This is a genomic window from Flexivirga sp. B27, from assembly GCF_052905685.1.
The window spans coordinates 624,628-681,622 of the sequence record NZ_JBPYUM010000002.1 but is presented as its reverse complement, the minus strand read 5'-3'; the positions used below and the strand labels follow the sequence as shown (position 1 = coordinate 681,622).

Genomic DNA, 56,995 nt, shown 5'->3' with positions numbered 1-56,995 from the left:
ACCTGCTCCGCGGACACGGGCTCGCCGGTCGTGCGTTGCAGGTATGCCGCCAAAAGCTCTCGCAACCGGACGAATTCGCGGTCCGGGTAGCGGTTGAGCGATGCGGCTGCCCGGGTGACGTCGCGCGTGATCTGGTCGACCACGACCTGCGGCACGGGGTAGGACGACTCGTTGGTGTTGACCGCGACCGGCACGTCGAGCTGGGGCGCGCCATACGGTGACTGGCCGCGCAGCTCCGGGCGGACCAGGCTCTGCAGAGTGCTCATCGTGGTTCGTCAAATCGTGCCGTGACGGCGGCGCCGTGCGCGGGCAGGTCTTCGGCCGTGGCCAGGGTGACGACCGTGTCGGCGACCTCGGCGAGCGCGTCACGGGAGTAGTCGACCACGTGGATGCCGCGCAGGAAGGACTGCACGGACAGGCCGCCGGAGTGGCATGCGCAGCCCCCGGTCGGCAGCACGTGGTTGGAGCCGGCGGCGTAGTCGCCGAGACTCACTGGTGCGTAGTCACCGACGAATATGGCGCCGGCATTACGGATCCGCGCCGCGACCGCCGAGGCGTCACGAGTCTGGATCTCCAGGTGCTCGGCGGCGTAGGCGTCGACGACTCGGATGCCCTCGTCGAGCCCGTCGACCAGGACGATGCCCGACTGCGGCCCGCCGAGCGCGACGCGCACCCGCTCCACGTGCTTGGTTGCGGCGACACGGGTCTCCAGTGCCTGCTCGACCTTGGTCGCGAGCGCCTCGCTGTCGGTGACCAGCACCGACGCGGCGAGCTCGTCGTGCTCGGCCTGACTGATCAGGTCGGCTGCGACCAGCTCGGGGTCGGCGGTCTCGTCGGCCAGGATCGCGATCTCGGTCGGACCCGCCTCGGCGTCGATCCCGATGGTGCCCATCAGCAGCCGCTTGGCCGCTGCGACATAGACGTTGCCCGGCCCGGTCACCAGATTGACCGGCTCGCAGACGGTTGTCCCGGAGTCGTCCGCGGCGCCATACGCGAACATCGCGATGGCCTGTGCGCCGCCGACGGCAAAGACCTCGTCGACCCCGAGCAAGCCGCACGCGGCGAGGATGGTCGGGTCCGGATAGCCCACGAACACACCGGTGTTGGACCGCTGCGGCGGACTGGCGACGGCCAGCGACCCGACGCCCGCGATCTGTGCCGGGACGACGTTCATGACGACGCTGCTGGGGTAGACGGCCTGCCCGCCGGGGACATAGAGGCCGACGCGCTCGACCGGCACGTGCCGCTCGGTCACGGTGCCGCCGGGCGCGACCTGGGTCACCACGTCGGTGCGGCGTTGGGCCTCGTGCACGATGCGGGCACGACGGATCGACTCGCCGAGCGCGTCGCGAAGTGCGGGGTCCAGCTGGTAGACCGCGGCCTGGATGACGTCGGCCGGCACCCGCAGCGCGGGAGGCCGCACACCGTCGAACTTCTCGTCCAGGTCCAGCACCGCCTGCACGCCGCCGGCATGGACCTCGTCGCAGATCGGACGCACGATGTCGAGTGCGGCTTCCACGTCGAGTTCGGCTCGGGGCAGCGTGCGGCGCAGGGCGGCGGTGTCCAGATCGGACAGGGCAGCACCACGCAGCTCAAGGCGGTTGATCACGGGCGTGATTCTAGTTCGCGGGGTTGGCGGTCCCCGAAGACGTCCGATCCCCGGAATGACGGCGCTGCGTCACCGTGTCGGGTCCGTGTCGTGGTCGTCGCCGGGCTCGGTGCCGTAGAACTCCCGCTCCACGACTTCCCGGGCCCGCCGCGAGACCTTCAGGTAGCGGTCGGACAGCTCGTGCCCTGCCCCCACCGGTGCTCCCATGATCCGCGCGATGCCGTCGGCGTCGGCGAGCGAGCCGGGCAGCGAGTCGACCGGTCGGCCACGCCAGAGCACGGAGGCATTGCGCAATCGGCTGGCGAGCGCCCAGGACTCGCGAAGTTTGGCTGCATCGCGCACGTCGATCAGGTCGTGCTGCGCCATCACCCGCAACGGCGTGGTCGTGCCGGTGTGTCGCAACTCCGGGATGGCGTGGGCGTGTTGCAGCTGGGCGAGCTGGACGGTCCACTCCACGTCGGACAGTCCGCCGCGGCCCAGCTTGAAGTGGGTGCGGACGTCGGCGCCGCGCGGCAGTCGCTCGGCCTCCATCCGCGCCTTCAGCAGGCGTATGGCGCGCACCGCCTTGTCGTCGATGCCGCCCTCCGGCCACCGCAACGGGTCGACCAGCTCGGTGAACCGGACGCCCAGCTGCTCGTCGCCGGCGATGGGTGTCGCCCGCAGCAGCGCTTGCGCCTCCCAACCCTCGGACCACCGCTCGTAGTAGGCCGCGTATGACGCGAGGGTGCGCACGATCGGCCCGGACTTGCCCTCCGGGCGCAGGTCGGCGTCGACGACGAGGGCGGGGTCGGGGCCGGAGGCACTGAGCCCTCCGGACAGGAAGGTCACGACGTCCTCGGCCTGGCTCTGCGCGAGCTGCGGGTCGGCGCCGGGCAGCGGATCGTGCACGAACATCACGTCGGCGTCCGAGGCGTAAGCCATCTCACCACCGCCGAGCCGGCCCATGCCGATGATCGTGATGCCGGTGGAGATCGTGGTGTGACTTTCCTTCTCCACGTGCCGGATCGCCAGCTCCAGCGTGCCCTGCAAAGTGGCCGCGGCAAGGTCGGTGAGCGCGGTCTCGACCGCGTCGAGCTCGAGGTTGCCGGTCAGGTCGGCCACGGCGATCCGGATGAGTTCGGTGCGGCGGGCGGAGCGGATCGCCAGCAGGGCGGCGTCGTCGTCCATCGGCTGACGGTCGACCGCCGCACGCATCACGGTGATCAACTGGTCGCAGGTCAGCGGTCGCAACGCGTTGGTCGACCCGAAGACCCGCACGGCGGACGGGGCGTTCTCCAGCAACTGCCCGACATACCTGCTGCTGGCCAGGGCGCGTGCCAGTGTCTCGGCCGCACGCCCCTCGTCACGCAGCATCTTCAGGAACCAGTGCGTGGTGCCGAGCGCGTCACTCAGCTTGCGGAAGGCCAGCAGCCCCAGGTCGGGGTCGACCTCCTCGGAGAACCACTGCAACATCACCGGCAGCAGCGTGCGTTGTATGGCGGCCCGCCGGGTGACCCCCGCGGTGAGCGCCTCCACGTGCCGCACCGCCCCCTTGGCATCGCGGAAACCCAGCGCCGCGAAGCGATCCTGCGCGCTCTCCGGAGTCAGCCGGGCGTCGTCCCGCGACAGGTTCGCCACGGCGGACAGCAGCGGCCGGTAGAAGATGCGCTCGTGCAGCCGGCGGACCCGCTTGGCCAGCTCCTTCCACCGCTTGACGACGTCGGTCTCCGGATCGGCCTTCAGCCCCATCGACCGACCGAGCACACGCAGCTCCTCGGCGCTGCTCGGGATGAGGTGGGTGCGCCGCATCCTGGCCAACTGGATGCGGTGCTCCAGCACCCGCAGCCACCGGTAGGCCTGATCGAGGTCGTCGGCGTCGACCCGCCCCACGTAGCCGCCGCGGGAAAGCGCGGCCATGGCCGCAAGGGTCCCCCGCTGCCGCAACCGGTCGTCGGTGCGACCGTGCACGAGTTGCAGCAGTTGCATGCTGAACTCGATGTCCCGCAGCCCACCGGGCCCGAGCTTGAGCTGCCGGCCCACCTCCGCCTGCGGCACGTGGTCCTCCACGCGCCGGCGCATCGCCTGCACATCCTCGACGAAGTGGTCACGGTCGGCCACCCGCCAGATCATCGGCCGGATCGCCTCGAGGTATGCCGCCCCGACCTGCTCGTCACCGGCGATCGGCCGCGCCTTGAGCAGCGCTTGGAACTCCCACGTCTTGGCCCAGCGCTCGTAATAGGCGCGGTGCGACTCCACCGTCCGCACCAGCGGCCCTTGCTTGCCCTCGGGTCGAAGCGCCGCGTCGACCTGCCACAACGAGCCCTCCCCGGTCGAGTCGGAGCACGCCCGCATCAGCTCCGTCGCCAGCTTCGTCCCGATCGCCATGGCTTCGGCCTCGTCGACGCCGTCGGCGGGCTCGGCGACGAAGATGACGTCGACGTCGCTGATGTAGTTCAGCTCCAGTCCACCGCACTTGCCCATCCCGATGACGGTCATCCGGCAACGCTCCGCACCCTCGACGGTGTTGGACGCGATCCGCAACGCCGCCTCGACGGCGGCACCCGCGAGCTCGGCGAGCGCCTCGGCGATCACCGGGAACTGCTCCACCGGGTCCTCGGTCAGGTCGACAGCGGCGATCTGCAGCATCTGCCGGAAGTAGGCCACGCGCAGCGCGTCATACGCCTCGATCCCGCTGGCATCGCCGATGCTCTCGGTCAGCAATGCGTAGAGCGCTTCGCGGTCGCGCACCTCGGCTGCCACGACGTCGCGCCAGTGCTCCGGGTGCCGCACCAGGTGGTCGGTCAGCGCAGTCGATGCACCGAGCAGCCGGACCAGCCGGTCCCAGCCGTCTCGGTTATCGACGAAAAGTGTTGCTACCGCGTCATTCTCAGCCTTCGAGAGCACCTCGCCGAGCCGCACCAGCCCGAGCAGGGCGTGGTCCGGTGACGCGGTCTGCGCCAGCGACGCGATGGCCGGCTCGACCTGCTCCGGCGGAAGGCGCAACTCGGCGATCATGCCTTGGGCACGTGCCGCCTCGGTGAACCCGGCGCGCGCCAGAACCGTCCGGGAGACGCCGGGTGAATCGGCGCTCACAACACGCCCAGGTAGCGATCCAGCTCGTACTGCGTGACCTGGTCGCGGTAGGCAGCCCATTCGGCCCGCTTGTTACGCAGGAAGAAGTCAAAGACGTGCTCGCCGAGCGTCTCGGCGACCAGCTCGCTGTGCTCCATCAGGTGGATCGCGTGGTCCAGCGACGCCGGCAGTGGCTCGATCCCCATGGCGCGCAACTCACGGTCGGTGAGCGTCCAGACGTTGTCCTCCGCCTCGGGCGGCAGGTCGTACCCCTCCTCGACACCCTTCATGCCCGCGGCGAGGACGACGGCATACGCGAGGTAGGGGTTGGCGGAGGAGTCGATGGAGCGCACCTCGATGCGCGAGCTCTGCCCCTTGGACGGTTTGTACATCGGCACCCGCACCATCGCGCTGCGGTTGTTGTGCCCCCAGCAGACGTAGGGCGGCGCCTCCGCACCGCTCCAGATGCGCTTGTAGGAGTTGACCCACTGGTTCGTGACGGCACTGATCTCGCCCGCGTGACGCAGGATGCCGGCGATGAATCGCCTTGCCGTTGTTGACAGTTGGTATGGCGCGCCCGCCTCGAAGAAGGCGTTGCGGTCCTCCTCGAAGAGCGACACGTGAGTGTGCATCCCCGACCCGGGCGCGTCGGCCAACGGCTTGGGCATGAAGGACGCGAAGACGCCCTGCTCCAGCGCCACCTCCTTGATGACCGTGCGGAAGGTCATGATGTTGTCCGCGGTCGTCAGCGCGTCGGCATACCGCAGGTCGATCTCGTTCTGGCCGGGGCCAGCCTCGTGATGGGAGAACTCCACCGAGATGCCCATCTGCTCCAGCAGGGTGATCGCCGAGCGGCGGAAGTCGTGCCCGGTGCCGTGCGGCACGTGATCGAAGAAGCCGGAGCTGTCGACCGGCACCGGTGGCATGCCCGGCTTGATGTCCTTCTCGAAGAGGTAGAACTCGATCTCCGGGTGGGTGTAGAACGTCAGTCCCTTGTCGGCAGCCTTGCCCAGCGCCCGCTGCAGCACGTGCCGCGGATCGGCCATGCTCGCCGAGCCGTCCGGCAGCCGTATGTCGCAGAACATCCTTGCCGTGCCTGGGTTTTCGCCTCTCCACGGCAGCACCTGGAAGGTGTCGGCATCGGGCAGCACCAGCATGTCCGACTCGTAGACGCGCGCCAGGCCCTCGATCGAGCTGCCGTCGAAGCCGATCCCCTCGGCGAAGGCGCCGTCCAGCTCGGCCGGGGCGACCGCCACCGATTTCAACGTGCCCAGCACGTCGGTGAACCACAACCGGATGAACCGGATGTCGCGCTCCTCGATCGTCCGGAGGACGTATTCCTGCTGTCGATCCATGTCACCAATCCTGCCCTACCGAGACGAAAGCATGCTGATCGAGTAGTGGAGGAGCGAAGCGGGGGAACGTATCGAGATCAAGCGCGCTGCACTCGGCCCCGCCTCACCCTCGGCCGCTGCGCTCTCCGCCAGCGTCTTGCCACCCAACGCATTACCTGATAGTAATGCATTACCAAAAGGTAAGACTTAAAGGAGCCTCGCATGCCGACCGTCGCCAAGACTCTCACCATCCCCCGCGACCCAGCCGCCGTATGGCGCCAGTTCGCCACCCAGGACGGCCTGCGCAGGTGGTTGTCGCCCGACATCACCATCGACCTGCGCCGCGGCGGCGCCTACCGCATGCCGGGCGCCGACGGCGAGACCTGGATCAGCGGCGTCGTCCTGGAGTTGGAGCCCGAGCGACTCTTCGCGCTGTCCTGGCTCGAAGAGGACGCCGGATGGGTCCACCCCGGTCGGCTGACCATCACGCTGGATGGGACCGCCTCCGCGACCACCGTCACGCTCACCCATGACGGCTTCGCCGGCATCGGCACGCCCACCTGGGAACGGACCGAGGCGGCATACGAGCGCGGTCTCGAGCGGCACCTGATCCTCGAACAGCTCCGCGACTCGACCGTGGCAGCCTGAGCCCATGCCGGACGTCATCGATCCGTTTCGCGCGATCGCAGACGCGACACGGCGTCGGATGCTCGACCTGCTCGCCGAGCGGGGCAGTCTGACGGTCGGGGAACTCGCCACCGAGTTCCCGGACCTGGTCGCCTCCGGCATTTCCAAGCACCTGATGACACTGCGCGCGGCCGGCTTGGTGCGAGCACGCAAGGACGGCCGCAACCAGCATTACGAGATCGACCGCGACGGCTGGCGCGCCGCCTTCGACCCGTGGGTGCACCGGTATGACGCCTACTGGTCGTCCGCGCTGGAGCGCCTGTCCGATGCCGCGACCGACGACGCATCCGACTGATCCCTCCCCTTCACCGAGCGGACAACATACAAGCGAGAGGACACGAAATCCGGCGGTTCAGACCGCGGATTTCGTGTCCTCTCAGTGTGTTTCGTGTCCGCTCGGTGAAGAGTGGACGTGCTGCTCCGGTGTGGGAGCTACTTGGTGAACTTGACGTTCAACAGCAGTCCGTCGCCCTGCTTGTGCTTGACGATGATCTGCGTGCCGGTCCCGGCGACCTGCACTGAGCCGGTCGGGTTCTGCGCCGACCAGTAGGCGTTCGTCCGGGAGTCGTCGAACATCCGGATGCCGGCCTTCTTGGGCATGTTGAGCGTGGTGCCCTTGCGGTGCAGCTTGAACTTGTCGGTCTTGTGCAGGCCGAACGTCGAGTCGTAGGCCTGGATCCGGTTGGAGGCGACCTCACCGGTCTTCCACACGACCGGCACCGGGTGCGCGTCGACCGGCAGGTTCAGGCCGTGACCCGGGTGCACCGAGGTGTTGTTGTCCTCGTACTCGTTGTCGACATACCAGACCAGCAGGCCGTCCTGGTAGGGGTAGTGCTCGACCCAGTCCGGCTTCTCCGGCGAGAAGCCGAAGTTGTAGGGACCAGTCTTGAGGGTCTCGTCATACCCGGAGTAGCGGCGCGACTCCGCCAGGTAGTAGTGCGTCGCCGTGACCGTGTTACTGCCGTCGATCCGAGTGAAACCATCTGCAGTCCATGCGGATTCGGTCGACTCGACGTCATCGGTCGTGGTGGTGCCGTCGATGGTGACCGCGAGGTCGTCGAGGAACGCACCGTCGTTGTGCACGCCACCGTCGGTCTGGTAGGCGAAGCGGAAGAGGACCTTCTTGCCGACATACGGGGCCAGGTCGAAGTCGACCGTGGTCCACTCCTTGTTGGTGCCGGTGACACCGTCACCGACGTTGGTCCAGGTGGACCCGCCGTCGGTCGAGACCTGTCCGTAGAGGAAGTCGTAGTCCTGCTCGATGTCGTACCACGCAGCGGCCGACACCGACGCCGACGTCGCACCGGTGAGGTCGATCTCGCGGGACAACGTGGTGTTGAGGTCGTCGGCGCTGCCGCTCCACCACTCGTAGGAGCCGGACTTCGGCTTGTTGTAGTCGGTGGTGATCTGCTTGTCCGGCAGGCTGACCGCGAGTGCCTGCGGCTCCTTGCGGTTGTCCATGTCCGCCGGGCCGAGGTGCACCTCGGTGTCGTCGCCGAACTTCACGGTCTGCACGTCGCTCCAGCCGAGCTGGACCTTGGACCACGCGTCCATGTAGCCGGGCGTGGTGCCGATGGCGTCCTCGCCGTGGTTCAGCCACGAGCCGCTGCTCATCAGGCTCCAGAAGCCGACCGTGTTGTCGCCGCCGCCGGAGGTGTCGTAGAGGTCGGGCAGACCCAGGTCGTGGCCGAACTCGTGCGTGAAGACGCCGAGCCCGCCGTTCTCCGGCTCGGTGGTGTAGTCCGACACCCAGATGCCGGTGTCACCGATCTGCACGCCGCCGGACTTGTTGCCCGCGGGGCCGGTGGTGCCGTAGCCGGTCTGCACCGCCCAGCGGTGCGACCAGATCGCGTCCTCGCCCTCGGCACCGCCGCCGGCCTCTTCGCCCTCGCCGGCGTGCAGCGCCTCGTAGTGGTCGATGTAGCCGTCGGGCTCGTCGAAGTCGCCGTCACCGTCGTAGTCGTAACGGTCCCAGGTGTCGAACTGCTGCAGCTCTTCCTTGATCTCGTCCTTGGTCTTGCCGGACTCGATCTGCTTGTTGTACCAGGAGGTCAGCGAGTCCTCGACGAACGACCAGTAGCCCTCGGCCTCGCTGGTGCCGTCACCCTTCACCGGGTTGTGGCCGTAGCGAGCCTCGTTGTAGGGCACCTTGACCCAGTCGCTCACCGTCGTCGAGACGTCGAAACGACCCAGCGACTGGTCCTTGTAGAAGTTCTTGAACGACTCGCCGTCACCGTTGAACAGCTCGTCGAAGTGGGCCTGGTCGAAGTTCTCGACCCAGTAGGTCGAGTTGTTCTTCGACCGGTCCGGCTTGGGGATCTGGTTGTGCAGCGGGCCGGCGCTGCCGCCGGTCTCCGGCTTCGTCTTGTCGCCGAACTCCGCCAGAGTCGTGAAGATCTTGGTCGACTGGTTCGCGTCGTACTGGACGTACTTGCCCTTCTTGGGCTTGGCGCCCTTGCCACGCTTCTTGCTCTGTGCGGCGGACTCCGGGGCCTGCAGCTCGATGACCTTCTTGCCATCGATCGTCTTGACCTTCGCCTCGCCCTTGATGAGCTTGTTGACGGCGGCCTGGCGCTCGGCGGCTTGCCGCTCCGCGCGCGGGTTGGGCAGATTGTCTGAGCGGTGGGTCATGCCGGGTCCGGCCGCGGGCACCGCCTGCGCATCGGCGGGCTGGGTGAGCCCGGTGATGGCGAAGGACGCCGTGGCGGCGAATGCCGTCGCTCCGGCGACCGTCTTGAAGACGCGTCTTGTCACTGTTCCTCCAACTGAAAATGAACCGCCTCCAACGGGGATGTAGAGGTGGCCGAGGACAGCCTTACTACTTCTGTGCAAATCCGCGGCACAACATCAGGATCCTTTAAGGTTCTTATGCTTTGCCTTGACCAATCCTTTACCTATAGGTCGGCCGATAGGGTCGCTGGTATGACGGAAAAGACCCCAGAAGTGAGCTCCCCCTACGGCACCGGAGCCCAGGCAGCCCCGCAGCGGCGGGTGCGCGTGCCCCACCTGCAGGCCAAGAAGGCCAAGGGCGAGAAGTGGGCGATGCTCACGGCATACGACATGTATGCCGCGGAGATCTTCGACGAGGCCGGCATCCCCGTGCTGCTGGTCGGGGACTCCGCAGGCAACAACGTCTTCGGCTTCGAGACGACCGTGCCGGTGACCGTCGATCACCTCGTGCCGCTGGTGCGTGCGGTCAGCACGGCGACTTCGCACGCGATGGTCGTCGCCGACCTGCCGTTCGGGTCCTACCAGGCGAGTCCGCAGCAGGCGTTGGAGACTGCCGCACGGATGATGAAGGAAGGCCTGGCCCACGCGGTCAAGCTCGAGGGCGGCAAGCCGATGGTGCCCGAGGTGGAGCTGCTGGTGCGCGCCGGCATTCCGGTCATGGGGCACATCGGTTTCACCCCGCAGAGCGAGCACGTCCTCGGCGGCTACCGCGTCCAGGGCCGCGGCGACGGCGCCGAGCGACTGCTCGAGGACGCGCTGGCCCTGCAGGAGGCCGGCTGCTTCGCGGTCGTGATGGAGATGGTGCCGGCGCCCGCTGCGCGCAAGGTGACCGAGGCGCTCGACATACCGACCATCGGCATCGGCGCCGGTCCGGACTGCGACGCGCAGGTGCTGGTCTGGCAGGACATGGCCGGTTTGCGGGGCGGCAAGGCACCGCGTTTCGTCAAGAAGTATGCCGATCTGCGCGGCGAGCTCGGGCGCGCGGCGCAGGACTACGCGCGTGAGGTCGCGTCCGGCGAATTCCCTTCGGCCGAGCAGAGTTTCGAGTCCTGAGCGTGTGGTGGTCCGTGTTCCTTCCGGGGCACGGACCACCACATGACCGCGGCCGCCAGCAACCCGAAGACTCCCGACACCACGATGCCGGCAGCGAGGGCGGCTGCCGCCGTCACCAGCGACAGGACCGCGGGTCCGAGCGTCGCTCCCGCGTCGGACAACTCACGCCAGATGCCCAGGAACTGTGCCCGGCCTACCGACGGCGAGAAGTCGGCGCCGAGGGTCATCACCATGCCCGAGCCGATGCCGTTGCCGAAGCCGAGGACACAGGCCACGATGCACAACGGCACCGCACCGCCGGTGAGCGGGATCGTCATCATCGACACCCCCATGACGAGCATCGACGGCACGGTGACCCAGCGCCGGCCGAATACATCCATCACCTTGCCCGCGGGATAGAACACCAGCATGTCGATGCCGCTGGCGATGCCGGCGATGACCGAGATCGTCTGCGCCGACAGGCCGAGGTGCTCGGCCCACAGCGGGATGACCGCCTGCCGGGTCGCGCGGATCATGGCGACGAGCAGGATGCCCATGCCGACGGTGAGGAAGATCCGTTTGTAGTCGCGTGCGACGCCACGCACGGTGACGGTGCTGGGATCCGCACCGGACTCCGTGCTGTGCGCCGGCAGATCCTGCAGAGTCCCGCCCGCGATGCCTGCCACGACCAGCGCGACCACGCAGACGGCATACGCCCCGTGCAGGTGCCACACCCACATGGCAGCAGCACCGATGAACGGGCCGAGGAACATCCCGACGCGCATCACTCCCCCGAGCGTCGACAGCGCCCGCGCCCGGTAGCGCGCGGGCACCGCTTCGGTCAGGTAACTCTGCCGGGCCAGCATGAAGACCGAGCCGCTGATGCCCATGAGGAACGCGCCGATCCCGAACAACACCAACGAATTCGCCGTCATGCAGAGCGCGGCGGCGAGCGCACCGACTGCTGCCGCGCCGATGATCGCGTGCCGTTCGCCGTACTTCGCGGTGAGCACCGAGCTGGGCACGTTGAACAGCAGCGAGCCGATGTTGAGCAGGGTCACCATGAGAGCGGCTGTGGCGACCGACCCACCGAGATCGCGAGCGGACAACGGGACGACCGGGAGCATCGCGCCCTCGGCCACGCCAAAGAGCAGCGAAGGACCGTATGCCGGGATCGCCAGTCGCTTCAGGTCGAAGTCCGGCGTGTTACTCATGATTTTCGTTCAGGGCAGGCACAGGAGGCTGGTGATGCGTTGGTGCTGCAAGGAGCTTGTGACTCGCAGCCCATCGCGTCATGTACCTCATTGTTAACCAGTCTAACGACTTCGCCGACAGCCCCGATCTGCCGTGCTGATCGGAACGTGATCCCGTCCGGCATGGTCGCGGCGATCGCGCTCCGGCGGCGTCGAGGTAGGGATCACGAGCTCCAGCATGCTAGGAAGACCTACTCGGCGGCACTGGATCGTGCGATGAGGCCGTCGAGTGCAGCCATCGCATCGCCGAGACCGAACATCTGCAGTGCCTTCTGCATCTCCATCGACCCCATGATCCGCAACACCGCCGGATCGTCCTGGACCAGCGCGGCTTCCTTCGCCGGTAGGCGCTCGGCCAGAGTGTCGACCAGCACAGAGCCGCCGACGATCGGATGGTCCAGCCACTCGTCAACGGACGACGTCCGTGACAACGGTCGCACCGGTTCATTGCCGGCCAGCGAAATCCTCTGTGCGGCAACGATGTCGTGCGCGTTCTCGCCGATCTCGACCCTGTAGTCGCCGGCCGGCACGACCCAGTCGTGATCACCGACGTCCCAATAGGCGAAGGCTCGATCGTCCAGCGTCAGGGTCACCTCACGGGACTCCCCCGGCGCCAAATCGACGGACTCGAACGCCCGCAGCTCTCGCACCGGTCGATGCACGGGTCCGGCATCCGTTCCGACATACAGCTGCACCACGTCCCGTCCGGCCAGGTCTCCGGTGTTCGTCACCGTCACTGTGGCTGTTGCGGCCGCATTGCCGGTCACCTCGACGCGCAGGTCGGTGGCCGCGAAGGTCGTGTAGCTCAGCCCGTGACCGAACGGGTAGCGAACCACGGTCCCTGTGCTCTCGTAACCGCGGTAGCCGACGAAAACGCCCTCGCCGTAACGCACTTGCAGGTGATCACCCGGAAAGTTCAAATACGCGGTCGTATGGCGCAACTCCTTCGGCACCGACTCGGCAAGGTGCCCGGAGGGGTTCGCCGACCCGAAGAGCAGATCCGCGGTAGCGCCTCCGCCGGCCTGGCCGAGCAGGAAGCAGTCGAGTATCGCCTCGACGTCCTCGTGCCACTCCTCCACGGTCACGATGCCGCCGTGCGACAGGACGACCACCGTGCGCGGCGCAATCTGCGCGACCGCCTTGATCAGCCGAATCTGGTCCGCAGGCAACGAGAGCCGGTCACGATCGAATCCCTCCGACTCCTCATGGTCCGGCAGCCCGACGAAGAGCACCGCGACGTGCGCGCCCGACGCGAGCTGCACGGCCTCGTCGAGCAGCCGGTCGGCGTCACCTGACCCGTCAAAGGTGAATCCCGGTGCGAAATCGACGGTTTCGGCGACAGCGCCGATCTCCTCCAATGCCGAGTCGACCTCGGTCGCATTGATGTGCGAGCTGCCACCGCCCTGGATCCGCGGAGTGCGCGCGAACTCACCGATGACCGCGATCCGCTCCGTCGGCTGCAACGGCAGCGCAACACCGTCGTTCTTCAGCAGCACCGCACAGGATCGCGCGGTCTCCCGCGCAAGCTGATGATGGGCGTTCGCGTCGAAGTCGGCAGCCTGCTCGGCAACCCACCCACGCAGCGCGAGCACTCGGCCGACCGCTCGGTCCAGATCAGCCTCGGCGAGGCTCCCGTCGGCAACCGCCGCCGTGATCGCCTCCACAGCCGCTTCGGACGGACCGGGCATCTGCAGGTCGAGCCCGGCCGCCACAGACGCCACCGGGTCACACGTAGCGCCCCAGTCGGAGACCGTCGCACCGTCATACCCCCACTCGTTACGCAGCAATGTCGTGAGTAGCCAAGGGTTTTCGGTCGCGTGCAGCCCACCGATCAGGTTGTATGACGCCATCACCGTCGCTGGTTGCGTCCGCTTGACCACGGCCTCGAAGGCCGGCAGGTAGATCTCCCGCAGGGTGCGATCGTCGACGGTCACGTCCACCCGCATGCGGTCCGTCTCCTGATTGTTGGCGGCGAAGTGCTTGACCGAGGCACCGACGCCGGCGCCCTGCTGTCCTTCGACATGCGCGACACCCAATTCGCCGGCAAGGAGGGGATCCTCCGAGTAGTACTCGAAGTTGCGCCCGCACAACGGCGACCGCTTGATGTTGACTCCTGGCCCCAGAACGATGTCGACGCCCAGCGAACGCGCCTCTCGCGCAACGCTTTCGCCGATCCGACGCGCGACCTCTCGGTCCCAGCTGCAACCCACCGCAACAGCCGGCGGATAGCAGGTCGCCGGCGAAGCAGAGTTGAGGTCGAGCCCCTCACCGATCGCGTGCCGCACCCCATGGGGTCCGTCGGCGACCTGCACGCTGCCGATCCCGTGCTCGGACGCGTCCATGGTGGTCCAGAAGTTTTTGCCGACGAGCAAGCTCGCCTTCACCTGGACCGGGATCGTGCTCAGGTCCACCTCGGCCACCTCTGGTCGGGACCTCGAGACGCTCCTTCGTCGCTCCTCGGCCACCTCTGCATCTCAGTGACCGGTGAGGTGTTCGACGGCGAGCTGGTTGAGCTTGACGAAGCCGTAGTCACGCTCGGCCGCCTGCTGCACGTCGAAGCCGTCGTCGGTAGCCAGGAAGTTGGTCAGCGACTCCCCTGCCGCCAGGGTCGGCTCCTGGAGCGAGGCGACTCCGGCATACTCCATCGCCTCGGTGACCCGCGGGTCGGCGCGGAAAGCCCGTGCCTTGTCCGCCAGGTGCAGGTAGGTCGACATGCACGCAGCGGCCGAATCCCACACTCCCTGCATGTTTTCGGTGCGCGACGGCTTGTAGTCGAAGTGTCGGGGACCGGTGTAGCGCGGTGCGTCAGGCTGTCCCGGGAAGCCGTTCTCGAGCAGGTCCACGGTGAAGAACGCCGACAACAGGTCACCGTGCCCGAAGACCAGGTCCTGGTCGTACTTCAGGCCCCGCTGGCCGTTGAGGTCGAGGTGGAAGAGCTTGCCGCTCCACAGCGCCTGCGCCAGCTGGTGGCTGTAGTTGAGGTTGGCCATCTGCTCGTGCCCGGTCTCCGGGTTGAGGCCGACGATGTCGCCGTTGTCGAGCTCGGCGATGAAGGCCAGGGCGTGCCCGACGGTCGGCAGGAAGATGTCACCACGCGGCTCGTTCGGCTTGGGTTCCAACGCGATTCGCAGGTCGTAGCCCTTGTCCTTGATGTATGCCGCGACGGTGTCGATGCCCTCCTTGTAGCGCTCCAGGGCGGCATAGACGTTCTTGCTGCCGTCGTATTCGGCGCCTTCTCGTCCGCCCCACATCACGAAGGTGCTCGCCCCGCACTCGGCGGCGATGTCGACCGCGCCGAGGATCTTGCGCAGCCCGAACCGGCGCACACCGCGGTCGTTGCTGGTCAGCCCGCCGTCCTTGAACACCGGGTGGGTGAAGGTGTTGGTCGTGACCATCTCGATGGTGATGCCCGACTCGTCGCAAGACTTCTTCAGCGCCTCGACGCGGGACCGCTTCGTGGCCTCGTCGGCGTCGAAGTCGAAGACGTCATTGTCGTGGAAGGTGATGCCCCAGACGCCGAGCGCCGCCAGCTCCTTGACGTAGTCCCACGGCTCGAGCGGCGTGCGCGACGCCGTGCCGAAGGGGTCGACGCCGGTCCAGCCGACGGTCCACAGACCGAAGGAGAACCTGTCGTCGGGTGTCGGGGTGAGTGCCATGGGGATGCCTGCTTCCTGGTTGTGGTCCATCAAGTGTGTATGCCGTCAGGGCGTGTGCGCCACGGACACCGGGGTGTCCAGCACACGGCCCTCACCGACGACGCGCTCCGTGCCCTCGATCCGGAACCGGCCGATCAGCGGCAGCGCGTCGCTCGCAGTGCCGATCGCCACGTCGATGTCCCCGGGTTCGACGATCCGAGTGCCGGACAGTCCGGTGAAGGACGTGCGCTCGGCGTGGATCTCGAACGTCACCCGGGCCTCGGCGCCGGCCGCCAGGTCCACCTTGGCGAACCCCGCGAGCCATTTCATCGGTCGCGTGACCTGCGCGACCGGGTCGGACAGGTAGAGCTGCACCACCTCGGCGCCCGCTCTCCCGCCGGTGTTGCGCACAGTCACACCCACCTGCACGGTGCCGTCGGTCGCGATCGACTCGGCCGAGACGCGCAGGTCGGTCACCTCGAACGTCGTGTAGCTCAGCCCGTGTCCGAAGGCGTATGCCGGGCGCGGGTCCAGGTTGGACACCCCGTCATCACCGATCGCCAGGGGCGGTCCGAGGTAGGTGCCCGGCTGACCACCGCGCAGGGCCGGCAGCGCAACAGGCAGCTTGCCGCTGGGGTTGACCCGCCCGGACAGGACTCCGGCGATCGCCGCGCCGCCCTCCTCGCCCGGCATGAACGCCTGGACGATCGCAGTAGTTCGTTCGACGAATTCGCCCACTGCATAAGGGCGTCCGGTGACCAGCAGCAGCACGACAGGGACACCGAGCTGGTTTGCCTCGTCCAGGACGGCATCGACGAGTTGCCCCTGCGCACCCGGCAGCGCGAGGTCGACGACATCGCACCCTTCGCCTGAAGTCCCGCGGCCGAAGAGCCCGGCCAGGTCTCCGACGGTCAGCACCACGACATCGCTCTCCCGCACCACCTCGAGCGCCTCGGGCACCCCGGACAGGTCGGGGTCGGTGAAGTCGACTCCGCGTGCGTGCCGCACTGTCGCCGCCGGGAACTCGTCCGTCATCGAGTCGACAAGGTCCGTGAGCTCGATGCCTGCGCCGTGCTCGGCGTATCGGGAGAGCACGTGATTGGGGAAGGTGTAGCAGCCGAGATAGGTCCGTGGTTGGACCGCCGACGGGCCGACGACCCCGATCCGCTGCGGTATGTCCGCGAGCGGCAGAGCGTGAGACTCGTTGCGCACCAACACGATCGACCGCTCGGCCATCGTGCGCGCGAGAGACCGATTGCCGTCGCTGTCCAGCCTCGTCGTCGCCGCTGCCCGCGGCACCGGCGCCCAGTCGTGATCGAGCAGGCCGAGCGCGACCTTCTGCCGCAGCACACGGCGCACCGCACGATCGAGCACGTCCTCACCGAGCCGACCCGACTCCACGGACTCGGCCAACCCGAAGAACGCACTGGTCTCCGGCAGCTCGACGTCCATCCCGGCGGACAGCGACAACACCCCGGCCTCGTCACGGGTCGCAGCGACCCGGTGCATCGACTCCAAGAACGTGACGGCCCAGTAGTCGGACACCACGGTGCCTTCGAATCCCCAACGATCACGCAGGATTCCGGTCAGCAGCCGGTATGACGCCGCCGGCGGCTCGCCGTCCAGGTCGGCATACGAATTCATCACCGATGCGACGCCGCCGAGCCGGACCGCCATCTCGAAGGGCACCAGGATCACGTCCTCGAACTCCCGTGGGCCGATCGACACCGGGGCGTGGTTGCGTCCGGCGCGGGAAGCGGCATACCCGGCGAAGTGTTTCAGGGTCGCGAGGGCGCCGCTGTCCTGCAGTCCGCGCACGTAGCCGACACCGAGGGTGCCGGTGAGGTAGGGGTCCTCCCCCATCGTCTCCTCGACCCGTCCCCACCGGTAGTCACGCACGACGTCGAGCACCGGCGACAGGCCCTGGTGCACGCCAACTGCCTTCATGTCACTGCCGATCCGACGTGCCATCGACTCCACCAGAGCAGGCTCGAACGTCGCACCCCAGGCGATCGCCGCGGGGTAGCAGGTCGCTCCGAGCGTCGTGAATCCGGTCAGGCACTCCTCGTGCGCGATCGCAGGTATGCCGAGCCGCTGCTGGTCGATCACGAACTGCTGCAACGTGCCCAACCGTTGCGCCCCGGTCGCCGGTGACACCGGGGCCGACCCGAAGACACGCGTCAGCTGACCCAGCCCGTGCGCGGCCGTCGCTGCCAGGTCGCGTCGACCGTCCTCGAACGCAGACTGCATCGGCGCGACGTCCCCGCCGGACCCGCCCTCGCCCGTGGCCGAATCCTCCGGTGGCCGCGGCCAATAGGAGCCCAGTTGCGCGGCCTTCTCGACCACGGACAACTCGGCGAGCAGCGCTTCCACCCGCTCGTCGACCGGGCGTGACGGATCTGCCCAGACGGGGTCCGGGACCTGTTGTTCAGCTGTCATCGTTCACTTTCCGAAGCCGGCGGTCAGGCCGGCAACAAGTTGCCGTCGTCCGATGATGTATGCCGCCAGGATCGGCAGGCAGGACAACACGATCGCCGCGAGCACGGCCGGGATGTCCGAGTTGAACTCACCCTGATAGCTCCAGAGCGACAGCGGCAAGGTCTGCACATTGGAGCTCTGCGTGAGGATCAACGGGAAGAGGAAGCCGTTCCAGCAGTTGAGCGCGTCATAGATGGCGACCGTCGTGATGGCGGGCCGCGACAACGGCAGCACCAGGCTGACGAAGATCCGCCAGTCGCTCGCCCCGTCCGCGTGCATCGAGTCGTAGAGCTCGGTGGGTATGTCGCGCAGGTAGTTGACCAGGATCAGCACGCTGATCGGGATCGCGAAGGCGATGCCGGGCAGGATCAGCGCCGGCAACGTGTCGTAGAGGTGCAGCTGCACGATCAGGTAGTAGACCGGCACGATGGTCGCCTGGATCGGGATCGCGATGCCCAGCAGGAAGACCCGCTGGGACAGCCGGGAGATCCGCGACGAGCGTCGCACGATCACGTAGCTGGCCATCAGCGAGACGATCACTGCGACGGCGACCGTTGCCACCGCCACGACCAGGCTGTTGACGAAGTAGCGCAGGAAGTCGTTCTCCAACACCGTGCGATAGGCACGCAACGTCGGATCCGTCGGAATGCCAAGGGCATTCGAGTCGTAGTAGTCGGCCTGCGACTTCAGGCTGGTGATCACGACGTAGTAGATCGGACCGATCGTCAGGATCAGCCAGACGAATCCGAGCAGACCACCCAGCACGTTGGGTCTCCCGCGGCGCGGTGCCCGCACCCGCGGCCGTGCAATGCTCGCCTCGGCCATCACATTCCCTCCATCTGGCTCTCCATGCGGTCCGATCCGCTCAATCTGTTCAGCACGAGCGAGAAGGACAGCCCGAGGACGATGAGGATGACCGCGACCACGCTGGCGATGCCCATCTGGTTGCTCTTGAAACCCTCGAGGTACATGTCCACCGGCAGGATGCGCGTCGCATCGCCCGGCCCGCCGTTGGTCATCACATAGATCAGGTCGAACGCTGTCAGCGTGCCGACGATCATCAGGGTCGTGCTCGTCACGATCGTGTATTTCAGCTGCGGCAGCGTGATGCTGAAGAAGCAGCGGACGCGACCGGCACCGTCCAGCTGTGCCGCTTCGTAGAGCGACTTGGGGATCTGCCGGGCTCCGGCCTGGTAGAGCAGCGAGTGGAACGGGATGAAGCACCACGACACCACCGCGATGACCACCCAGAACGCCAACGCCGGGTCACCGAGCCAATCCTGTTGCAGGAAGCCGAGATGCAGTGCGTTGGACAACCCGAAATTGGGGTCCAGCAGGTTCTTGAACGCGATGCCGATCGCTGCGGCGGAGAACAGCAGGGGGATGAAGTAGAGCACCGAGAAGACGGCACGGTAGCGCTGTTGCCCCGCCATGAAGACTCCGAGCAACAGGCTCAGCGGGAACTGCACCACGAAGGTCGCCACGCACATCAGGATCGTCAGCCACAGGGCGTGGTAGGTGCTGTCGTCCTGCAACACCGTGCTCCAGTTGTCGAAGCCGGAGAACGTCGGACTGCCCAGACCGTTCCACTTGCAGAAGGACAGCACCACAGTGCCGACCAGCGGCACCAGACCGAACACGGCGAAGAAGACGGCCGCCGGAGCCAGCATCCACAGACTCGGGCCCTTGCGGCTGGCCTTCGGCTGCTGGCCGCCGCCGGCTCCACGCACCCGCTCACGTGGGGAGCGGCCGGGCCCGTCGTGGACGGGTCCGCCGGCCGGTTCACCAGCAGGTTCACCGGCTGATTCACCGTCGATGCCCTGCTGGAGCAGACCCTCGGCCCGTGCCGATGCCGCACGGGATGTCGGACGGTCCGCCGCGGCCGCGGCAGTCCCGCCCGAACTCATTTGATCGTGCCGTTCATCGCCGAGATGAAGTCCTTCGCCGTCGCCTTGCCCAGGAAGAACGCCGACAGCTTCGCCAGCACCGTCTGCGCCTGCTTGTCCGAAAGCGCCTGGTCCCAGGACAGTTGGAAGCTCTTGGCGTTCTTGGTCTGGTTGTAGGTGAAGAGCAGGAAGTCCTTGTCCTTGCTCGCTTCGAGCTTGCTCTCGATGTTCTGGACCGCGGGGATCAGGCCCATGTCGATCAGCTCGTCGCAGGCCTTGTCGTCCAGGTTGTACTCATCCAGGAACTTCGCGGCCAGGTCCTGGTCGTCCTTCGACGCCTTCGACGACACCGAGAAGTAGTTGGCCGGGTTGCCGTAGACGTTGCTCGGGTCGCCCTTGCCGCCCTCGACGCTCGGGAACGCGAACCAGCCGAGGTTGCCGTCGTCGACCCACTTCTTGGCGTCGGTGGTGAAGGTGGTGTAGACCCAGTTGCCCTGCAGCAGCATCGCGGCCTTGTTGGTGTAGACCAATGCGGCGTCGGCGTTGTTGTCGGCCACCACGGAGCCGAACTTGTCACCGAAACCGCCGGCGTCGATCAGTTCCTTGAGCTTGGCGAACGCCTTGCTGAAGGCCGGGTCCGACCACGCGCCCTTCTTCTGCTGGAACGCCTTGTTGAACGCCTCCGGGCCGCCGATCCGATCCACCAGGAACTCGATCCACATCAGCTCGGGCCACTGACTCTGCCCGGCGAGCGCGATCGGCAGGATGTTCTTGGCCTTGAGCTTCTTCACCGCGTCCAGCAGCTCGCTCCAGGTCTTGGGGACCTCGACGCCGGCCTCCTTGAAGAGCTTCTTGTTGTAGTAGATGAGCTCGGGCTGCGAGTTGTTGATCGGGACGGCATACACCTTCCCGTCGACCTTGCCGACGTCCAGCACCGACGGGATCGCCCGCTTGCTCAGGGTCGGGATCTTGTCGGTGAGATCGACGACGTCCTTGCTGGCGACGTAGTCCTTCAGCGTGCCGCCTGCCCACGAGTAGATCAGTGTCGGTCCGTTGCCCGAGCCGACCGAGGTGCGGATCTTCTGCTTGTAGGAGTCGTTCGCGAAGTACTGGACCTTGAACTTGTGGTCGGGGTTCTTCTTGTTCCACTGCGCGAAGGTGTCGCGGAAGACCTTCTCCGGTCCTCCGGTCAGCGCCCAGGCCGAGAGCCCGCCACCACCGCCGCCACCGGCGCCTTGACGACCCCCACCACTGCCACAGGCAGTCAGGGCGAACAGGGGCGCGGACGCGACCGCACCCATCAGAAGCTGACGACGGGACACGGACATGTAAGACTCCTTCGTGGGTTCCGAAACTTTCGGAAACGTTTCGGTTCAGGTTAATCTAAGTCCGGCGTGATCGGGGGGTCAAGCAGTTTGGACGAAAGAAGGTGTGGCAATGGGTGCGACGCTGCGGGCAGTGGCAGAGGACGCGGGGGTCTCGCAGTCGACCGCTTCGAAGGTGCTCAACGGTCGAGCGGACGTGAGCTCGAAGACCAAGGAGCGCGTGCTGCGGTCCGCCGCGGACCTCGGCTACAACGCCCGGCGGCGTGCCCGGCACCGCGCCAACTCGGTCCTGATCCTCTTCGACGACCTGATCAGCCCCTACTCGCTGTCGGTCCTCAGCGGCGCGACCGAGGCCGCCATGCGATTGGGTCAGTCACTCGTGGTCGAGCGCATGCTCACCGAGGACGGAGAGTTGCAGGGGCTGACCAAACCGTGGTTCGACACGGTCTCGGCCCGCGGCATCGGTGCGTTGGTGACGGTCACCACGCCGATGACCGAGCGCGAGCAGCAGTGGTGTGCCGAGGCCGGCATCGCCCTGGTGGTGGTGGACCCGATCGGCGAGACCACCAGCTCGACCGTGTCGATCTCGGCCACCAACTGGGCCGGTGGCCGCGAGGCGACTCAGCACCTGCTGGACCTCGGGCATCGCCGGATCGGGTTCCTCAACGGCCCGCCCGCGTCACAGCCGGCACGCGAACGCCTGCACGGGTACACCAGCGCGTTGACCGATGCCGGCATCGCCTTCGATCCCGACCTGGTGCTCGGCGACGTCTACGCCGTCGAGCCGAGCCTGGCTGCCGCCCACGAGCTGCTCGCGCTGCCCGATCCGCCCACCGCCGTCTTCGCGTCCAGCGACGCCAGTGCACTGGGTGCGCTGCGCGCAGCGATGGAACGCGGTATGTCGGTCCCGCGCGACCTGTCGGTCGTGGGCTTCGACGACACCCTGATGGCGCGATGGGCGCCGATCCCCCTGACGACCGTCTACCAGCCGCTGGTCGAAATGGGCAAGGTCGCGGTGGAGCGCGTCCTGACACTCGCCGACGACCCGGATGCGTTCTCGCACCCGTTCCAGCTCGAGACACACCTGATCGTGCGCAAGACCACCGGTCCGCTGATCGGTCAGGCGACCGGCTGAGCGACCGCAGGCAGCGAGCGCTTCAGGAGCCGGAATGCCAATGCTGCCAACACGATTGCGCCGGCACCGGACAGGACCGGCACGGCATACGCCGCGTGCGCTCCCCACCGCTCGACGACCGCGCCGCTGAGCGCCGAACCGCCGGCCACGCCGACCAGCAGGCCGGTGAAGACCACGCCCATCGACTCGTTCACCTGACCGGGGCCGACGAGCGTCTGCGCCAGCTTCATCGTGGTGATCAGCGTCGGTGCCGTGGCGGCTCCGGCGATCATCAACACGACCGCCAGCGCTCGCAGGTCGTGGACCAACAGGACCGGAGCCTCCAGGACGCACATCGCGACCGTGCCGAGCAACAGCGCACGGGACAGCGAGCCACCGATCTCCTTGATCCCGAACACGATCGCCGAGGTGCCGGACCCGAGTGCGAAGAGGGCGAGGATCAACCCCGCGAGGTTGGCGTGCCCCTGCTCGGAGGCGAATGCCAACGTCACCACGTCATTGGCACCGAGGATGCCGCCGGTCAGCACCATGATCGCCGCGACGACCAGCACCGGCGGGTTGCGCAGCACGCTGGGTGTCACGACTCCCGCCACCCGCTCGACCGGTGGCTCGCTCGCACGTGCGCTGACGAAGATGACCGATCCGACGCCATACAGCACTGACGCGGCGATGAACCCTGCTTCGGGCGTGACCGTCGTGGCCAGCAGCACGGCGACCGCAGGCCCGACGACGAACGCGAACTCGTCCAGCACCTGCTCCAGCGACATCGCCGTGTGCAGCCGATCCGGTTGCCCCTGCAGCAGATAGACCCATCGCGCACGACTCATCGCGTCGGGCGCGGCCACGATGGCGGCAAGTGGGTAGGCGACGAACAACGTCCAACTCGGCGCGCCGGTCATCGACGCGATGACCAGCACCGCATCCCAGATGACGCCCCACAACGCCAGTGGAAGAGTCACCCTGCGCTGACCGAAGCGATCGACGAGACGCCCGACGCCGGCCGCAGTGCCGGCGAGCACCACCAGACCCGCGGCGGACACGCCACCGGCCAGCGAGTAGGAGTCACGGCGCCCTGCGACCATCGCCACGACCGCGACACCGAACATCGCGCCGCCCAGTCGGGCGATCAGCGAGCCGATGAGGAACCGACCCGCTTCGGGGGTCGCCAGCAGCGCTCGGTAGGGCTTCAGCAACGGTGGGCGCGAGCGCCGTTGCGGCTGCTCACTTCTCGCCGTTCCACTCCTTGTCCTCCTCGTCCCAGGCCGCCGTGCGCTCCGCAGCATGCTGCAACGCGTTACGCGCTTCGTCCTCGGTGTCGAACGGGCCGAGCAGTTTCGCCTTCGGGTCGGTCTGGCCGTCCTGCTCGACCTTGCTGGTGTCGACGTTGTACCAGTAGGCCATCTGCTGCTCCCTCGTCGTCGCCGGCGACGCCGGCGGATCGTTGCTCCTTAGACTGCAGCATATGTCCGCCACCAGCACTCCTGTTCGCGCCGGGCGCGTCGGTCCGCGACGCGCCGTCCCGGCAGCCATCGCCCGCCCCGAGTATGTCGGCAAACCCGCGCCGGCACCGTTCACCGGGTCCGAGGTGCACGACCCCGAGCTCATCGAGCGGATCCGCGTGTCCGCGCGGATCGCCGCACAGGCGCTGCAGGCGGCCGGAGCCGCCGTGCGTCCCGGTGTCACCACCGACGAGATCGACCGGGTGGGACACGAATTCATGCTCGACCACGGGGCCTACCCCTCGACGCTGGGCTATCGCGGCTTCCCCAAGTCGCTGTGCACCAGCGTCAACGAGATCGTCTGTCACGGCATACCGGACGACCGGCCGCTGGAGGACGGCGACATCGTCAAGATCGACATCACCGCCTACAAGGACGGCGCACACGGCGACAACTGCGCGACGTTCCTGGTCGGCGACGTCGACGAGGAGTCCCGACTGCTGGTCGAGCGCACCGAGGCGGCGATGCTGCGCGGCATCAAGGCGGCGATGCCCGGTCGCGAGGTCAACGTCATCGGGCGGGTGATCGAGAAATACGCCAAGCGCTTCGGGTATGGCGTGGTCCGTGACTACACCGGCCACGGGGTCGGCCCGGTCTTCCACTCCGGGCTGGTGATCCCGCACTACGACGCCGCTCCGGCACATGCCGACGTGATCGAGCCCGGCATGACGTTCACCGTCGAGCCGATGCTCAACCTCGGCACCCCGGAGTGGGACCTGTGGGACGACGACTGGACGGTCGCCACACGTGACCTCAAACGGTCCGCCCAGTTCGAACACACTGTGTTGATTACGGACAGCGGACCTGAAATTTTGACGTTGCCTTAATCTTCTTGACTGACGCACCCGCGAAGGAGTGAGAACCACCATGAGCAAGACCTACCCACTGGGCATCGATGTCGGGGGCACCGGCATCAAGGGCGCACCGGTCGACCTCGACGAGGGCGCCTTCGCCAAGGACAGGGTGCGCATCGACACACCGAAGGAGTCGACTCCGGACGCGGTCACCGACGTGATCGAGCAGATCGCCGACAAGTTCGCCGACGACATCGGCGATCAGCCGATCGGCATCACCCTCCCCTGCGTGGTGACCCACGGTGTGGTGAGAACCGCTGCAAACATTGATCGTTCGTGGATCGGCACCAACGTCGAGGATCTGCTCAGCAAGCGCCTCGGCCGTTACGTCACCGTCGTCAACGACGCCGACGCCGCGGGCGTGGGCGAGCTACGTTTCGGGGCCGCACGCAACACCGACGGCACCGTCCTGGTGTCGACCCTCGGCACCGGCATCGGTTCGGCCCTGCTGATCGACGGACAGCTGCTGCCCAACTCCGAGCTGGGCCACCTGGAGATCGACGGGCACGACGCCGAATCGAAGGCCGCTGAGAGCGCCCATGTCGAGGAGGACCTGTCCTGGGAGGACTGGGCGAAGCGCCTGCAGCGCTACTACAGCCACATCGAGGACCTGCTCTGGCCCGACCTGATCGTCGTCGGCGGCGGTGTCTCCAAGAAGGGCGACAAGTTCCTGCCGCTGCTGCACCTGCGGGCACCGATCGTGGCCGCCCAGCTGCGCAATGCCGCCGGCATCATCGGCGCCGCGTGGCTGGCCGTGCGCGATGCTGAGGTCAAGCGCCAGCGACCCTGACGGCCAGCGCAACAACACCCCCCGTGGGCGGATCCAGGAGGGCGTTGATGGGTCGGCCGAAAGACCGCCTGGTGACCCATCAGCTGTAGATCGTCGCCTTCTTGCAGTCGAAGCCAGGGTCGCGCGTCCCATCGACGAGGCACACTTCGAGCGTGTACTTGTGGTTCTCCGGCAGGTTCCAGTTGGCGAAGGCTGCGCTGCCGTGGAAACCGTTGCTGTTGTACAAATCGCGCACGATCTCGGTTCCGTCACTGCTCCAGACCCAGGCATGTACCCCGTGGCCGTCTGCGGCCCAATCGTTCACCCACAGCTTGTCGCCGTACGACTCGAACCATGCGGTGCCCTGCCCGTGGGTGGTCTTGACACCGCCGTTGGCGCGGGCCGCCGGGGCGCTGACTCCGGCGAGCGTCGCCCCCAGTGCGCTGGCGGCCAGCACACCGGCCGCAATCCTGCTGCGTTTCATCGTTCTTTCCCCTGAATGTGTCGGTTCCGACTGTGCCGGTTGACGAGACCGATGATGCCCACGGACACTTTTCACATCGGTTCATTCCCGCTATATCGGGTCGTGGGAGCAGCCTCGTGACGGAACGACAGGCTGCTTCGTCCACACCAGCACAGCCATTCAGGTGGGATCCGGTTCGTGCAAGCCCAACCTGCGTCGGTTGCACACCCCGGCTATTCGGCCGACGACGTGTGGGAGAAACGGGCGCGCACTGTGGTGACGGCCGACTTGGGATCGCGCATCGTCGCCTTCGCCGCCGGCACACCGCGCTTGAGTGCGGTGCGCACCTTGGGCAACGCCGTCGCGAAGGCCGGGTAGAGCGGCGACAGCGGCTTGTCCCAGGTGCCGATCAGCAGGTCCTCGTGCTTGCTGAACTGCCGCTTGAAGTCGGAGATGCCGTCGTTGAGCAAGCCGTTGAAGTCGTAGCGTGAAACCCCTTGCGCCTTCACGTGTTTCATCGCGTGGAACTTCAGGCCGTAATTGAGCCGCAGCTTCATGCCACGCGGGGAGACCCCGCCATACAGCTCGAACGCGGTGGTGTCGGAGACGACCAACCAGACGAAGGCGACGACATCATCGCCCTCCCAGGCGACGACGAGTTGTGAACGCTCGCCCAGCTCGTCACGGATCGCCCGGTGGTAGGCGTCGTCGTGCACCGCGAAGCCCGCGCGCTTGCCGGTCTCCTTGTTGATCGCGAGCACCTGCTCGAGGTCGGACTCCGAAGTCACCACACCGAATCGGACGTTCTCGGCACGGAACGACTTGCGGACGTTCTGCCGCGTCGAGGAGTTGAAGGCCTTCAGGATGTCGTCCTCGTCCGGCGTCAGGTCGACGACGAGCGTGCGCGGGATCAGGCCGGTGTTGGAGCTGCGGCGGAAGCCGGCGCCGGCGACCGCGGCAAGCCACCCGGCCGGTGCAGTGCGCTCGATGGTGGCAACCTCGTCGTCCGAAACGCCCTTGGGCAGAGGGGACTTCGGGTCCGCCCAGTCCGGCTCGATCGTGAGGCCGACCGGTTTGCGGGTGGCCTTGACGTGCTCGGCGATCGCACGCAGCACCTCCCCACGGGCCGGCTCGTCGGCCACCGGGCCGCGCGGGATGTAAGCCAGCGACTTGAACGGCGGAGGCAGGCGGCGGTAGAGCACCTGGGCGGCGCCGACCTGCACACCGTCGGCGTCGTGCACGAGCAGCCGGTCGGCGCTCCATGCATAGCGGGACTTCACCTCACCCCAGCCCCACAGCTGGAGGGGATGGCCACCGGCGGACAGAACCGCGCGGTCCCAGGTGTCACGGTCACGGCAGGCGGTCACTCGCAGGTTCACGGCCACCAAGTTACCTGGCCGGACGCATCACACGGACAGCGTGCCGTGCGCGTGCAGGTCCCGCACCGGGATCCCGCCGTCACGCCCGAAGCCGCCGATGTGCCGCAGGTAAATCTGTCGACCGGCGTCGGTCAGCAGCGCGTCGTGGATCGGCAGCACCGCCGACGGGCCGATGCGGCGGACGAACTCGACCGTCTCCTTCACGGCGCACCACGGAGCGTTGACCGGCACACCGAGCAGGTCAACGTCGCCGGGGACCTCGGCATCGAGCGCGTCGCCCGGATGGAAGAAGGACGGCTCACCGGCAGCGGTGAGGTAGAGCCCGACATTGCTGATGCCCGGGACGTATTCGGTGATCACCGCGTGCCGGGACCCGGCCGCGGTCACCGTCAGGTCCGCGAAGCGGAAGTGGTCGCCCGCCTCGGTGCGAGTCACCGGGATCTCCTCGCGAGAGACGATGTCCGCGGTGTCGCTGTCGGCATACAGGCTGGCGCCGGGGTTGTTCTTCAGCAGTGCCGGGAGTCGCTCCGGGTCCAGATGATCAGCGTGCTGGTGCGTGACGAAGATCGCGTCGAGCTCCGTCACGTCCTCGAAGCTGGAGAAGGTGCCCGGATCGATGAGGACGCGGCCGCCGCCGGCTTCGACCAGGACACAGGAATGACCGAGAAGAGTGAGCTCCATCTGCACACCGTATGACGCAGCGGGCCCGGCCACGTAGCATGTGCGAACGTGAAGTTCCTCGGTGACCGCCCGCCATACGACCTGACCTACAACGACGTCTTCATGGCGCCCTCCCGCTCGTCGGTGACCAGCCGTCTGGACGTCGACCTGACGACACCGGACGGAGTCGGCACCACCATCCCGCTCGTCGTGGCGAACATGACCGCGATCTCCGGGCGGCGGATGGCCGAGACGGTCGCACGCCGCGGAGCGATCGCGGTGCTGCCGCAGGACATCCCCGAGCATGCGATGCGCGAGACGGTGGCCTATGTGAAGGCGCGGCACACCGTCTTCGAGACACCGGTGACCGTGCACGCGGACGAGCCGGTCGGCAACGTCCTGGCCCTCATCGGCAAGCGGGCGCACCGCACGGCGGTCGTGGTCGACGACGCGCGGGCGCCGATCGGGCTGGTGACGGAGCGGCACTCGCGACGGGTGGACCGCTTCGCCACCGTCGGCGAGGTGATGACCCGGGAGCTGTTCACCGTCGAGGACGGCGACGACCTCAGCTCGGTCTTCGACTCCCTCACCGAGCACCACTTCGAGCTCGCGCCCGTCGTGCGCGACGGCGAGTTGGCCGGTGTGTTGACCCGCCAGGGCATCCTGCGTTCGACCATCTATCAGCCTGCCGTCGACGGCGACGGGAAGCTGCGCATCGGCGTCGCGATCGGCATCAACGGCGACGTGCGGGCCAAGGCCACCGCCGCGTTGGCAGCCGGTGCAGACGTGCTCGTGGTCGACACCGCGCACGGTCACCAGGACAAGATGGTCGACGCGCTGGGTGTGGTCCGCGCGGCGCGCGATGAATTCGCAGCCTCGTCCGGGGTGCGGGTGCCGATTGCCGCCGGCAACGTCGTGACCGCCGACGGCGCACGCGACCTGGCGACGGCGGGTGCCGACATCATCAAGGTCGGCGTGGGTCCGGGCGCGATGTGCACCACCCGGATGATGACCGGCGTCGGTCGCCCGCAGTTCTCCGCGGTGCTCGAATGCGCAGCAGCAGCAACCGAACTGGGCGCCGCGGTGTGGGCCGACGGTGGAGTGAAATATCCGCGCGACGTGGCCTTGGCGCTGGCTGCCGGTGCGGGCTCGGTGATGATCGGCTCGTGGTTCGCGGGCACCTGGGAGAGCCCCGGCGACCTCAACACCGACGCCGACGGCCGCCTGTTCAAGGAGTCCTTCGGGATGGCGAGCGCGCGTGCGGTCAGCGGCCGCACGCAGGCCCGTGGCGAGTTCGACCGCGCCAGGTCAGCGCTCTTCGAGGAGGGCATCTCCTCCTCGCGGATGTTCCTCGACCCGGCCCGTCCGGGCGTCGAGGACCTCATCGACTCGATCATCGCCGGTGTGCGGTCCAGCTTCACCTACGCGGGCGCCCGAGACATCGCGGAGTTCCGCGAGCGTGCGCTGGTCGGCGTCCAGAGCGCCAGCGGGTATGACGAGGGCCGCCCGCGCGAGACATCCTGGTAAGCCCCCCAAGACATCCCGGTGAGCCGCCTGCGGCCCACCATTCTTCGTCAGTGACGGCTCCCTCGCCGAGTGACGGTCGTATCCGACCGTCACTCGGCGAGGTCGCCGTCACTCGGCGGGGTCACGTTGGGGCCAGCAGATCGTGCGCCACACCAGGTTGGGGCCTGCTGATGGTGCGCTCGGCCGCACTATCTGCCGGACCTTGACCGGCAATGTCTCTCCACTATGTGCCGGACCGACGGGCGAGCAGGAAATCCCGCAACCCCGACAGATCATCGGTGTCGATCAGGTCGACGCCGGCATCCAGCAGCGTTGACCACACGGCGGACCGGGCCCGCCCGGGTCGGTCAGGCGTGTCCCAGAAGCGGACCCGCTGCCCCCGCGCGTGCGCGTCCGCCACGAATGCGTCCAGCAACTCACGCTCACGCCTCGGCATCGGATGCTTCCCCCGCCAGGAGAACAGCTCGGTCCAGCAGTCGCTGCGCAACGGCATCACGTCGGCCGGTATGTCGAGACCCGTGGCCCGCACCCGTCCGTCGGTGGCGGTCCAGCGCGTCGGGGCGGCATACACGGTGCCGGAGAGGTTGCCGCTGAGCACCACGGCCACTCCCCCGGGCATGAAGTGACCGTCACGCCAGTGACTGACCATCCCTTCGTATGACGCCAGCAGCTCCTCGATCACCGGACGGGACCGGTCCGCGTCGCTCTTGACGTCGAGCACCAGTTGCAGCGGCTGGTCGAATCCCTCGTAGACACAGCCCCTTTCAGCAATCAGCGACGCGAGCGGATCCAGGTAAAGCCGATGAAGCTGCCGCCACGGCATCGGCACGCTGTGCCCGACGAGCACCTTGCCGCGGACCGCCCACACGTCGACCTCGATGCTGGTGAACCCGGCCGCGAGCGCGTCCCACAACGGATGCCGATGCCGGGAGTCGGCGTGCGCGTGCGCGTGGGGCAGCGGCGTCGTGGCCGCGACCTGCCGCGAGCGTGCGGCGCCGTCGAGGGACGTCATACCCCCATCATGGCGGCGCGACCGCGACCGCCAACCTCACGTTCGAGCGGTCCGCGTCGTCTACCGGTCATGAAGATCACTCAACACGAAGATTCCGCTGTCGCCTACCACGCAGTTGACCCGCAGGAGCTGACTCGGGTGCTGGACAGCGGAGTCGATCACGTCGGCAACCCCGTCGACTCGTTCACCGACCGCGAAGGTGGCTGGCCGCTGCGCTGTTGCCTGACCGATTCCCGCCCGGGAGATGAGATCGCGATCATTGCGTTCTCCCCGTTCGGATGGACCAGCCCATATCGGGAGACCGGACCGGTCGTGGTGCACACCCGCGACTGTCCCGGCCACGACGGCCTTTTCCCCACACAGTTCGAAGACCGTGACCAGATCGTTCGTGCGTTCGGCGACGCCGACGGGCGCGTGAATACCCAGATCTACGACCAGCATCGGTTCGTCCGAGCCGGCGACGGACTCGTTCGCGCGATCGACCAGATCCTGACTGATCCGCGGGTGCGGGAGGTCCACCTGCACAACGTGATCGCACAGTGCTTCAGCTTCGCAGCAACGCGCGCCGATCGGTAAGCCCTGGTCGATGCCCTGTCGACACGCGGACGTTGAGGGGATGAGCCGGCCTGTAAGCCGGATTTTGTATGGCGCCCGCCGCAAGCGACGGACACGTGGCGATCATCCATCTAGGACCACCGTTGCCGGTGGCCTCCAGCGATCTACCCGCGTGCTCGGACGGGCCGCCCTCGAACACACGCTGTCTGATCTTGCTCCAGGTGGGGTTTACCCAGCCACGCCAGTCACCTGGCGTGCTGGTGGTCTCTTACACCACCGTTTCACCCTTACCGCCGGCGAACCGGAGGCGGTCTGTTTTCTGTGGCACTGTCCCGCGGGTCACCCCGGGTGGCCGTTAGCCACCACCTTGCCCTTCGGAGTCCGGACTTTCCTCGCCCCGATTGCTCGGGCCGCGACCGCCCGGCCGACTCATCCGCGGGACATCCTATCCGTGCCGGACTGCCGCCCATGCCAAGTGGGAGCCATAGCTCACGTCTGACATGGTGCCGCGCTATCACCGCAGGTCGACCTCGATCAGATCCGGCAGCGCGAGCTGCGACCAGAAGTCGGCAGCCGCCGCACCTGCAACCAGGTGGCCGACACTCACCAGCCAGGCGGTCAGGACCATGCCGTGGGTCGCAACCACCACGACCTCACCGCCCAGCTCGTCCAGCCCGTCGGCGAATCGGGCCGCAGCGGCACCCGGCGTCTCCCACCCGCGGTGCCGAGCAGTCGGCAGCCCGCTGACCCATGCTCTGCGCACAGCCCGGAAGTCGTCGCTGATCGGCTCGACCGGACGACGCACCTCCCCGAACCGCGCGTCGACGACGAAGTCGGCATCCGTCGCCGCACGCAAGGTCGCGCCCGCCTTCGGCTCGTCGCTGGCCGCGAGCGTCGCATCGTCCGGGAGCCGCCCCCGCAGCCCGGAAGCAGCGGCGAGCCCCTCCTCGCTGAGCTGCCAATCCTGTGCCGCACGAACCGGATCCACCCGCGGCGCAGCGTGCCGCACGAGGATCACCCGCTTCGTCATGCAGCTACGCTACGCCGGCGAGACCTGTTCCACGGCCAGGTCATCAGCGCCCAGCCACCCGCGACCACCGCGATCTCGAGCAGCACATACCACGGCCACGGTCCGAGCAGATCGAGCAGCGACCAGGCCCGCGGCTTGCCGTTCAAGTAGCCGTAGTTGCTCCCGATGACGGCGTTGAGACTCATGACCAGCACCACCCACACGCCAGTCGCCACGACGGCGAATCGGTAGTCCCGCCAGGTCGGTCCGAGCCGAGCGCCGACCAGGTAGACCGCCGCCCACACGGGCGCGATGTGCCGCACGAAGAAGCCGAAGAACTGCCAGTCCGGGAACACATGGCCCAGCTCCGGGGTGAGCACGCCCTGCAGACTGAGCGTGAGCCCCCAGAAGTAGAGCAGCGCGAGACTCCGATAGCCGCGGGTCAGCAATGCCACTCCCGCGACCAGCCAGGCGAAGTCGCAGATCTGCACCGGGAGTCCGCTGCGCGGGTGCTGCACGCCGAGGAACACGTCATACGCCTCGAACGGGGTGCAGACGAGGAGAATCACCGCGCCGGCCACGCGCATGACCCGCGCCTGCAACGCCGGCCGTCGACGCAGTCGAGCCCCGAGCAGCAGCAGCGCGACGCACCCCGCCGCGAAGACGAGCAGCACCAGCCGATGCTGCGGGCCGAGCACGACGAACCCGGTCGCTGCCGTGTTCATGCCCCAAGTATGCCGACCTGCCCGCGCAGCCCGGCCCGCTGCGCGAGCCGCCGGCTAGACCAGTTCGAAACGGACTCGGTGCTCCTCGATGCTGGCTTCGGTGAGCTTGACCTGCACCTCGGATCCGGCGTCGGCGGTGCCGGCGGCCTTCGCAGTGATGGCCAGGTCGGTCAGTTGCACCTTGATGCCCTTGTCGTCGGTGTCCACGACGTATGCCGCGAACGTCTCGCCCACCCGGTGCGCGAGGACCGCGGCCTCGACGGCATCGGTGCAGGCGTGCTCGGCCTGACTGGCCTGCTGGTCGGTGGAGCGCATGATGTCCGCCAGCGTCGGCAACGCCTCGCGCGCCCAGTCGGGCACCTCGCCGCCCTGGCTGGCTGCTTCGCAGATGACCAGTCCGAATCGGTCGGCCAGCCGGCGCAGCGGCGCCGTCACGTGTGCGTATGGCGCCGCGACTGCGGCCTGGATCTTCTCCTCCGGCTGCTGGCCGTCGAACGCCGTGTAACCGGCACCCCGGAAGAGGCTCGTGGCGTCGTGGATCAGCGCAAGTTGCTTCGGGTCGGACCGGTCGAGGCCGCGGATGAAATCGCCGTACTGCTGATCACCCGGCCACTGCACCCCCAACGCCTTCGCCTGGCGGCGCAGCGTGTCGATCGCCTTCTGCTCCGGGGCGGGCATGGTGCGCAGGATGCCGACCTCGGCCTGCAGCATCAGCTCGGCGGCCGCCATGCCGGTCAGCAGAGAGATCTGCGCGTTCCACTCCTCCGCCGGAAGCTGCGGCCGGAACGTCAGCTGATAGGTGCCGTCCTCGGACGCGCTGACCTCCTGCTCCGGCATCGGCAGGTTGGCGCCACCACGCTTGGCCTCCAACGCGATTCGCAGCTCGCCGATCTCCTTCAGCAGCTTCAATCCGTCGTCCGCCGAGCCGCCGTCGATCTGCTGCTGCACGTGCTCGTAGTCCAGCCGGGCGGTGCTCTTGACCCGCGCGCGGTAGACCTCACTCGTCGTGGTCTCACCGAGCGAGGACAACCGGATGTCCCAGACGTATGCCGCACGCTCCTGGTCTGCCAGCAGGCTGACCGCGTCCTCGCTGAGCACCTTCGGGTGCAACGGGACCCGCGCGTCCGGTAGGTAGATCGTCTGACCGCGCTGGCGCGTCTCGGCGTCGAGCGCGCCGCCGGGAGCGACATACGCCGGCACGTCCGCGATCGCGTAGCGCACCCGGTAGCCGTCACCATCACGCTCCAGGCACATCGCCTGGTCGAGGTCCATCGACCCGACCGGGTCGATGGTGAAGAACGGCACCGCCGTCTCGTCCCGCTCCGGCAGGCTGACCGCACCCACCGCCTGCTTTGCTTCTGCGAGCGCCTCCGGCGGGTAGTCCAGCGACAGGTCGAGCTGCTCGCGCAGCGCCTCGAAGGCACGCTCCAGCGGCCCGGCCTCCGCTCCGGCCTTCGAGTCCGCTGTCGGTGCGATCAGGTGCCGTAGATTCATGCGCCCCACAATAAGCAGTGCATGGGCTGCGCCGGTCCGATCTGCGGTGTGCCGGCCTCGCGTCGTAGCCTGTGCGGGTGCTCATCCTGCTGCCGCCCTCGGAGACCAAGACACCCCGGACACGCGGCAACACACTCGATCTGGACCGCCTCGCTCTGCCGGAGCTCACCCCCGCGCGCGACAAGCTGATCGACGTGCTGGCGGAGGTCAGCGCGCGACCGGACGCACTGGACGTCCTCGGTGTCGGGGCCAGTCTCGCGGCGGACGTCGCACGCAATCGACAGCTGCGCACTGCGCCGGCTCAGCTGGTGTCCGCGCTCTACACCGGTGTCCTGTATGACGCCCTCGACCTGCCCACGCTCGACAGCGCGGCGCCGCGTCGGGCGCGACGGTGGATCGTGGTGCAGTCGGCGCTCTTCGGCGCCCTGCGACTCGCCGACAAGGTGCCGCCCTACCGCCTGTCGATGGGCACCAACCTGCCCGGTGTCGGGCCGCTCGCGTCCTACTGGCGTGCCGAACTCGCGGCACCGATGACCGAGCTCGCCGGCAACGGGGTCGTGGTCGACTGCCGCTCCAGCACCTACGCCGCCGCATGGACACCGACCGGTCCGACGGCCAAGCGCTGGGTGCGCATCCACGTGCCGGGTGCGACGCACAACGCGAAACACACCCGTGGTCTGGTCGCCCGCCACTTGGCGGTGGCCGGTGCTTCGCCGCGCACCCCGGCGGCGCTGCGCGACGTCGTCGGCGAGGGATTCGAGGTCGAGCTGCACGAGCCGCGCCGCGCCGGCACACCCTGGGAGCTGTCGGTGACCGCCTGATGAACCGAGGCGATTCTTGACCGGATCCCTCGCCGCTCTCGCGGACCACGTCGGTCCCGTCCTGGCCTTCCTGGTCTGCATCACCGTGGTCGCCGAGATCGCCGACCACGCAGGCGTTTTCGACGTCGCCGGTCACTGGGCAGCTCGTATGGCGAGGGGCCGCACACCGGCCCTCTGGCTGATCGTGGTGCTGCTGTCCTGCGTGGCGACGACGGTCCTCAGCCTGGACACGACAGCGGTCCTGCTCACTCCGGTGGTGATCACCACCGCTCGCCAGGCGCAACTGCCTGCGTTGCCGTTCGCCTTCACCACGGTGTGGTTGGCCAACACCGCGTCGTTGGTGCTGCCGGTGTCCAACCTGAGCAACCTGCTCGCACTGCACGAATTCGACCGCTGGGGCGGCCTTTCGGCATACCTGCAGGTCTCGTGGGCACCCGCTCTGGTGGCGATGGCCACCACAACGGTCGTCATCGCGGTGTTCCACCACCGCCAGTTGCGCGGCCGCTACACCGTCCCGACGATGCCGCAACCGCAGGACGTCATCCTGCTGCGCGTCTCCGCGGCGGTCTGCCTGTTGCTGGGCCCGATCTTCCTCACCGGCATCACCCCCGCCATACCGGCGGCTGCGGGAGCGTTACTGCTCCTGACGACGCTCGCTGTGCGGCAACGCTCAGCGCTGCGGACCATCGCGCTGCCGTGGCGGATGGTCGCCGGCGTCGCGGTGCTGTTCGTGGTCGTCGATCTCCTGCGCACGCACGGCCTCAACACCGTCATCAGACATCTGGTTGGCACCGGCACGACGACACCGGACCTGCTGCGTGTCTCCGGGCTCGGCGCGGTCGGCGGCAACCTGATCAACAACCTGCCTGCCTACCTGGCCGCGGAGCCGGCGGTCAGCGACTCCGCACACCGGCTGATGGCGCTGCTGATCGGTGTGAACGCCGGACCGATCGTGACCGTCTGGGGCTCGCTCGCAACACTGCTGTGGCTCGGCCGGTGTCGTCGTGCGCGTCTGCGGATCCCGTTGCGGCGTTTCACGATCGAGGCCTTCGTGGTGGCGGTAGTGACGGTCGCCGCCGCGACCATCACCCTCGGTCAGCTCTGAGCTGCCACGTCGTCGCGCGACCAGGTGTCCCAGAAGTGGTGGACCGGTCCGTGCCCGCTGCCGATCGACAGCTCGTCGGCCGCACGCAACGCACCGGTCAGGTAGTCCTTGGCGTCGCGGACCGCGTCCGCCCAGGACTCTCTCTGCGGCCGCAATGCTGCGATCGCCGCCGACAGGGTGCAACCGGTGCCGTGGGTGTTGCGCGTGACCACACGCGGCGCGTCCAGCTCGATCGTCCGCCCGTCGACGAGCAGCAGGTCGGTGCTGTCCTCACCGTCGAGGTGTCCGCCCTTGAGCAACACACCGGGGCACAGCTGCGCCAGGGCGCGTAGTTGCTTCGCCATGTCGCACACGCTGCTCGCCTCGGGCTGGCCGAGCAGATCGGCCGCCTCCGGGATGTTGGGAGTGACCAGGTCCACCTCCGGCAGCAACCGGTCACGCAACGCCGTCACCGCATCTGGGGCCAGCAGGCGATGCCCGCTCTTGGCGACCATCACCGGGTCGAGCACCACCGGGGCCGGTCGCCGCTCGTGCAGCACCGCTGCGACCGCGTCGATGACCTCGGCGGTGCCGAGCATGCCGATCTTGACCGCGTCGACGTGCACGTCGTCCAGCAGGTTGGTCAGCTGTCCGGCGACGGTCTCCCCGTCGAGTTGATGCACCGCGGCGACGCCCTGAGTGTTCTGCGTGACGACTGCCGTGATGACGGCCGTCCCGAAGGCGCCGAGCGCCGAGAACGCCTTCAGGTCCGCGCTGATGCCCGCGCCGCCGCTCGGGTCCGTGCCGGCGATGGTCAATGCTGTCGGGTGGTCTGTCGTCATCGGATCTCCCCTGCTGCCAATAGTTTTCGCACAGCCGCCGCAGGATCGGCGGCTGCACAGACTGCCGAGACGACGGCGACGCCGTCTGCTCCGGCAGCCCTCAGCGGTGCGACGTGCGTCTCCTTGATGCCGCCGATCGCGACCGCCGGCAGCTCGCAACGCTGGAGCACATCACGCACCCCGTCGATCCCCAGCGGTGCCGCGGCGTTCGGCTTGGTCGAGGTCGCGAAGACCGGACCGACACCGACGTAGTCGACCGTGTTCGCCGGCCAGTCCGCCACGGCCACGATCTCGTCGAGCGACGACACCGAGTGACCGATGACGAAGTCCGGTCCGGCGATCCGGCGCGCATGCACCGGGAGCAGGTCGGACTGACCGAGATGCACGCCGTCCGCGCCCGCCGCGAGTGCGACGTCGAGCCGATCGTCCACAACGAACGGCACACCGGCCTCGGCGGTCACAGCTCGTAATTGCGTTGCCACGTCATACAACTCGCGCGTCGTGGCGTCGTGATCGCGCAGCTGCACGATCGTGGCCCCGCCGGCCACGGCCTGTCGCACGGTCTCGACGACACCGCGCTGCCCGCACAGTGCGCGATCGGTCACCAGGTAGAGCCGCAGTGCGGCCGGGTCGAGTCTCGAGGGGGACGGCGAGGACGAGGTCGTCACCGCAACCTCGCCAACTGCTCGGCGCCGAGGCCGTGCAGCGCATCCAGGATCTCGACCGCGAACGACCCCGGTCCTGCGGACCGCTCGGCGGCCACCTCGGCCGCGATCGTCCAGACCGCTGTCGCCGCGAACGCCGCGTCGGCGGCCGGCGCACAGGCGGTGAACGCAGCCGTCATCGCACCGAGCGCACAGCCGACGCCGGTCACCTTGGTCATCATCGGCGTGCCGTTGGAGATCGTGCGCACGCCCGTCGCGGACACGATGTGATCGACCGGGCCGCTCACGGCGACAACACCGCCGGTGCGCTCACACAGTGCGCGTGCGGGCTCCAGTGCGGCCTCGGCGCCGGCAGTGCTGTCGACTCCCCGGCCGCCGCCGTCCAGGCCCGCGAGACTGATGACCTCCGAGGCGTTTGCGCGTATGACGCTCGGTGCCAGCGGCACGAGTGCCGCGGCGACGCGATCCCGCAGCGGCAACCCACCGACGGCGACCGGGTCGAGCACCCACGGCGTGCCTGCGGCACGCGCGGCCTCGGCGGTGGCCAGCATCGTCTCGCCGACGGGCGGTGTGATCGTCCCGACGTTGAGTAGCACGGCATCTGCGACACCGGCGAAAACCGTTGCCTCTTCGAGGTTGTCGACCATCGCCGGTGCTGCGCCGAGTGCGAGCAGCACGTTCGCGGTGAAGCCCGTGACCACCGAGTTGGTGATGCACTGCACGAGCGGCCCGCGGTCGCGGAGCTGCGCCAGCAGGTCCACGACCTCGGACGGACGCAGCGGGTCGGTCACCTGTCCGCTCACCAGGGCCACCGTTCGTCACGCACCGCGGCGTCCCAGAACATCCACTCGTAGCGGGTGGCGACCTCCACGTGCCGTGCCATGTCAGCGAGCTGGTCATCGGAGAGGCCACGTGCCGTGCTGTCGATCACCTGCAGCATCTCCGCAACGCTCTGGTTGAAGCCGGGTGCGGCATACGACTCGATCCACTGTGCGTAGACCGGGTCCGCTGAGCCGTTCTCGACCAGCGCGTCGCCGACCTGCTGGTAGATCCAATAGCAGGGCAGCACGGCTGCCAGGCCCTCGTGGAAGGGCCGCTGCGCACAGACCGACAGCAGATAGCTGGTGTAGGCGGTGGTCGCCGGCGACTTCGGCGTGCTGTGCAGCAGCTGCGGGTCGAGGCCGGCCTGTTCGAGCAGCTGCGGGTGCAGGCCGAGCTCGGTGGCGACTGCGGTCCCGGCGTGCGAGGCAAGCGTGCCGACCGCATCGACGGGTGCCTTGGCCGCCAGCAGGGAGAGTGCTCGCGCGTATTCGCCGAGGTAGAGCGTGTCCTGAATGATGAAGTATCCGAACGCTTCTCGCGGCAGGGTGCCCGCTGCCAGTCCACTCAGGAAATCGTGCGCGAGGACGCGCTTGAGGCCGTCCTCCATCGGTGCTCCGAGCACCGGCCACCAGGTGTATGACGTCGTCGACATCGAAATGCCCCTTCCTCCGCCGGCATTGTCCGGCTCAGGTGTTAGCGGTCGGCGACGATCCTGTCGCCCTCTCAGCCCGGTCCTTCCGAGCTCCCGCGGGTTGTCGACACCACCGTAGCGTGAGCGTCACCACCGAGCGCGGCCAGACCATGTTCGGCACGCTCCACCTCGAACGCCGCGTCCCGGGCACGGGCAACCTCGAGTGCACGCCGGAACCACGAGCGTGCCTGGTCCGGCCGCCCGTCCCGCTGATGCATCTGCGCGAGGTTGTTCAGGACTGAAGCGAGCAGCTCCGGGACCTCCAGCCGCTCCGCCTGCTCCCGGACCCGGTGGGTCAGCGCGAACGCCTGGGCGGTGTCGCCGAGTCGGTGCAGTGCGATCGCCAGGTTGGACCGGCTGTAGAGGACTCCGATCTCATCCCCGAACGACTGTGCCTGGGTGATGGCGGCCTCAGCGGTGCGCACCGCGCGATGCAGGACCTGTGGGTCGTCGGACTGCGCGAAGATGTCCGCCAGGTTCGACAGTGAGATCCGCTCCCTGTCCGGCCAGTGGTGCTCAGCAGCGAGCCGGGCCGCACCTTCCAACGCGGCGACCGCTTCGTCCATGTGCCCCAGCCGCGTGTGTGCCACCCCGAGATTGGCCAACGCACGCGACCGCAGGTCGGCGTCGCCGGCGCCCACGGCAAGCTCGTTCACCTGGTCGAGTTCGCGGATCGCCTGCTCGTAGTCGCCGGTGATGAGCGAGCAGACCGCGAGCGAGTTCAGCGCGGCCGGCAGGTGTCCGTGCCGATCGTCGCGCAAGAGTGCGACGGCACGCTCCAGGTGGGCACGTGCCTGCGCCGGACGGCTGCTGCGCACGTAGGTCATACCCAAATGGCGCTCCGCTGTGGCCTCGGCCACGGAGTCACCCAGCACTGCTGCCGTGGACGCGGCCACGCGTTGCAACGACATTGCAGTGTTCATGTCGCCGCGGTTCCACAGGTGCCACGAGAGCATGGTCGCCAACCGCAGGAAGTGGGTGTGGTGACCCTGCCCGAAGGCCTGGTCGGCCGCTGCGAGCAGCGTCGTCCGCTCCGTCTCCAACCAGTGCACGGCGTCCTCCGCACCCCACCGCGCGGGCGCCTCCGGCAACCAACTCAGGTCGCCGGCCGCCGAGGGGTTCGGCACGATGATCGCGGACGCACACTTGGCACAGTAGAAGTCCAGCACTCTGCGGGATGCTGCCGCACGGTCCTCAGTGAGCTCTTCGTGCAGTGCGGCGCGCTGACCGAAGACCTGCACCAATGAGTGCATCTCCCAACGGTTTTCGGCGGTGCGACGCAGCAGGTGCGAGCGTTCCAACGCGACCAGCACGGTGTATGTCGCGCCGGTTGACCGACCGAGGAGCGCTGCCGCGGCGCCGAGCCCCGTCTCGAGCGCCGGATGCAGTGAGAGCAACCGCAGTGCACGGCGCTCGTCGTCACGCAACCCGTCGTAAGTGATGGTGAGGGCGCCCGCCACCCCGTCCTCGAGCTGCAGGGAGGTCAACCGGTCGCGATATGCCTGCACGTGTTGCCCGGCCGTCCACGTCGTCTGCCGTGCGGCACGCGCACCGATCAGACTCACCGCGAGCGGCAACCCGTCCGAGGCCTGTTGCAGGTCTACCGCGGCCTGATCGTCGACAGCGAGCCGCCGCCCGGCCGTGAGTGAGAGCAACCTTGCGCACGACGCAGCGTCCAGTCCGTCCAGCTCGATGTCTTCGACCCCGATCGGCCACTCCAGCACCCACCTGCTGGTGATCAGCACGCGAGTCGTGCTGTCGATCGGCAGCAGCAGCTCGACGTCCTCGGGACGATCGACGTCGTCCAGCACCAGCGCTGTCGACCTCGAGCTGAGCAGCCGCAGGTAGGCCGCACGCCGACCGGCCGGTGTGCTCGGCACGGTGCCGTGCGGGTCCAGCGTCCGCAGCACACTGACGATGGCGTCGAACGGGTCGAGATCTCCCTCCCCCGAGCCGAGCACGACGCGGACCGCCGTGTCGACCAGCCCTGCCTCCAGCAGCTCATGGGCGGCCGTGACCGCCAGCGCCGACTTCCCCACTCCGGACAATCCGTGCAACACGTGCACCCGCGGCGCGTCCGGCGCCGTCAGCCTCGCGAGCTCCTCAGCGCGGCCGGCGAAGGGTCGTGTCCTCTGCGGCAGCGCTGCCACCTGCGAGGTGATCCGCCCCGCGGGACGCATGGCGCTGCGCGCTGCGAGTCGCCACAGGGTGCGGCCTTCGATCCCTGCTCCCAGCGCCTCGGCGATGTCGACGACGAGGTCGGTGTCGATGCGTTGCCGGCCGTCTCTGAAGCAGTCGTAGACGGTGACCCGGCCCGGCGCCGCACCCACGCGTGCCGCTCCGCGGCGACCCCGGATCACGCCGACCTCGCGTGCGATCCAGGTGTATGACGGGCTACCGGCCCACACCCGCAACTCACGCAGCGCGGCGGTCAGACTGTCGAGCCCGTCGATCGGCCCCGGACCGGGCGGAGGATCCGACGCGACCGGATGCGGGGTTTCACGGGCCATGTCGTCAGAGGTTCCGGTCGGCGGTGTCGGGCACCGTCAGGCTACTGCGCCTGACCCGGCATCTGACGCGAAACAGCCGTATCCGCCGGGGTGTTCGGGTTCGTTCGGGTTGGCTCGGGTTTGGTTGTGCCGAGCTCCGCGGCGCTGAGAACGTCGCGGTACGAGTGGCCGCGTCCGCCCACCGAGGCGGCAGCAGATCAACGGGAGGGGAAGGCAGTATGACGAATCCGACGAGGCGACAGGTGGCCAGGACGGCAGCCTGGACCGTGCCGGTGCTCGCAGTTGCCGGCGCTGCTCCCGCAGCATCGGCGTCGACGGGGAACCAGGCGTGTCCCGGGACGTTCGCGGGGCCGGTCGGCAGCTGGCTGAGCAGCACCGGGTTCGACTCCTTCGGCGCGTGGAACGGTGGCGCGTCGTGGTATCTCGACATCAATCTCACGTTTGCGAGCGCGGGCTGCGGCTTCGGGTCGGACTACGGCGTGGAGACGGCCGCTGCCGACGTGGTCACGCACTACGAGCAGAACGGCGCGACCGGCACGAAGAAGCCGGCGCTGGTGCACACGGGACTCGACTCCTTCTCCGACTCCGGGGTGTGCTCGGACAAGCTGATCCTGGTCATGGGCGGGCTCGGCGAGCCGGACCTGTTCGTGACGAAGGTGAACTTCCTCTACACCGTCTCCGGCCTACCTGGTCAGGGTGACACCCCCTGCACGGTGCCCGTGGTGGCGACCCTGACCTACCCCGCCGGTGCCGAGGGCAACAACTCCCAGGGGGCGGTCACGATCTCGTAACCGTCCCGGCCGGCGAGCGGGTCAGCCCAAGGCTCGCGTGACGTCCTGCATCAGATCGTCGACGTCCTCGAGCCCGACCGAGAGCCGCAGCACGCCGTCGGTGATGCCGACGACCGCCCGTGCCTCGGGACCCATGCGCCGGTGGGTGGTCGTCGCCGGGTGCGTGATCAGCGACTTGGAGTCGCCGAGGTTGTTCGAGATATCAACGATGTCAAGGGAATTCATGAACGCGAACGCCTCGTCCTTGCCGCCGTCCAGCTCGAACGTCACGACCGTGCCGCCGCCGCTCATCTGCCGTCGGGCCAGCTCGTGCTGCGCGTGTGACTCCAGGAAGGGATACCAGACCCGCCGGACCGCCGGATGGCCCTGCAGCGCTCGGGCGATCTGCAGCGCACTGCGAGACTGCGCCTGCACCCGCAGCCGCATGGTCTCCAGACCCTTCAACAGCACCCACGCGTTGAAGGCGGACATCGATGGGCCGGTATGCCGCAGGAGGTTCTCGACAGGACCGTGGATGTAGTCGTCCGGGCCGAGGATCGCCCCGCCGAGCACCCGACCCTGGCCGTCGATGTGCTTGGTCGCCGAGTAGACCACGATGTCGGCGCCGTGCCGTAACGGCTGCGAGAAGACGGGCGTGCCGAAGACGTTGTCCACGACGACCTTCGCGCCGGCGGCATGCGCACGCTCGGTGACGAAGTCGATGTCGACCAACTCCTGCATCGGGTTGCTCGGCGTCTCGAAGAAGACTGCCTTGGTCGGCTCCGCGAGTGCTGCGGCCCACTGCTCGTTGTCCGGACCGTCGACGAAGACCGTCTTGACGCCCCACCGCGGCAGGATCTCATCGAGTATGACGAAACACGATCCGAACAGGCCGCGCGCGGCCACGACCCGGTCCCCCGCACCCAGCAACGCAGCCAGGGCGGTGAAGACTGCTCCCATGCCGGATCCGGTTGCGTAGCAAGCCTCCGCGCCCTCCAGTCGGCGCAAACGGTCCTCGAAGACCGCGACCGTGGGGTTGCCGTAGCGGCTGTAGACGAACCGGTCGGCATCCCCGGTGAACGCCGCCTCCGCGGCCTGGGCCGACTCGTAGACGAAGCCCGAGGTGAGGTAGAGCGCCTCGGAGGTCTCCTCGAAACCGCTGCGGTGCAGACCGCCACGGACGGCGACCGTGTCAGGGGACCAGTCTTCGTGCTCGCTCATGCAGCGCAGCTTTCCACACCGGCACGCGCCGCGACCCGCCCGTCCGGTCTACGACCACGACAAACGGAGGGCGTCGACGAACTCGTTCGTTGACGCCCTCCGTTTGTCGTGCGAGGAGCTGGAGCAGAAGACTCAGCGCAGGTGGTGTGTGTCGTTGGTGTAGGCGACGCTGGCGTTGCCGTCGCCGTAGACGTCGATCTGAGTCAGCGACGCCGGATCCGCGGCGAGCAGCCACGCGTGGCCCAGGCTCAATCCGAGCAGGGAGCGCAGCACCACCAGGATGGGCATCCGGTGGGTGGCCACCACCACCGTGCCGCCGCGCTCGACAGCACGCTCGCGCGCGGCGTTGACGCGCTCGACCAGCTCCCGGTGCGTCTCACCCCCCTCGACGCGGAAGTCCTCCTCCTGTCGCATCCGGACCGGGTCGCCGGGGAACCGCTCGCCGATCTCACCGAAGCTCAGACTGTCCCAGACACCGAACGCCTGCTCGTCCCACCCGTCGTCGACCTCCGGTTGCACTCCCAGGACCCGGGCTGCCGCACCACCGGTCTGCCGTGCACGAGCCAGCGACGAGGTGACCACCGACACCGGTCCGGTGATCAACTCGCCCAGTGCCTTCGCCGCCTTGTCGGCCTGTGCCAGGCCGTCGGCGTTCAACTCCCGGTCAGCACCGCCGCGCCCGTCCAGGCGGCCTCCGGCGGTGAAGTCCGTCACGCCGTGCCGCAGCAGGATCAGTCGGGTCTGCACCGTGCGGGTCGGCGGCGCCTGGATCGGCGGCTGCTCGGATTTACTTGCCGCGCAGTCGGATTCGTCACGCCACAGGTCGCGCTGCACAGTCTTGCCGTCCATGCCGTCGTTGGACAGCTTGTCGGCCGCCTTGTTCTGGGCGCGCGGGATCCAGGTCCACTCCACGACCGCGCCGCCCGATGCCCGCAACTCCCGGATGATCTCCTGGGCCTCGCTCGCGAGCCGGCGCATGTCCTCGTGCTTGATCTTCCAGCGGCCGGCCATCTGCTCGATCACCAGGCGGGAGTCCATCCGCACGGTGATCTCCGCGGCGGTGTCGATCTGCTGGGCAGCCCGGAGTCCGGCGATCAGGCCCTGGTACTCGGCGACGTTGTTGCTGGCTTTCCCCAGCGGCGCGGCCCGTTCGGCCAGCAGTGACCGGTCCTGCGCATCGCGCACCAGCGCGCCATACCCGGCGACACCGGGGTTGCCTCGAGAACCTCCGTCGGCCTCGACGATCAGCGAACGACCCATCCCGTCAGAGACCGGACTCTGCGGTGCGGATCAGGATGCGGCGGCACTCCTCGCAGCGCACCACCTCGTCCTCGGCGGCAGCACGGATCCGAGCCAGGTCGGCCTGCCCGAGCTCCAATCCGCAACCACTGCAACGCTTCTGCTGCAGCGCCGCCGCTGCGACACCACCCATCTGCTCGCGCAGCTTGTCGTAGAGAGCCAGCAGCTCCGCGCCGACACCTGGAGCGACGTTGGCACGCTCCCGCTCTACGTCCTCGCGCTCGGAGACGATCTCGGCGAGTGCCTTGTCCTTCTCGGCCTGCAGCTCCGTGACCCGTTGCTGTGCCTGCTCCTCGGCGGCTTCCTTGCTGGTCAGGTCGCTCTGCAGGCTCTCGGCGCGCTCCATCACCTCCAGCTCGACGTCCTCCAGCTCGGACTGCCGGCGGGCGAGGGTGTCCAGCTCGTGCTGGAGGTTCTGCAGCTCCTTCGCGCTGCCCGCACCGCTCTCCAGGCGCTTGCGGTCGCGATCGGCCCGGTCCCGGACCAGCTGGACGTCCGCGTCGGCCTTGCTGACCGCACGGGCATTGTCCTGCAACGCTGTTCGCGCGAGCACGACCTCCTCGGCGAGCGTCTCGGCCGTGGCCGTGGCAGCGGTGAGCTGCTCCTGGACCGGCAACGTGCGTTCGCGGTGGCTGAGCTGTGCCAGCCGGGTGTCGAGTTTCTGCAGGTCCAGCAGTCGCCACTGGCGGGTGAGATCGGCCTTCACGGGGCGTCACTGCTCCTTCGTTCGGTGTGCTCCCTGCCGCCGGTCGGCACCAGGAAATCCCAGGGGTCGGTGCGCAATTGCGACACCTCGGTCTGCACGTCATACCCCTCGTCGGCGAGCGCCGCGCGCAGTCGGTCGGCTGCGTGCGCCAGCCACAACGACTCGGTCGCCCAGTGCCCGGCGTCGATCAGGTATGGCGCCGCGCCGCGCGCCTCTTCGCGCGCCTCCAGTGCCGGGTGGTGCCGCAGGTCGGCCGTGACGTAGACGTCCGCGCCGCTGCTGCGGACCGCGTCGAACCGGTCGTCACCGGCGCCGCCGAGCACCGCGACACGTCGCACGTCGGCCGTCGCCACACCGCCGACCCGCAGTCCCGCGGGTGCGGCCGGCAGTGCCGCCGCCAGGGACTGCGCGAACTCGCCCAGGGTCGTGGGCGTGGCCAGGTCACCGACGCGACCGATCGGCTGGCCGTCCTCGTCGGCGAGCGCCGGCGAGTCGACCGGCAGGCCGCACGCGGCGGCCAGCGCGTCGTTGACGCCCGGGCTGGCGACGTCGGCGTTGGTGTGCGCGCAGTAGAGCGCGAGGTCCGCGACGACCGCCGTGGTGATCGCCATGCCCTTGGCTGTCGTGGTGGCCACCGAGTGCACGCCGCGCAGCAGCAACGGGTGATGGGTGACCAACAGGTCGGCACCGGCATCGCGTGCTTCCTCGATGACCGCCTGCGTCGGGTCGACTGCGAAATGCACTCGACCGACGCTCTGCTGCGGGTCGCCGGTGACCAGACCCACCTGGTCCCACCCGGCGGCGGTGTGCGGCGGATAGAACCCGTCGAGCACGCGGATGACGTCCGCGAGGTCGGGATTGGTCACGTGGCGCCTCTCTCATTCGGTGCGGCAAGTGGCTCACCGCGGCACACGCCGCGGAACCGGTGGACCCGGCCGGCCTCGAACCGACGACAACCGCGGTGTAAACGCGGTGCTCTACCAACTGAGCTACAGGTCCCTGTCACCGCACAACGTGCGGCGACCCGTCATTCTGCCAGCACGGTGTTCACCGGGCAGCGAGCGCACCCAGTGCGTCCCGGTAGCCGGCGAAATCGCGAGCCTCTCCGGGGCCATTGACCTGACTCCACCTGATGGTGCGCGACGCGTCGACCAGGAAGGTGCCGCGGATCGACATACCGGCCTGGTCGTTGAAGACGCCGTAAGAACTCGCCACCGCACCGTGTGGCCAGAAGTCGGACAGCAGGTCGAAGTCGTAGTGCTCGGCGTCGGCCCACGCCCGCAGCGTGAAGATCGGATCGCACGACACCGCCACGACCTCGGCCCGCCCGTCACCGGTGAATCCACCGATGTCGTCGCGGATGCCGCACAGCTCGCCGGTGCAGATGCCGGACCACGCGAACGGGTAGAAGACGAGCAGCACGGGCCCGTCGGCCAGCCGCTCGGTCAGCGATGCCGCCTCCCCGTGCTGGTTCTGCAGGGTGAAGTCGGGCGCGGTCTCGCCGACGCCCGGCGGCGTGCCGCTCATCGCTGCTTGGCCACCCGTGTTTGTCCGGCGCCCGTCGGGGTCTGTGCTCGCCGCTGCCGACGCGTGGTCGTCGTCATCGCTGCTTGGCCACCCCGCCCTGCACGAGCTTCGTCGCGATCCACGCCGATCCGGCCCGAGTGGACGTGCCGGCCTTCAGCCCGGCGGTCTGCGCCGCTTCGGCGATGTCACTGGCGTCGACGTGGTCCGGGTGGCCGGCGCCGGGCACGAAGAGCACGACGAACCCCTTGTCGGCGAGGTTGGTCAGCGCGTCGACGCAGTCGTCGATCAGGTCGCCGTCACCGTCGCGCCACCACAGCACCACGGCGTCCACGACCCCGTCGTAGTCCTCGTCCTCCAACGCGGAGCCGACGAGGTCCTCGATCTGCTCACGGACCGACTCCTCGACGTCGTCGTCCCAGCCGAGTTCTTGTACCACCTGGTCTTTTTCGAAGCCGAGTTTCTCGGCCAATGCGGATTTCTGGGCCCCTATTGCCATGGCCGTAGTTCACTAGGATCTGCGTCGGTTTGCAACCGGACGCCCCGGACGGGGCGCCCGGCCGCACCGCTGCACCGACGATCTACCACGCCTGACCGGGGTCGTATGCCGCAGACTTGTCGACGTCCTCCGAGCGCTTGATCGTCGCCTCGATCAGACCGTAGGGGCGGTCGGCGGCGTGGTGGACCTCGCAGTTGTTCTCGACACCGAACGGGCTCAGGTCGACCACGAAGTGGTGCTTGTTCGGGCAGCTGAAGCGCACCTCCGCCGCGCTGGGCGCGGCGTCGAGCACCGCGGTGCCCATCTCGAAGAGGGTGTGCTGCAACGCGTAGCTGTAGGCGCCCGCGAACGCCCCGGTGATCGCTTCCAGGACCTGCTCGAACGACTTGCCCCACTCGACGTCGGTGCCCTCGTGGGCCCACTGCGCGGTGACCGCGGTCGCCATGATGCGGTCGTTCGTCGGCTGCAGGGTCGTGTATTTGTCCTGGTAGAACCCGTGGAACTCCGAGTCCGTGGTCTTCAGGACGGTGAGCTCCTTGAGCCCGCTGACCACGGTGGTGCCCGAGTCGGAGCCGTGGACGCTCACCGTGCGCACGTAGTCGCCGTTCTTGACGAACGCGTGCGGATTGCCGTGCGAGCGCTCCCAGGGGAACGCCTCGATGTTGATCCGCACCGCAGACACCTGCGGCACCTGTTGGAAGTGCTCGGCGAGTGCGAGCGCGAAGGTCTCCGGCTCGCGCACGGCCTCGCCGGCCTCCTTGGCCATCGAGTTCACGGTGTTCTTGCAGGCATCGGTCGTCAGCACGTTGGCCTGGTCGCCCGTCCGGTGGGCGTCGACGAAGTCACCGGTCAGCGAGACCGAGACGTTGTAGTCGACCATGTCGTGTGCGGCTTCCGGGTCGTCCCGGAAGACGCGCACGACGTGGACCTCTGCTTTGCCGTACTGGTTGTGCCCGAGGACATAGGACATGGTGGATCAGCTCCCTCTGTAGGTGGAGAACGCGAACGGACTCAGTAGCAACGGCACGTGGTAGTGCCGGTCTTCGTCGACGACGAAGGTGATCGCCACCTCGGGATAGAAGGCCCGGACCCCGGCACGCTCGAAGAAGCTGCCGGTGGCGAAGACGATGCGGTAGGTGCCCCGGTCGAGCCCGTCGGGCACCAGCCCGGGCACACGACCGTCATCGTCGGTGGTGCCGGAGCCGACGGGCTGACCGTCGGAGCCGGCACCGGTCTGGGAGAACACCGTCACCTCCACGCCGGTGGCCGGCGTGCCGTTGACGGCGTCCAGAACATGGGTGGAAAGCGTTGCGCTCATTGCGAATACGCGCCTTCCAGTCGAAGCCGGGTGATCTGGCGCAGCTGCTCGCGCACCTCGGCCAGCTCGGCGGCGTCGTCGTTGTCGAGCCGGCGCCGCAACTCCGCCAGGATCTCGCGTGGGCTGCGCCCGGCCGCCCGGATCAGGAAAACCCGGTCGAAGCGCGCCTCGTAGTCATGGTTGCCCTGCACGATGTCGGCAGCAACCTGCTCGTCGGCCGACTGCATCGCCGACTGCTCCGAACGCGACAGGCTCGCCGCCGTGCCGTCGCCGCCCATCCGCTCACCGATCCGCGGGTGTCCGGACAGTGCCACGGCCAGCTCGGATTCGGGCAGGGTCGGAAAGATCTCGTCGGACGCCGCCAGCAACGCGGCGGTGTCGGCATACGGGCGGCGAGCGACCAGTGCGTGTGCCCAAGCGGGGCTGCCGCACAGCGGGAGCAGGGTCTTGACGGCGTCGTCGACCGACGCCTCGTCGAACTCCTGCAGCACATTTCGCACCGTGGAATCTTCATTCCGCATATGGGAATAGTGGCCAAGTGCGCCCGCGCTGTCAAGGGCGCGGCGCGAAGAGCCGCTCAAAGCCGCCGAACTGGCACGGCTCAGCCGGCCAATTCCTCGGCGAGCTGCCCGGCGGCCTCGTGCAAGACCGGCACGGCGCGCTCGCGCAGCTGATCGGTCATCCGCGACGCGGGCCCTGAGATGGACAGCGCCATCCGGGTCGCCCCGCCCAGCACCGGCGCCGCCAGGCAGACGACACCTTCCTCGAGCTCGCCGACCTCGTGTGCGACGCCCTCGCTGCGCACGCGCGCGAGCTCGTCGAGGAAGCGGTCCGGCTCGGTGATCGTGGCCGGCGTCAGCGCCGGCATCCCGACCCGGTCGAGGATGCCGCGCACCTCGTCGTCGTCCAGCTGTGCCAGCAGCGCCTTGCCCGCGGCGCGGCAGTGCGGGTGCACGTGTTGACCCAGCTCGGTGAACATCCGCATCGCGTGCGGCGACGGAGCCTGGCCGACATACACCAGCATGTCGCCGTCGAGCGCGGCGAGGTTGGCGGTCTCCCCGACCCGCCGCACGACGTCGGCCAGGGTCGCCCCGCTCTGCGAGCCGAACACGCCGCGAGCGGCATTCCCGAGCGGGATCAACCGCGAGCCGAGGGCGTAGCGTCGGTCGGGCAACTGGCGCAGGTAGTTGCGATCCACCAGTGTCCGCACGATGCGATGGATGGTGGGCATGGGCAGCCCGGAGGACGCACTCATCTCGACCAGCGCCATCTCACCGCCGGACCGGTCGATGAGCTCGAGTATGTCGAGCGCGCGCCCGACGGACTGCACGCCGCCGGGCCGGGGCTGCTGTGCCATGACCACTCCTCCACTTGCTGACATTCGACTACATGGAATTTACACTCCATGATACGAAATACTGGAAACCTGGACGGAGAGGAGCCATCTTGTCCGATTTCCGCACTGCCCTGACCGATCGCCTCGACAGCGCGCTGGCCGACGCCGACGCGGCGCTCGCCACCCGCTACCCCGGACAACCCACCGGGCGGTTTCCGGTGCACACGGTCTACCTTCCCGCGGATCGGTGCAGCGCCGCCGACGTGCAGGCATTCGCCACCACCGCACGTGAACTGCTTGCCGCCTACGCCCCGCACCCGGCGGACCTGGCACGCGCGACCGGCGAGCCCGTCGACGAGGTGGCCGCCGTCTACGACCGGCTAACCGACAAACTCGAGCGGGATCCGATCGAGGACCTGCGAGCCGACTTCGAGGACGGCTACGGCGTGCGCGCCGACGACACGGAGGACGCACACCTCACCGACGTGCTCGCCGGCTTCCGAGAACTCGCCGCGCAGGACCGACTGCCCACCTGGCACGGCGTGCGGTTCAAATCGTTCGAAGCACCGACGCGCGCCCGCGGCGTGCACACCCTCGTCGACTACCTGCGCGGTATGTCGCAGGCCGGGCTGCTCGACGGCGGCAACGTGCTGACCCTGCCCAAGGTGACCAGTGTCGACCAGGTCGTGGCGATGAACACCGCGTGTGAAGCCCTGGAGCAGGAGCTTCAATTGCCTTCCGACAGTGTGACTTTCGAGATCCAGGTGGAGACCCCGCAGGCGATCCTCGCCGCCGACGGGAGCGTTGCGGTCGCCCGGATGGTGCATGCCGCACCCGGGCGCGTCAGCGCACTGGTCTACGGCACGTTCGACTACAGCGCCGGCGTAGGCATCGCCGCGGCATACCAGGCACTCGACCACCCGGCCGCGGACCACGCCAAGGCCGTCATGCAGGTCGCGGCGGCCCAGACCGGCACCCGCATCTGTGACGGCTCGACCAACGTCGTCGCCTTCGGTGACGAGGCGTCGGCGCATGCGACCTGGCGACTGCACACCGGCCTGGTGACCCGGTCGCTGGTGCGCGGCATCTACCAGGGCTGGGACATGCATCCGGGACACCTGATCTCCCGCTACCTGGCCAACTTCCTGTTCTTCCGCCGGGCGCTGCCCGGCGCCGCGTCCCGGTTGGCGGCATACGTGCAGCAGACGTCCGGCAGCGACGTGATGGACGAGCCGGCCACCGCCAAGATGCTCGCCGACGCGCTGCTGCGCGGCGTGCACTGCGGCGCGGTCGGCGCCGAAGAAGTCGAATCCGCTTGTGGGCTGGGCGTTCCCGAGCTCACTGCACTCACCCACTGACACCCATCGCACAGACAACCTGGAGGCACCGATGGCCGACTACTACACACCGCGCGGCGGACTGCCCGCGCAGACCGAGCTGACCACGGAGCGCTCGATCTTCACCGAGGCGTATGCCGTGCTCCCCCGGCGCACGATGAGCGACATCACGACCAGCCGCCTGCCGTTCTGGGACGAGACCCGCCTGTGGGTGCTCGCCCGCCCGCTGACCGGCTTCGCCGAGACCTTCTCCCAGTACATCGTCGAGGTCGGCCCGGGCGGCGGCAGCGACCGACCCGAGGACAACCCCGAGGCCGAGAGCGTTCTCTTCGTGGTGGACGGCGAGCTGCGACTGGACCTCGCCGGCACCGAACACGCCCTGCGCGCAGGCAGTTACGCCTTCCTCTCCCCCGGTGACAAGTGGACGCTGCACAATGACTCCCCCAAGGACTCCGCCGCGACCGCGACCTTCCACTGGATCCGCAAGCGCTACGCAGTGGTCGACGGGATCGAGGCACCCGAGTCGTTCGTCACGCACGAGGACGACGTCGAGATCGGCCTGATGCCGGGCACCGACGGCGCGTGGGGCACGCAACGCTTCGCCGACCCCGACGATGTGCGGCACGACATGCACGTCAACATCGTGACCTTCCAGCCCGGCGGCGCCATACCGTTCCCGGAGACGCACGTGATGGAGCACGGCCTCTACGTCCTGGAGGGCAAGGCGGTCTACCTCCTCAACAAGGACTGGGTCGAGGTGCAGGAGGGCGACTTCATGTGGCTGCGGGCCTTCTGCCCGCAGGCCTGCTACGCCGGCGGACCCGGCCGCTTCCGTTATCTGCTCTACAAGGACGTCCACCGCCACGCTCCGCTGAACCTCCCGTGAGCTACTGACCAGTAGCCGAGACCGCCATCATCGCGGCCCGCCACCGGGTAGAAGATGGATTCATCCGGTAAACCCGAGAAACCCCCGAGAACCCGAGAACACCCACATCGCAGTCGCGAAAACCGCGACAGCTCATGAGAGGAGCCACTCATGGCGCGCGAGGACGCAGGACCGATCCTCAACGGCATACCCAGCCAGCTGCCCGACATCGACCCCGAGGAGACCCAGGAGTGGATGGAGTCCCTCGACGGACTCATCGACGAGGTCGGCCAGACTCGTGCTCGGTACATCATGCTCAAGCTGCTGCAGCGCTCCCGTGAGCGGCGGATCGGTGTGCCGTCGCTGACCGCGACCGACTACATCAACACCATCAGCCCGGAGGCGGAGCCGTGGTTCCCCGGCGACGAGGAGGTCGAGCGTCGCTACCGCGCGTGGATGCGCTGGAACGCCGCGATGATGGTGCACCGCGCCCAGCGGCCCGGTGTCGGCGTCGGCGGACACATCTCGACCTACGCGTCGGCGGCGACGCTCTACGAGGTCGGCTTCAACCACTTCTTCCGCGGCAAGTCCCACCCCGGCGGTGGCGACCAGGTCTTCTTCCAGGGGCACGCGTCGCCGGGCATGTATGCCCGCGCCTTTCTCGAAGGGCGCCTGTCCGAGGACCAGCTCGACGGGTTCCGCCAGGAGCACTCGCACATCGTGCAGGGTCAGCGGCTCGGCCTGCCGTCCTACCCGCACCCGCGGAACATGCCCGACTTCTGGGAGTTCCCGACGGTGTCGATGGGCATCGGCCCGATGAACGCGATCTATCAGGCGCAGTTCAACAAGTACCTGCACGGACGCGGGCTGAAAGACACCAGCCAGCAACACGTTTGGGCGTTCCTCGGCGACGGCGAGATGGACGAGCCGGAGTCCCGCGGGCTGCTGCAGCTGGCTGCGAACGAAGAGCTCGACAACCTCACGTTCGTCATCAACTGCAACCTGCAGCGCCTCGACGGCCCGGTGCGCGGCAACGGCAAGATCATCCAGGAGCTGGAGAGCTTCTTCCGCGGCGCAGGCTGGAACGTCATCAAGGTGATCTGGGGTCGCGGCTGGGACCCGCTGCTCGCGGCCGACCGCGACGGCGCCCTAGTCAACATCATGAACTCCACCCGCGACGGCGACTACCAGACGTTCCGCGCCAACGACGGCGCCTACGTGCGCGAGCACTTCTTTGGCCGTGACCCGCGCACCCGCGAGCTCGTCAAGAACTGGACCGACGAAGAGGTCTGGTGGAAGCTCAAGCGCGGTGGCCACGACTACCGCAAGGTCTACGCCGCCTACAAGGCCGCGACCGAGCACACCGGCCAGCCGACCGTCATCCTGGTCAAGACGATCAAGGGCTACAGCCTGGGCACGCACTTCGCCGGGCGGAACGCCACGCACCAGATGAAGAAGCTGACGCTGGAGGACCTGAAGAACTTCCGCGACTCGCTGAGGATCCCGATCAGCGACGCCGTCCTGGAGGACAACCCCTACCTGCCGCCCTATTACCACCCCGGTGAGGACGACCCGGCGATCCAATACATGCTCGAGCGCCGCAACAAGCTCGGCGGCGGGCTGCCGGACCGGCGGCATACCGCCAGTGCGCTCAAGCTGCCGGACGACAAGGCCTACGCGGCCGCCAAGAAGGGCTCGGGCAAGCAGGAGATCGCCACCACGATGGCGTTCGTGCGCATCCTGAAGGACATGATGCGCGACAAGGAGTTCGGCAAGCACGTGGTGCCGGTCATCCCTGACGAGGCACGCACCTTCGGCATGGACTCCTTCTTCCCGACCGCGAAGATCTACAACCCGCACGGGCAGCAATACACCTCGGTCGACGCCGAGTTGATGCTGGCCTACAAGGAAGCCACCAACGGGCAGATCCTGCACCTGGGCATCAACGAGAGTGGCTCGGTCGCCGCGTTCACCGCGGCCGGCACGTCATACGCGACGCACGGTGTGCCGATGGTGCCGATCTACATCTTCTACTCGATGTTCGGCTTCCAGCGCACCGGTGACTTCATCTGGGCGGCGTCGGACCAGATGAGCCGCGGCTTCCTGGTCGGTGCCACTGCGGGGCGGACGACGCTGACCGGCGAGGGCCTGCAGCACGCGGATGGTCACTCGCTGTTGCTTGCGGCCACGAATCCTGCTGTCGTTGCTTACGATCCGGCCTACGGCTACGAGATCGCGCACATCGTCCAGGACGGTCTGCGGCGGATGTTCGGCGACAACGCCGAAAACATCATCTACTACCTGACCGTCTACAACGAGCCCATGCAACAGCCGAAGGAGCCGGACAACGTCGACGTCGAAGGCATCCTGCGCGGCATGCACCTGGTGTCCGAGGGCGACACGACCACGGACGCCCCGGGCGCGCAGTTGCTGGCCTCCGGTGTCGGTGTGCCGTGGGCGCTCGAGGCGCAGCAGCTGCTGCGCGACGACTGGGGCGTCGTGGCCGACGTCTGGTCGGTGACGTCCTGGAACGAACTGTGCCGGGACGGTGAGGCCGCCGACGAGCTGCGCTTCCTGCACCCCGAGGAGGAGCAGCGGGTGCCGTTCGTGACGCAGCGGCTGCAGGGCCGGCGTGGACCGGTCGTCGCGGTCTCCGACTGGATGAAGGCCGTCCAGGAGCAGATCCGGCCGTGGGTGCCCGGTGACTACGTCACCCTCGGCGCCGACGGGTTCGGCTTCAGCGACACCCGCGCTGCGGCACGTCGCGTCTTCCACATCGACGGGCCCTCCATGGCCGTCCGCACCCTGCAGCAGCTCGGTGCGCGCGGCGAGATCGACCCGCAGGTCGCCGTCCAGGCGGCCAAGAAGTACGACCTGCTCAACCCGCAGGCGGGCAGCAGCGGCAACGCGGGCGGAGACGCCTGAACCACTGCACTGGGTTCGGCCCTCGGTGATCTCTCACCGAGGGCCGAACTCGTTGCGGTGCCGCCCGCCGCCCGTCCGGCGCGACTGTGGCGTCATACAAATATGCTGGCTGTATGCCGACAACCACCGCGCGCCGACTCGAGCGCAGCGCGGACCAGCTGTCGAGTGCTGCGATCGCCCGGCTGGACAGCAGCTACGACTGGTATCGCGAGCTGCCCGCCGACGAGCGCTCGTGGGTCGGCCTGGTCGCGCAAGCCGGCATCAGCGCGTTCATCAGCTGGTATCGCGACCCGCAGACCAACCCGCCGCTGCCGATCGACGTCTTCGCGACCGCGCCACGTGAGCTGACACGCACCATCGCGCTGCAGCAGACGCTGCAGATGGTGCGCACCGCGATCGACGTGGTCGAGGAGCGTGTGCCGCAGCTGGCGGCCGCCGGCGACGAGCACCAACTGCGTGAAGCCGTGCTGACCTACTCCCGGGAGATCGCCTTCGCCGCCGCACACGTCTACGCACAAGCGGCAGAGTCCCGAGGCGCCTGGGACGCACGGCTGGAGGCGCTCGTGGTGGATGCGGTCCTGCGCGCAGAGGCCGACGACGCACTGAGTTCGCGAGTGGCCGCGCTCGGCTGGGACGAGGTCCGCGGCGTCGTCGTCATCGCCGGGACCGCCCCGCCGGGACCGGGCACGGAGACGCTGGACACGTTGCGGCGCAACGCAATTCACGAGGGGCTGGTTGCCCTCGGCTCCGTGCAACGCAACCTGCTGATCGCGATCCTCGGGGGTGTCGACGACGCTCTCGCCGTCAGCGCCCGCTTCGAGCACCTGTGGGGTCCCGGGCCGGTGGTCGTCGGTCCGCGCGTCCCACACCTCTACGCCGCGGGCCGCAGCGCACGCGCGGCACTGTCCGGCGTCGCGTCGGCTCCGGCGTGGCCGCACGCACCGCGCCCGTGTCCGGCCAGCGAGTTGTTGCCGGAGCGGGCCCTAAGCGGTGACTCCCGCGCGCGGCGCGCGTTGGTCGACAAGGTCACCCGTCCGCTGCGCGACCGGCCGACGCTGCGCGACACCGTGCCGGCATACCTGGATCACGGCGGCCTGGAGGCGACCGCGCGCGTGCTCTTCGTGCATCCCAACACCGTCCGGTATCGCCTCGGGCGCATCGCAGAGCTGACCGGCTTCGACCTGACCGACCAACGGGACGCATTCACCGTGCGGCTCGCACTCGCCTTCGCCCGGCTGTGACCGGCATACGACCGAGCACCCGTCGCGCACGGTGAATTTGTAGGTTTCCTCCAAAGAGTGTCGATCAGCTTCGTGAGATTCGGTGACGCCATTCGCTCGGCCCATCCGTCACAGTGGACCTGTGCTAGCGATCGTCTGCCCAGGACAGGGCGCCCAGACCCCCGGATTCCTCCAGCCGTGGACGGAGGTGCCGGGCGTCACCGAACACCTGCAGCACCTGTCGCAGGTCGCCGACACCGACCTGGTCGCACACGGCACCACCTCGGACGCCGAGACCATCAAGGACACCGCGGTCGCACAGCCGCTGATCGTTGCCGCTGGGCTGGCCACGCTGCGCGTGGTGCTCGACGGCGCGCCGATCGCACAGTCAGCGGGTGTGCTCGCCGGACACTCGGTCGGTGAGATCACCGCCGCGGCA

At 68.2% G+C, this 56,995-nt stretch carries 52 protein-coding genes, 1 tRNA gene, 1 other RNA gene and 1 riboswitch (2 of these 55 running past the window's edge); of the genes, 16 read left to right on the top strand and 38 right to left on the bottom strand.

Annotated features, from left to right (window positions below; genetic code table 11):
- The 4 genes from ACSZL9_RS12095 to ACSZL9_RS12080 all read right to left on the bottom strand — a co-directional run.
- Positions 1–266 carry the start of a histidinol-phosphate transaminase gene (locus tag ACSZL9_RS12095; RefSeq protein ID WP_446665742.1) on the bottom strand. Its footprint begins 841 nt before the window's first position, so 266 of the gene's 1,107 nt are visible here — the first part of the coding sequence; it begins with the start codon at positions 264–266; its stop codon lies off the left edge, out of view.
- On the bottom strand, positions 263–1,609 hold the full coding sequence (gene hisD / locus ACSZL9_RS12090) for a histidinol dehydrogenase (protein WP_446665741.1): 1,347 nt from the start codon (positions 1,607–1,609) through the stop codon (positions 263–265). Before hisD ends, ACSZL9_RS12095 begins: the two co-directional genes overlap by 4 nt.
- Before the next feature lie 69 nt (positions 1,610–1,678).
- A complete protein-coding gene (locus ACSZL9_RS12085; RefSeq protein WP_446665740.1) occupies positions 1,679–4,681 on the bottom strand; it encodes a bifunctional [glutamine synthetase] adenylyltransferase/[glutamine synthetase]-adenylyl-L-tyrosine phosphorylase in 3,003 nt (1,000 codons plus the stop codon).
- Positions 4,678–6,015, bottom strand: a complete 1,338-nt coding sequence (locus ACSZL9_RS12080; RefSeq protein ID WP_446665739.1) for a glutamine synthetase family protein — start codon at positions 6,013–6,015, stop codon at positions 4,678–4,680. Before ACSZL9_RS12080 ends, ACSZL9_RS12085 begins: the two co-directional genes overlap by 4 nt.
- Before the next feature lie 201 nt (positions 6,016–6,216).
- Here ACSZL9_RS12080 and ACSZL9_RS12075 point away from each other — a divergent pair, with 201 nt between their 5' ends.
- On the top strand, positions 6,217–6,642 hold the full coding sequence (locus ACSZL9_RS12075) for an SRPBCC family protein (RefSeq protein ID WP_446665738.1): 426 nt from the start codon (positions 6,217–6,219) through the stop codon (positions 6,640–6,642).
- Positions 6,643–6,646: 4 nt separating this feature from the next.
- On the top strand, positions 6,647–6,976 hold the full coding sequence (locus tag ACSZL9_RS12070) for an ArsR/SmtB family transcription factor (RefSeq protein WP_446665737.1): 330 nt from the start codon (positions 6,647–6,649) through the stop codon (positions 6,974–6,976).
- Positions 6,977–7,113: 137 nt separating this feature from the next.
- Here the strand turns inward: ACSZL9_RS12070 and ACSZL9_RS12065 are convergent, their stop codons facing one another.
- A complete protein-coding gene (locus tag ACSZL9_RS12065; protein WP_446665736.1) occupies positions 7,114–9,435 on the bottom strand; it encodes an immune inhibitor A domain-containing protein in 2,322 nt (773 codons plus the stop codon).
- A gap of 168 nt (positions 9,436–9,603) precedes the next feature.
- On the opposite strand from ACSZL9_RS12065, the gene panB reads away from it, so the two are divergent.
- Positions 9,604–10,464: a 3-methyl-2-oxobutanoate hydroxymethyltransferase gene (gene panB, locus ACSZL9_RS12060; protein WP_446665735.1), complete on the top strand. Its 861-nt coding sequence runs from the start codon at positions 9,604–9,606 to the stop codon at positions 10,462–10,464.
- Here the strand turns inward: panB and ACSZL9_RS12055 are convergent.
- The 7 genes from ACSZL9_RS12055 to ACSZL9_RS12025 form a co-directional block, all read right to left on the bottom strand.
- On the bottom strand, positions 10,404–11,657 hold the full coding sequence (locus tag ACSZL9_RS12055) for an MFS transporter (RefSeq protein ID WP_446665734.1): 1,254 nt from the start codon (positions 11,655–11,657) through the stop codon (positions 10,404–10,406). The two genes, panB and ACSZL9_RS12055, sit on opposite strands and share 61 nt — an antisense overlap.
- 230 nt (positions 11,658–11,887) lie before the next feature.
- Positions 11,888–14,107 (bottom strand): beta-glucosidase, encoded by a 2,220-nt coding sequence (locus tag ACSZL9_RS12050; protein ID WP_446665733.1) that lies wholly within the window; start codon positions 14,105–14,107, stop codon positions 11,888–11,890.
- A 63-nt stretch (positions 14,108–14,170) separates the two neighbouring features.
- On the bottom strand, positions 14,171–15,352 hold the full coding sequence (gene xylA / locus ACSZL9_RS12045) for a xylose isomerase (RefSeq protein ID WP_446665732.1): 1,182 nt from the start codon (positions 15,350–15,352) through the stop codon (positions 14,171–14,173).
- 45 nt (positions 15,353–15,397) lie between these two features.
- Positions 15,398–17,770 (bottom strand): beta-glucosidase, encoded by a 2,373-nt coding sequence (locus ACSZL9_RS12040; protein ID WP_446665731.1) that lies wholly within the window; start codon positions 17,768–17,770, stop codon positions 15,398–15,400.
- Between the two features lie 3 nt (positions 17,771–17,773).
- Positions 17,774–18,634, bottom strand: a complete 861-nt coding sequence (locus tag ACSZL9_RS12035; RefSeq protein WP_446665730.1) for a carbohydrate ABC transporter permease — start codon at positions 18,632–18,634, stop codon at positions 17,774–17,776.
- Complete coding sequence (locus tag ACSZL9_RS12030; protein WP_446665729.1) at positions 18,634–19,716, bottom strand: carbohydrate ABC transporter permease; 1,083 nt, start codon at positions 19,714–19,716, stop codon at positions 18,634–18,636. Before ACSZL9_RS12030 ends, ACSZL9_RS12035 begins: the two co-directional genes overlap by 1 nt.
- Positions 19,713–21,023, bottom strand: a complete 1,311-nt coding sequence (locus ACSZL9_RS12025; protein ID WP_446665728.1) for an extracellular solute-binding protein — start codon at positions 21,021–21,023, stop codon at positions 19,713–19,715. Before ACSZL9_RS12025 ends, ACSZL9_RS12030 begins: the two co-directional genes overlap by 4 nt.
- A gap of 109 nt (positions 21,024–21,132) precedes the next feature.
- Between ACSZL9_RS12025 and ACSZL9_RS12020 the strand changes: the two genes are divergently transcribed.
- Positions 21,133–22,155 (top strand): LacI family DNA-binding transcriptional regulator, encoded by a 1,023-nt coding sequence (locus tag ACSZL9_RS12020; RefSeq protein WP_446665727.1) that lies wholly within the window; start codon positions 21,133–21,135, stop codon positions 22,153–22,155.
- Here ACSZL9_RS12020 and ACSZL9_RS12015 read toward each other — a convergent pair.
- On the bottom strand, positions 22,140–23,348 hold the full coding sequence (locus ACSZL9_RS12015; RefSeq protein ID WP_446665726.1) for an MFS transporter: 1,209 nt from the start codon (positions 23,346–23,348) through the stop codon (positions 22,140–22,142). The two genes, ACSZL9_RS12020 and ACSZL9_RS12015, sit on opposite strands and share 16 nt — an antisense overlap.
- A gap of 28 nt (positions 23,349–23,376) precedes the next feature.
- Positions 23,377–23,556, bottom strand: a complete 180-nt coding sequence (locus tag ACSZL9_RS12010) for a methionine aminopeptidase (protein ID WP_446665725.1) — start codon at positions 23,554–23,556, stop codon at positions 23,377–23,379.
- A 61-nt stretch (positions 23,557–23,617) separates the two neighbouring features.
- Between ACSZL9_RS12010 and map the strand changes: the two genes are divergently transcribed.
- Positions 23,618–24,481, top strand: a complete 864-nt coding sequence (gene map, locus ACSZL9_RS12005; protein ID WP_446665724.1) for a type I methionyl aminopeptidase — start codon at positions 23,618–23,620, stop codon at positions 24,479–24,481.
- Positions 24,482–24,521: 40 nt separating this feature from the next.
- On the top strand, positions 24,522–25,298 hold the full coding sequence (gene ppgK, locus ACSZL9_RS12000) for a polyphosphate--glucose phosphotransferase (RefSeq protein ID WP_446665723.1): 777 nt from the start codon (positions 24,522–24,524) through the stop codon (positions 25,296–25,298).
- Between the two features lie 79 nt (positions 25,299–25,377).
- Here ppgK and ACSZL9_RS11995 read toward each other — a convergent pair whose 3' ends face one another.
- The 3 genes from ACSZL9_RS11995 to ACSZL9_RS11985 form a co-directional block, all read right to left on the bottom strand.
- Positions 25,378–25,761 (bottom strand): hypothetical protein, encoded by a 384-nt coding sequence (locus ACSZL9_RS11995; RefSeq protein WP_446665722.1) that lies wholly within the window; start codon positions 25,759–25,761, stop codon positions 25,378–25,380.
- Between the two features lie 212 nt (positions 25,762–25,973).
- Positions 25,974–27,119, bottom strand: a complete 1,146-nt coding sequence (locus ACSZL9_RS11990; RefSeq protein WP_446665721.1) for a lipid II:glycine glycyltransferase FemX — start codon at positions 27,117–27,119, stop codon at positions 25,974–25,976.
- A gap of 27 nt (positions 27,120–27,146) precedes the next feature.
- Positions 27,147–27,800: an MBL fold metallo-hydrolase gene (locus ACSZL9_RS11985; protein WP_446665720.1), complete on the bottom strand. Its 654-nt coding sequence runs from the start codon at positions 27,798–27,800 to the stop codon at positions 27,147–27,149.
- Positions 27,801–27,848: 48 nt separating this feature from the next.
- Here ACSZL9_RS11985 and ACSZL9_RS11980 point away from each other — a divergent pair, with 48 nt between their 5' ends.
- Positions 27,849–29,306 (top strand): GuaB1 family IMP dehydrogenase-related protein, encoded by a 1,458-nt coding sequence (locus ACSZL9_RS11980; RefSeq protein ID WP_446665719.1) that lies wholly within the window; start codon positions 27,849–27,851, stop codon positions 29,304–29,306.
- Positions 29,307–29,529: 223 nt separating this feature from the next.
- Here ACSZL9_RS11980 and ACSZL9_RS11975 read toward each other — a convergent pair whose 3' ends face one another.
- Entirely contained in the window at positions 29,530–30,318 is a 789-nt protein-coding gene (locus ACSZL9_RS11975) for a hypothetical protein (RefSeq protein WP_446665718.1), read from the bottom strand.
- A 69-nt stretch (positions 30,319–30,387) separates the two neighbouring features.
- On the opposite strand from ACSZL9_RS11975, the gene ACSZL9_RS11970 reads away from it, so the two are divergent.
- On the top strand, positions 30,388–30,894 hold the full coding sequence (locus ACSZL9_RS11970) for a DUF1203 domain-containing protein (protein ID WP_446665717.1): 507 nt from the start codon (positions 30,388–30,390) through the stop codon (positions 30,892–30,894).
- Positions 30,895–30,931: 37 nt separating this feature from the next.
- Here the strand turns inward: ACSZL9_RS11970 and rnpB are convergent.
- The 4 genes from rnpB to ACSZL9_RS11950 form a co-directional block, all read right to left on the bottom strand.
- Positions 30,932–31,305, bottom strand: an RNA gene (gene rnpB / locus ACSZL9_RS11965) — RNase P RNA component class A.
- An 82-nt stretch (positions 31,306–31,387) separates the two neighbouring features.
- On the bottom strand, positions 31,388–31,903 hold the full coding sequence (locus ACSZL9_RS11960) for a histidine phosphatase family protein (RefSeq protein ID WP_446665716.1): 516 nt from the start codon (positions 31,901–31,903) through the stop codon (positions 31,388–31,390).
- A complete protein-coding gene (locus ACSZL9_RS11955) occupies positions 31,900–32,607 on the bottom strand; it encodes a YwaF family protein (RefSeq protein ID WP_446665715.1) in 708 nt (235 codons plus the stop codon). The genes ACSZL9_RS11960 and ACSZL9_RS11955 overlap by 4 nt, the downstream gene beginning before the upstream one ends.
- Before the next feature lie 54 nt (positions 32,608–32,661).
- Positions 32,662–34,101 carry an RNB domain-containing ribonuclease gene (locus ACSZL9_RS11950; protein WP_446665714.1) on the bottom strand — a complete coding sequence of 480 codons (1,440 nt, stop codon included), beginning with the start codon at positions 34,099–34,101 and terminating at the stop codon, positions 32,662–32,664.
- 77 nt (positions 34,102–34,178) lie between these two features.
- Here ACSZL9_RS11950 and ACSZL9_RS11945 point away from each other — a divergent pair, with 77 nt between their 5' ends.
- Both ACSZL9_RS11945 and ACSZL9_RS11940 read left to right on the top strand, forming a co-directional pair.
- A complete protein-coding gene (locus tag ACSZL9_RS11945; RefSeq protein ID WP_446665713.1) occupies positions 34,179–34,922 on the top strand; it encodes a YaaA family protein in 744 nt (247 codons plus the stop codon).
- A gap of 16 nt (positions 34,923–34,938) precedes the next feature.
- On the top strand, positions 34,939–36,027 hold the full coding sequence (locus ACSZL9_RS11940; RefSeq protein WP_446665712.1) for an SLC13 family permease: 1,089 nt from the start codon (positions 34,939–34,941) through the stop codon (positions 36,025–36,027).
- Here the strand turns inward: ACSZL9_RS11940 and thiD are convergent.
- From thiD to ACSZL9_RS11915, 5 genes are all read right to left on the bottom strand, one after another.
- Positions 36,018–36,848 (bottom strand): bifunctional hydroxymethylpyrimidine kinase/phosphomethylpyrimidine kinase, encoded by an 831-nt coding sequence (thiD, locus tag ACSZL9_RS11935; protein WP_446665711.1) that lies wholly within the window; start codon positions 36,846–36,848, stop codon positions 36,018–36,020. The genes ACSZL9_RS11940 and thiD overlap by 10 nt on opposite strands.
- Positions 36,845–37,516, bottom strand: a complete 672-nt coding sequence (gene thiE / locus ACSZL9_RS11930; protein ID WP_446665710.1) for a thiamine phosphate synthase — start codon at positions 37,514–37,516, stop codon at positions 36,845–36,847. Before thiE ends, thiD begins: the two co-directional genes overlap by 4 nt.
- A complete protein-coding gene (thiM, locus tag ACSZL9_RS11925; RefSeq protein WP_446665709.1) occupies positions 37,513–38,316 on the bottom strand; it encodes a hydroxyethylthiazole kinase in 804 nt (267 codons plus the stop codon). Before thiM ends, thiE begins: the two co-directional genes overlap by 4 nt.
- Positions 38,313–38,987: a thiaminase II gene (gene tenA, locus ACSZL9_RS11920; protein WP_446665708.1), complete on the bottom strand. Its 675-nt coding sequence runs from the start codon at positions 38,985–38,987 to the stop codon at positions 38,313–38,315. Before tenA ends, thiM begins: the two co-directional genes overlap by 4 nt.
- Positions 38,982–39,094: riboswitch (TPP riboswitch) on the bottom strand. It overlaps the preceding gene by 6 nt.
- Entirely contained in the window at positions 39,059–41,536 is a 2,478-nt protein-coding gene (locus ACSZL9_RS11915; RefSeq protein WP_446665707.1) for a tetratricopeptide repeat protein, read from the bottom strand. (Overlaps the previous riboswitch by 36 nt.)
- 218 nt (positions 41,537–41,754) lie before the next feature.
- Here ACSZL9_RS11915 and ACSZL9_RS11910 point away from each other — a divergent pair, with 218 nt between their 5' ends.
- Entirely contained in the window at positions 41,755–42,327 is a 573-nt protein-coding gene (locus tag ACSZL9_RS11910; RefSeq protein ID WP_446665706.1) for a hypothetical protein, read from the top strand.
- 21 nt (positions 42,328–42,348) lie between these two features.
- Here ACSZL9_RS11910 and ACSZL9_RS11905 read toward each other — a convergent pair whose 3' ends face one another.
- From ACSZL9_RS11905 to ACSZL9_RS11855, 11 genes are all read right to left on the bottom strand, one after another.
- Complete coding sequence (locus ACSZL9_RS11905) at positions 42,349–43,527, bottom strand: O-succinylhomoserine sulfhydrylase (RefSeq protein ID WP_446665705.1); 1,179 nt, start codon at positions 43,525–43,527, stop codon at positions 42,349–42,351.
- Between the two features lie 132 nt (positions 43,528–43,659).
- On the bottom strand, positions 43,660–44,787 hold the full coding sequence (locus tag ACSZL9_RS11900) for a bifunctional RNase H/acid phosphatase (protein WP_446665704.1): 1,128 nt from the start codon (positions 44,785–44,787) through the stop codon (positions 43,660–43,662).
- A gap of 4 nt (positions 44,788–44,791) precedes the next feature.
- Positions 44,792–45,532 (bottom strand): zinc ribbon domain-containing protein, encoded by a 741-nt coding sequence (locus ACSZL9_RS11895; RefSeq protein WP_446665703.1) that lies wholly within the window; start codon positions 45,530–45,532, stop codon positions 44,792–44,794.
- Positions 45,529–46,398: a Nif3-like dinuclear metal center hexameric protein gene (locus tag ACSZL9_RS11890; protein ID WP_446665702.1), complete on the bottom strand. Its 870-nt coding sequence runs from the start codon at positions 46,396–46,398 to the stop codon at positions 45,529–45,531. Before ACSZL9_RS11890 ends, ACSZL9_RS11895 begins: the two co-directional genes overlap by 4 nt.
- A 60-nt stretch (positions 46,399–46,458) precedes the next feature.
- A tRNA-Val gene (locus tag ACSZL9_RS11885) sits at positions 46,459–46,531 on the bottom strand.
- Positions 46,532–46,579: 48 nt separating this feature from the next.
- Positions 46,580–47,059, bottom strand: coding sequence for a peroxiredoxin (locus ACSZL9_RS11880; RefSeq protein ID WP_446665701.1), 480 nt, complete (start codon positions 47,057–47,059; stop codon positions 46,580–46,582).
- 73 nt (positions 47,060–47,132) lie between these two features.
- On the bottom strand, positions 47,133–47,555 hold the full coding sequence (locus ACSZL9_RS11875; RefSeq protein WP_446665700.1) for a DUF3052 domain-containing protein: 423 nt from the start codon (positions 47,553–47,555) through the stop codon (positions 47,133–47,135).
- A gap of 82 nt (positions 47,556–47,637) precedes the next feature.
- Positions 47,638–48,525 carry a factor-independent urate hydroxylase gene (gene pucL, locus ACSZL9_RS11870; RefSeq protein ID WP_446665699.1) on the bottom strand — a complete coding sequence of 296 codons (888 nt, stop codon included), beginning with the start codon at positions 48,523–48,525 and terminating at the stop codon, positions 47,638–47,640.
- 6 nt (positions 48,526–48,531) lie between these two features.
- Positions 48,532–48,873, bottom strand: coding sequence for a hydroxyisourate hydrolase (gene uraH / locus ACSZL9_RS11865; RefSeq protein WP_446665698.1), 342 nt, complete (start codon positions 48,871–48,873; stop codon positions 48,532–48,534).
- Positions 48,870–49,394: a 2-oxo-4-hydroxy-4-carboxy-5-ureidoimidazoline decarboxylase gene (uraD, locus tag ACSZL9_RS11860; RefSeq protein ID WP_446665697.1), complete on the bottom strand. Its 525-nt coding sequence runs from the start codon at positions 49,392–49,394 to the stop codon at positions 48,870–48,872. Before uraD ends, uraH begins: the two co-directional genes overlap by 4 nt.
- A gap of 80 nt (positions 49,395–49,474) precedes the next feature.
- Entirely contained in the window at positions 49,475–50,230 is a 756-nt protein-coding gene (locus ACSZL9_RS11855; RefSeq protein WP_446665696.1) for an IclR family transcriptional regulator, read from the bottom strand.
- An 89-nt stretch (positions 50,231–50,319) separates the two neighbouring features.
- On the opposite strand from ACSZL9_RS11855, the gene ACSZL9_RS11850 reads away from it, so the two are divergent.
- The 5 genes from ACSZL9_RS11850 to ACSZL9_RS11830 form a co-directional block, all read left to right on the top strand.
- Complete coding sequence (locus ACSZL9_RS11850) at positions 50,320–51,567, top strand: DUF6986 family protein (RefSeq protein WP_446665695.1); 1,248 nt, start codon at positions 50,320–50,322, stop codon at positions 51,565–51,567.
- 31 nt (positions 51,568–51,598) lie between these two features.
- A complete protein-coding gene (locus tag ACSZL9_RS11845) occupies positions 51,599–52,432 on the top strand; it encodes a bifunctional allantoicase/(S)-ureidoglycine aminohydrolase (RefSeq protein WP_446665694.1) in 834 nt (277 codons plus the stop codon).
- Positions 52,433–52,582: 150 nt separating this feature from the next.
- Positions 52,583–55,336 carry a pyruvate dehydrogenase (acetyl-transferring), homodimeric type gene (aceE, locus tag ACSZL9_RS11840; protein WP_446665693.1) on the top strand — a complete coding sequence of 918 codons (2,754 nt, stop codon included), beginning with the start codon at positions 52,583–52,585 and terminating at the stop codon, positions 55,334–55,336.
- A 113-nt stretch (positions 55,337–55,449) separates the two neighbouring features.
- Entirely contained in the window at positions 55,450–56,577 is a 1,128-nt protein-coding gene (locus ACSZL9_RS11835) for a PucR family transcriptional regulator (protein ID WP_446665692.1), read from the top strand.
- 121 nt (positions 56,578–56,698) lie between these two features.
- On the top strand, positions 56,699–56,995 hold the 5' portion of the coding sequence (locus tag ACSZL9_RS11830) for an ACP S-malonyltransferase (RefSeq protein WP_446665691.1). 627 nt of this gene lie beyond the right edge of the window; 297 of the gene's 924 nt are visible here — the first part of the coding sequence; its start codon is at positions 56,699–56,701; its stop codon lies off the right edge, out of view.

Coding starts and splice junctions, on each gene's coding strand:
- ACSZL9_RS12080 (WP_446665739.1), bottom strand. CDS start 6,015: ATGGATCGACAGCAGGAATACGTCCTCCGGACGATCGAGGAGCGCGAC.
- ACSZL9_RS12075 (WP_446665738.1), top strand. CDS start 6,217: ATGCCGACCGTCGCCAAGACTCTCACCATCCCCCGCGACCCAGCCGCC.
- ACSZL9_RS12070 (WP_446665737.1), top strand. CDS start 6,647: ATGCCGGACGTCATCGATCCGTTTCGCGCGATCGCAGACGCGACACGG.
- panB (WP_446665735.1), top strand. CDS start 9,604: ATGACGGAAAAGACCCCAGAAGTGAGCTCCCCCTACGGCACCGGAGCC.
- ACSZL9_RS12055 (WP_446665734.1), bottom strand. CDS start 11,657: ATGAGTAACACGCCGGACTTCGACCTGAAGCGACTGGCGATCCCGGCA.
- xylA (WP_446665732.1), bottom strand. CDS start 15,352: ATGGCACTCACCCCGACACCCGACGACAGGTTCTCCTTCGGTCTGTGG.
- ACSZL9_RS12040 (WP_446665731.1), bottom strand. CDS start 17,770: ATGACAGCTGAACAACAGGTCCCGGACCCCGTCTGGGCAGATCCGTCA.
- ACSZL9_RS12035 (WP_446665730.1), bottom strand. CDS start 18,634: ATGGCCGAGGCGAGCATTGCACGGCCGCGGGTGCGGGCACCGCGCCGC.
- ACSZL9_RS12030 (WP_446665729.1), bottom strand. CDS start 19,716: ATGAGTTCGGGCGGGACTGCCGCGGCCGCGGCGGACCGTCCGACATCC.
- ACSZL9_RS12025 (WP_446665728.1), bottom strand. CDS start 21,023: ATGTCCGTGTCCCGTCGTCAGCTTCTGATGGGTGCGGTCGCGTCCGCG.
- ACSZL9_RS12020 (WP_446665727.1), top strand. CDS start 21,133: ATGGGTGCGACGCTGCGGGCAGTGGCAGAGGACGCGGGGGTCTCGCAG.
- ACSZL9_RS12010 (WP_446665725.1), bottom strand. CDS start 23,556: ATGGCCTACTGGTACAACGTCGACACCAGCAAGGTCGAGCAGGACGGC.
- map (WP_446665724.1), top strand. CDS start 23,618: ATGTCCGCCACCAGCACTCCTGTTCGCGCCGGGCGCGTCGGTCCGCGA.
- ppgK (WP_446665723.1), top strand. CDS start 24,522: ATGAGCAAGACCTACCCACTGGGCATCGATGTCGGGGGCACCGGCATC.
- ACSZL9_RS11995 (WP_446665722.1), bottom strand. CDS start 25,761: ATGAAACGCAGCAGGATTGCGGCCGGTGTGCTGGCCGCCAGCGCACTG.
- ACSZL9_RS11985 (WP_446665720.1), bottom strand. CDS start 27,800: ATGGAGCTCACTCTTCTCGGTCATTCCTGTGTCCTGGTCGAAGCCGGC.
- ACSZL9_RS11975 (WP_446665718.1), bottom strand. CDS start 30,318: ATGACGTCCCTCGACGGCGCCGCACGCTCGCGGCAGGTCGCGGCCACG.
- ACSZL9_RS11970 (WP_446665717.1), top strand. CDS start 30,388: ATGAAGATCACTCAACACGAAGATTCCGCTGTCGCCTACCACGCAGTT.
- ACSZL9_RS11960 (WP_446665716.1), bottom strand. CDS start 31,903: ATGACGAAGCGGGTGATCCTCGTGCGGCACGCTGCGCCGCGGGTGGAT.
- ACSZL9_RS11955 (WP_446665715.1), bottom strand. CDS start 32,607: ATGAACACGGCAGCGACCGGGTTCGTCGTGCTCGGCCCGCAGCATCGG.
- ACSZL9_RS11950 (WP_446665714.1), bottom strand. CDS start 34,101: ATGAATCTACGGCACCTGATCGCACCGACAGCGGACTCGAAGGCCGGA.
- thiD (WP_446665711.1), bottom strand. CDS start 36,848: ATGACGACAGACCACCCGACAGCATTGACCATCGCCGGCACGGACCCG.
- tenA (WP_446665708.1), bottom strand. CDS start 38,987: ATGTCGACGACGTCATACACCTGGTGGCCGGTGCTCGGAGCACCGATG.
- ACSZL9_RS11915 (WP_446665707.1), bottom strand. CDS start 41,536: ATGGCCCGTGAAACCCCGCATCCGGTCGCGTCGGATCCTCCGCCCGGT.
- ACSZL9_RS11910 (WP_446665706.1), top strand. CDS start 41,755: ATGACGAATCCGACGAGGCGACAGGTGGCCAGGACGGCAGCCTGGACC.
- ACSZL9_RS11905 (WP_446665705.1), bottom strand. CDS start 43,527: ATGAGCGAGCACGAAGACTGGTCCCCTGACACGGTCGCCGTCCGTGGC.
- ACSZL9_RS11900 (WP_446665704.1), bottom strand. CDS start 44,787: ATGGGTCGTTCGCTGATCGTCGAGGCCGACGGAGGTTCTCGAGGCAAC.
- ACSZL9_RS11880 (WP_446665701.1), bottom strand. CDS start 47,059: ATGAGCGGCACGCCGCCGGGCGTCGGCGAGACCGCGCCCGACTTCACC.
- ACSZL9_RS11875 (WP_446665700.1), bottom strand. CDS start 47,555: ATGGCAATAGGGGCCCAGAAATCCGCATTGGCCGAGAAACTCGGCTTC.
- pucL (WP_446665699.1), bottom strand. CDS start 48,525: ATGTCCTATGTCCTCGGGCACAACCAGTACGGCAAAGCAGAGGTCCAC.
- uraH (WP_446665698.1), bottom strand. CDS start 48,873: ATGAGCGCAACGCTTTCCACCCATGTTCTGGACGCCGTCAACGGCACG.
- uraD (WP_446665697.1), bottom strand. CDS start 49,394: ATGCGGAATGAAGATTCCACGGTGCGAAATGTGCTGCAGGAGTTCGAC.
- ACSZL9_RS11855 (WP_446665696.1), bottom strand. CDS start 50,230: ATGGCACAGCAGCCCCGGCCCGGCGGCGTGCAGTCCGTCGGGCGCGCG.
- ACSZL9_RS11845 (WP_446665694.1), top strand. CDS start 51,599: ATGGCCGACTACTACACACCGCGCGGCGGACTGCCCGCGCAGACCGAG.
- aceE (WP_446665693.1), top strand. CDS start 52,583: ATGGCGCGCGAGGACGCAGGACCGATCCTCAACGGCATACCCAGCCAG.
- ACSZL9_RS11835 (WP_446665692.1), top strand. CDS start 55,450: ATGCCGACAACCACCGCGCGCCGACTCGAGCGCAGCGCGGACCAGCTG.